This window comes from Qipengyuania sp. B-5, assembly GCF_056857815.1.
This window is the reverse complement of record NZ_JBSXNU010000031.1, coordinates 1-57671: the sequence shown is the minus strand read 5'-3', so window position 1 is coordinate 57671 and position 57671 is coordinate 1. Positions and strand designations below refer to the sequence as shown.

Here is a 57671-nt window from a genome sequence, read left to right as displayed (position 1 = left end):
GGCGACCTGGTGCACGACATACTTGTAGATCTGCATGTTGTCGGCGGTTTCGACCAGCGTGCCGAATGTCAGGCCGAGTTCGTGCTGCGCAGCGGCCACCTCGTGGTGGTGCTTGTCGCAGGGGAGCCCCATCTCGATCATGGTCGAGACCATCTCGCCGCGGATGTCGACGGCGCTGTCCACCGGGGCAACGGGGAAGTAGCCACCCTTGGCGCGAGGCCGGTGCGCGAGGTTGCCGCTTTCGTATTCCCTGCCGCTGTTGGTCGGCAATTCGATGTCGTCGAGGGCAAAGCCGGAACCGGAATAGCCATCTTCGAAACGGACATCGTCGAACATGAAGAATTCGGCTTCGGGGCCTACGTAAATCGTGTCACCGATACCCGTAGACTTGAGATAGGCTTCGGCACGCTTGGCGGTAGTGCGCGGGTCGCGGGCATACCATTCGCCGGTCGAGGGTTCGACGATGTCACAGAACATGATCAGCATCGGTTCGGCGCTGAACGGATCTATATAGACCCGCTCGAGATCCGGCTTCAGGATCATGTCGCTTTCGTTGATGACCTTCCAGCCAGCGATCGAGGATCCGTCGAACATCAGCCCGTCTTCGAGCTGGTCTTCGTCAAGCGTCTTGGCCACCATGGTCAGGTGCTGCCACTTGCCCTTGGGATCGGTGAACCGCAGGTCGACCCACTCGATCTCTTCGTCCTTGATACGTTTGAGGACGTCGCTTGCACTTGCCATGTCTATTGTCTCCGTAAGGGTGTTCGTATTGCGCCCGGCGATTGCCCGGGCAGGAAAATCAGATAGCGTCCTCGTCCTTTTCGCCCGTCCGGATGCGCAGCGCGCTCTCGATCGGACTCACAAAGATCTTGCCGTCGCCGATGCGGCCCGTCTGGGCGGCAGCGGCAATGGCTTCGACTGTTCGTTCGGCAATGCCGTCGGATACGACAACTTCGAGCTTAACCTTCGGCAGGAAGTCGACCACATATTCCGCGCCGCGATAGAGTTCGGTATGGCCTTTCTGCCGGCCAAATCCCTTGGCCTCTGTCACGGTGATACCGGACACGCCGATCTCATGCAGTGCCTCCTTCACCTCGTCGAGCTTGAAGGGTTTGATGATCGCTTCGATCTTTTTCACGTGTCCACCGGTCCCGTCTGTTGCGTGCGGAGAAATGGCCCGCACAGCAACCCAATACATCCTTGCGCGCGACGTTCCAAGAAACGTGCCAAGTGCAAAGATGGCGAAAATGCTGGGATGGCGAAACGGATGAGCGGGGCGAATGCCCAATGCGTGGACGGTATCTGCCTAATTATTGTGCAGATGCCAGGCGCAGCCCTGCGGTTTCAGGCAGGCCGCACAGAAGGTTGAGATTTTGCACTGCCGCGCCGCTGGCACCTTTACCGAGATTGTCGAGCCGGGCGACGAGTCGGGCGTTCCAGCCCCCCTCATTGCCGAATACGAATAATTCCATACCATCCCACGGTTCGGCCTCGGCGCTTATCACGAGTTCGGTCGGAGTATCGTCCCGGCACACCGAGACTATGGGCGAAGCTCCGTAGAATTGGGCCAAGGCTTCGCGTAGTTCGTCCGCATGAACGTCGCCATCCATGGCGCCCAGATGAAGCGGTACTTCCACGATCATCCCACGATAAGTAGGCACTACGGCAGGTGCGAATATCACCGGATGCTCAAGCCCGGCATGCGCCTTCATTTCCGGCAAGTGCTTGTGCGCAAGGTCGTATCCATAGGCGCGAAAGCCAGGAGCGCCGTCTGCCGAGTACCGTTCAATCAACGCCTTGCCGCCGCCGGAATAGCCGCTGACTGCATTCACGGTGTACGGCCAGTCGGCAGGCAGCAGGCCATCGCTTACGAGCGGTGCGATCAGGGCGAGAAAGCCGGTCGGGTAGCAGCCCGGATTGCTGACCCGGCGAGCATGTGAAACACGATCGCGCCCGACCAGTTCGGGAAAACCATAACACCAGCCTTCGGCTGTGCGGTGCGCGCTGGACGCGTCGATAACGCGGGTGCCGCTTGAGGGATCGATCATCTCGACCGCTTCGCGTGCAGCGTCGTCGGGAAGGCATAGAATGGCGACATCGGCCTCGTTCAGCGCTTCACGACGGGCACCTGCGTCCTTGCGCTGCGCGTCATCCAGCGTGATGAGCGAGAACTCGCTGCGACCTGCAAGCCGCTCGGCAATCTCCAGGCCGGTCGTCCCCGCAGCCCCGTCGATAAAGACCTTATGCGTCACTGTCGGGTGTCAGCGCAGAAGAATGTACGTATCCACTGGGTCCTTCCGGTCCGCAGGTGATCCACAACCAGTCACCTTCGCGATCCAGCAATTCCACCTCGGAACCTGCCGGGATTGCCACGCCATTTTCTGCATCATCGCGGGGATTCAATTTGAGGGTGACATCCTGATCGCCGATCTGGCGCAAACGCGGAATGACATAATGCGCGGCAAGGAAACGATCGGCCAGCGCAATATGCGCCAGATCGCCGCGCAGCGGGAGCGTGCCGGGCGCAGGTTTCTGGATCGGACCTTTCAGTCCGACAATTCCTTCGGGCAAAGAGTAGCTGGCCTTGGCGCTCACGGTCGTAGGGAACTTCAATAATTGTAGTTGCGGGCGCTTAACCGCAGCATAGCGCTGCGGCAAGGGCTGCGCACCGTCTATGCCGGTTTGAAACGCTTTTGCAGCATGTGCCACGCCGCCCGCAATCCATAGGCATCACCGCCCTTGGGGCGGCCGGGCTTGCCGGCAGGCCGCCATGCGAAGGTATCGAAATGGGCCCAGTCCATGCCTTCCCCGACGAACTTATCGAGAAACAGGCCCGCGACGCTGGCTCCGGCAAAGGCGTTGCCATGGGCGTTGTTCGTGTCTGCAATGTCCGAATTGAGCCATTCCGCATATGCATCGGGCAGGGGTAAGCGCCAGGGCTCGTCGTCGTTTGCCTTGCCAGCTTCGATCAGTGCGGCGGCCGTTTCGTCCCGTCGTGTCATGAGCGCGGGAAAGTCGGGGCCCAGCGCCACGCGTGCCGCGCCAGTGAGAGTGGCGAAATCGATGATCAGTTCAGGCTGTTCCTCACTTGCGCGGGTAAGTGCGTCGCCAAGGATCAGCCTGCCTTCGGCGTCGGTATTGCCTATTTCCACGGTCAGGCCCTTGCGCGATCTAAGTACATCGCCGGGCCGGAAGCTGTTGCCGGAAATGGCATTTTCCACGGCGGGCACGAGCAGATGCAGGCGGACGGGTAATTTCGCGCCCATCACCAACTCGGCCAGCGCGATGGCATGCGCCGCGCCGCCCATATCCTTCTTCATGAGGAGCATGCCGGAAGAACTCTTCACATCAAGTCCGCCGCTGTCGAAGCATACGCCTTTCCCGACGATGGCAAGAACGGGATCGGTTTCCTTGCCCCAGGTGAGATGCATCAAACGGGGGGAGTGGTGACGTGCCGCAGCGCGGCCAACCGCATGGATCATAGGATAACCTTGCTCGAGCTGGTCGCCGCGCGTGACCGACAACTGGCCGCCATGCGTTTTGGCCAGCTTCTCGCACTGTTCTTCCAAGGCTGCGGGGCCCATATCCTCGGCCGGTGTATTGACTAGGTCACGCACGAGGCAGGTCGCTTTTGCCTCGGCAATCGCGGCGTCGATCTTCTTTACTTCCTTGGTCAGCAACACTCGCGGACCCACCGGCTTGTCGGGCTTCTTGTAGCGGGTGAACTGATATTGCGCCGTTTGCCATCCGTGGAGGGCCGGCCCGGGCTCACCCTTTGCGCGGCGATATACACCTTCGGGTAGCGTCTCGGCCAGCTTGGCCATGCACCAACTCGAAAGCTTGTCGGGATCGGCCACTCCGCCGACTGCGAACCAGCTATCGCCATCGGGAACGATTCCCACCTGATACCCGCTGCCGTCGAATTTCTGGGCATTCAGGGCAGCGCGTTGACCACCGGATAATGTTTTGACCCAATCGGGGAACCCGTCCTTGTTCACCAGATGGATGAGGATAGCTTTTTGTCCACGGTCTGGCTGGATTAGATCGGCTTTGTCGGCCATGGTATTCCCCTCGGGTTAATCTGTTTCGTGCCAAGGTAATTCGATGCGAAAGTCCCTGTTCCTGATTTCCCTCGCTCTGTCGAGCGCTGCCTGCTCGCAATCCGAGGATGCGATTGCACCGTCTGGAGTTGTTGCTGAATCCAGGGCGAGCGTAACTGCGAAGGCTTCGGCAACCGCTGTAGACGGGCCCGGCGGAAGCAACTTCGAAGACGATTCAAGCCAGGGCGAGGCGAAGCGGGAATTTTCCTATAGCTGGCCTGCAGAGGTAAGCGCCGTGCCGCAATTGGTGCGCCGCTTCGAGGAAGAGCGCGACCGCGAACTGGCGGCGCAGAAGGCCGAGTGGCAGGAGTCGCTGGAATCTTCTCCGGAAGACTGCGTGAGCTGCAAGAGCCGCGGGTTCGAGAAAGAATGGAAGGTCGTGTCGGATCTGCCCGACTGGCTAAGCCTGTCAGCCGACTTGTATGTCTATACCGGTGGAGCGCATGGAAACCACGGCAGGACCTCGCTTGTCTGGGACAGGAGCGGCAAGCGGGCGCTGGAAGGCATCGAGCTTTTCAATTCTCCCGTCGAACTCGAAACCGCGCTCGGTGCAAGGCTTTGCGATACGCTTGATGAAGAGCGTGAGGAACGGCGTGGCACCGAAATCGATCGGAACGGCGAAGGCTATTTCAACGATTGTCCGGGCATAGACGAGGCCAGCGTGTTCGTCGGCTCTTCCAACGGCCAGACCTTTGATCGCATTGGGGTCTACTTCGGTCCTTATGTGGCGGGGCCTTATGCCGAAGGCGCCTATGAGCTGGATTTCCCGGTAACCGCCTCGGTGCTCGATGCCGTCAAACCCGAATATGCCAAAGCTTTCAGCGTTCAGCGCTGACTCCCTCGCAATTTGCGTGGGCAATCGCTACATGACCGCGCATGACCGAATATCAGGTAATCGACAGCGAGCAGACCGTCTATCGTGACGGCACCATCAAGCTCCATGGACCCGAAGGGTTCGAAGGCATGCGCAAGGCCGGACGCCTTGCGGCAGAAATCCTCGATGAACTGACCGATTTCGTGCAGCCGGGCGTGACCACCGGGCAGATAGACGACAAGGTTCGCGAGATGATACTCGATGGTGGCGCGGCCCCCGCGACCATGGGCTATCGCGGCTACGCACACAGTTGCTGCACCTCGGTCAATCACGTGATCTGCCACGGCATTCCGGGCGACAAGGCCCTGAAGGATGGTGACATTGTCAATATCGACGTGACCCCGCTTCTCGATGGTTGGCATGGCGACACGAGCCGTATGTACTTCGCCGGCGAGCCGGCGCTGAAGGCACGCAAGCTCGTCGATGTAACCTATGAATGCCTTATGCTGGGCATCGAGGCTGCCAGCCAGCCCGGCGCGCGGCTGGGCGATATCGGCGCAGTGATCGAGGCGCATGCACGCCAGCATCGTTACGGCGTGGTGCAGGAATTCTGCGGACACGGCCTTGGCCGACTGTTCCATGACGCGCCCGAGGTGATCCATACCGGTCGCAAGGGTACTGGACCGCTTTTGAAGCCGGGCATGTTCTTCACGATCGAGCCGATGATCAATCTCGGCCGTCCACATGCCAAGATGCTCAAGGACGGCTGGACTGCAGTGACGCGCGACAAGTCGCTATCCGCGCAGTTCGAGCATTCGATCGGCATTACCGAGGACGGTGTGGAAATCTTCACGACAAGTCCCAAAGGCCTCCACCAGCCACCCTATTGAGGGCCTGATTCAGACCTCTCGCGCCGCCTGTTCGAGGAGCAGCTTCTCCTTGGCCGCGCGGCTGTTCGAAATGACATGGTCGACGCCCTCGATCGTGATCGCCAGCTCACTCTGCTGCGTGATTTCGATGAAGCCTTTGGACTTCAGGTACCAGGTGTGAAACTCGAAGCTCTCGTCCGAACAGTCGAGTTCGCGCTGGACATAGTAGGGCATCACGCCCGGTTCGCGGGCATTCTCGCGGCGCTGCTTGTAAAGCGCGAGAAGGATTTGCTCATGCATCTCGGCGTCCTGCACCGCAGTTGCCCCATCGATGACGATATCTTCGCGGGGGGTGCCAGTGGGCTTTTCTCCCCGCTCCAGTATGTATCGCTTGTCGTACTCGGATCGCTTTGCCGGGTCCTTCAGGATCCTGTAGGCTCGGGTCAGCTCTTGAAAGCGCTCCACATCGGCGGTTTCGGTATGGTCGGGATGATAGAGCTGGGCGAAATGGCGGTAAGCCTTTTCGATAATTGAACGCTCGCAGGACGGATCGACCTGCAGCAGTGCGTAAATGTCTACGAACTCCTCGTCTTCTTCCAACGCCCGGTCCCCCTTTGTGTGATCCGATCCGCGCCAGCTTAAAAACTTTGCAACTTGATGTCATCCATTCGGCTGCGCGTCTTGAAAACGGGCGTCGGATCCTAATTCTCTCGCGCTGCGCGAAGGGCCGCTCCCGCGGCGAAGGGCGCGACGGCGCACAAGCCGAGGCTGATCGCCGCAGTCAGCAATAAGGCAGAAGGGCCGGGCCGTGCCAGCGCTCCTGCGCCGAAGATCAGTATCGGCACCGCGAGGGGTATTACCATCAAGCCGGCGAGCGCGGCCCCCCCGCGCATAGTCGCGGAAAGGGCGGCGACCGCGAGACCGACTGCTGCCAGCCCCGGTGTTCCTGCCAGCAAACCAAGCAACAAGGCGCGCGTGGTTTCGCCCTGAAGGCCAAGCAGCGCAGCCGCAGGAAATGTAGCGAGAAGCAGAAGCGGCGCGAAAGCCATCCAGTGAGCGACGAGACGCATCACCATTGCCAGTTCTTCCGATATGCCACGCAGGGCGAACTGGTCGAAAACGCCCGCTTCCAGATCATCCTTCACCAGTTTTTCGAGCGGGAGTATCGCCGCGAGCAGCGCCGCGATCCAGATAATCGCGCCCCCCGTCCGAGCCAGCAATTGCGCGTCGGGGCCAACTGCAAAGGGATAGAGCATGGCGACGGCAAGGAAGAACAGCAGTGGAAGCACGCCGCTGCCGCCGCTTCCGCCAGGCATCAGCAGCCCAAGATCACGCCGCAAGATGGCCAAGGCCGCGCTCATGCTGCGAATTCCTCCAATGCGATGAGTTTTTCGCCGGGTAGGGCGAAAGGCTGATGCGATGCGACAACGGCAATGCCTCCGCCATCGCAATGCTGCGTCACCAGGCTTTCAACGCTTGCTTGCGCCTGAGCGTCTAGTCCGTTGAGCGGTTCATCGAGCAACCAAATCGGACAGTTTCCGGCCAGAAGGCGGGCGATAGCGGCGCGTTTCTTTTGCCCTGTCGACAGGTATCGGACTGGCACATCGAGCAAGGATTCAAGCTGCAGCAATTCCAGCGTTCGTCCATTGTCACGACATCTGTCGAGCTGCGCCCAGAAATCGAGCGCTTTGCCGAGAGGTCGGTTCTGATCGAGGGCGAGGCGCTCGTCGACCAGCCCCATTTCGCCGCTTGACCTGATTTCCCCCGAAAACGGGCGCAATAACCCCGCAAGAATGCGGATGAGGCTGGATTTCCCCACCCCGTTGGCGCCGGTTATCTGTACTGCATCGCCAGGTCCGCAGGTAAGCGAAAGCCCCCTGAATAGCAGCCTGTCTCCGCGTCGGCAGGCAATGTCGGTCGCGGTGAGCTGCGCTTGCATGGTCCGATGCGATAGGCAAAAGGCGCGGCTGCGACAAGCAACAGAGGATTCGCCGATATGGCCGTCGAGGAACTTACCCCCGAAGAACGTGACAGCTGGCTGCGCGCATTGCCGAAATGGTCGCTTACCCGCGAAGGCAAGGCGATCGGGCGTAGCTTCGAATTCGCCGATTTTGCCGAGGCTTTCGCTTTCATGACCCGTATCGCGATTATCGCGGAAAAGCGCGATCACCATCCCGAATGGTCGAATGTCTACAACAAGGTCGAGATCACCCTGACTACGCATGACGCAGGCGGGCTTTCGCTGCGCGACGTCAATATGGCCAAGAAAATCGACAAGATTGCCTGATCGCTACTTGCCCATCGGCCTGACGCTGGCGCGGGTCTGCTGGCGGACCCGTCCGGGCATCCAGCGCGTACCAAAGGCGAGCTTCTTGGCCGTCTGGCCCACGGTAGTGTGCAGTTTCTCGCCATGAACCGCGTTCCAGGCAGCCTCGGCCACGTCTTCGACCGGGGTGATTTCGAGGCCTGCCTCTTTCACCCGCGTCCGGATGTCCTCGTTGCTCCTGGCATTGGGGCTGTGATCGAGCAGCGGAGTTTCGATGAAGCCCGGCATGATCGAACGGACCTTGATGCCGTCTTCGGCCCATTCCCCATCGAGGCTTTCGGTGATCGCCCGAACACCGAATTTAGTGGCCGAATAGACGCTTGCGCCGGGCGTGCCGTAGATCCCAGCCGCGCTGGCCGTGTTGAGCAGGCATGATCCGGGCGCGGTTTTCTGCAAGTGCGGGTAGGCCGCTTGCGCGCCGAACAATACGCCTTTCAGATTGATATCGAGACAACGGGTAATCTCTTCCTCGCTGTTTTCGATCAGAGCGCCGCCGAGGGGGATACCGGCATTGTTCGCCACCACGTCGATCCGTCCGCCTGCCGCAGTGGCGAAGCTGTCGAGAGCGTTGTCCCATGCGGCGCGGTCACGCACGTCGAAAGTGTGCTGATAAACGAATCCGTGGCCGATCAGATCGCGTGTAACCCACATATTGTGTTCGTCGACATCGCCGAGGCCAACGAACCAGTCTCGTTTGCCGAAATGAAGCGCAATGGCCCTGCCGATGCCGGATGCGCCGCCGGTGATGAAGATCGCCTTGCGCGTGCTCATGAAACCTCTCCCAAGTTAGAGCGCAGGATCGGCATAGGCATGCCAGGTGAAGATAGCCATCGCCCCGCGGTGCGGCTTCCACTTTTCCGCCAGCGCGCGCGTTTCCTTTTCGCCGGGGCGTTCGGGCAGGTCGAGCATCTTGGCGCAGGCGGCCTGTACGGCAAGATCGCCCGCCGGCCAGATGTCCGGTCGCCCTTCGGCGAAAAGCAGATAGATTTCTGCCGACCAGCGACCGATGCCCTTGATCCGGGTGAGCTCCGCGATGGCATCCTCGTCGTCCTGCGGCAGGTTCTCGAGGTCCAGTTCCGCGCTCGTCACCAGTTCGCAGAGACTGCGCGCGTATCCCTGTTTCTGTCGCGACAACCCGCAGGCGCGCAATGTATCGAAGTCGCGTGACAGAAGCTCATGCGCGTGCATGTCTTCGCCGAGTTCGGCTTCAAGCTTGCGCCAGACCGATGCCGCCGCCGCCACGCTGACCTGCTGGCCCACTATCGTGCGCAACAGGGTGCGATAGCCCTTCTCGCGAATGCGTTCCTCGGGATAACCGACGCGCGCAATGGCACTGGCCACAACTGGATCATCTGCCGCCACGACATCCAGATGGTGCCGTATCGTTGTTGTCGTCAGCCCCATGGCTATAGCTTGCCTTCCCGCGCTGGTTTGAATAGCAGCGCCCCGCATACGGCTCGCTCAATGGCCATGGCAATACAGGACACGCATTCGATGCCCAAGCTGATCGTTACCACCCGTGAGGGAGAGACTTCCGAGATCGAGGTCGAGGACGGCCTGACAGTCATGGAAGCTATCCGGGACAACGGTTTCGACGAGCTTCTGGCGCTGTGCGGTGGCTGTTGTTCCTGCGCGACCTGCCATGTTCATGTCGATCCGGAATTCACCGGTAAGCTTCCCGAAATGAGCGAGGACGAGGACGATCTGCTTGAAAGCAGCGACCACAGGGTCGATACTTCGCGCCTTTCCTGCCAGATTCCCTTCACCGGCGATCTGGACGGACTGAAGGTTACTATTGCGCCTGAAGATTGATGTTGATTGCGCGGATGGCAGTGCGACACTACGTCCGGAACCATGACACAAGTTCCCGTTCGTGAGCAGACACTCGACCTGATCGGCAATACCCCGCTCGTCCGCCTTGCCGGACCGAGCGAGGAAGCCGGGTGCGACATCTATGGCAAGTGCGAGTTCGCCAACCCTGGTGCCTCTGTAAAGGACCGGGCTGCGCTTTACATCATTCGCGACGCCGAAGCGCGCGGTGAACTGAAGCCCGGCGGCTGCGTGGTCGAAGGTACCGCCGGAAATACCGGCATCGGCATCGCACTGGTCGCCAATGCGCTCGGCTATCGCACGATTATCGTCATGCCGGACAACCAGTCGGGCGAGAAGATGGCCACCCTCCGGGCCTTGGGTGCCGAACTGGTCACCGTTCCGCCGACCAAATATGCCGACCCCAATCATTTCCAGCATGTCTCGCGCCGTCTGGCCGAAGAAACCGAGGGCGCGATCTGGGCGGGGCAGTTCGACAACACGGCCAACCGCAAGGCGCATATCGAGGGTACGGCGAAAGAAATCTGGGAACAGATGGATGGCCGGATCGACGGTTTCACCTGCTCGGCAGGCACAGGCGGCACGATTGCCGGCGTCGGGATGGGGCTCAAGGAATTCGACGAGAATGTCGTCATCGCGCTGACCGATCCCCACGGCGCAGCGCTTTACAACTATTATGCCAATGGCGAACTGAAGGCCGAGGGTTCTTCCGTCGCCGAAGGCATCGGGCAGGGACGCATCACCGGCAATCTCGAAGGCGCACCGATCGATACGCAGTTTCGCGTCCCGGACGAAGAAGGCATCGAATGGGTTGCTCGCCTCCTGCGCGAAGAAGGTCTGTGCCTCGGCCTGTCCAGCGGGATCAATGTCGCGGGTGCGGTGGAGCTGGGGAAGAAGCTGGTTGCGGAGGGGCGCGAGAATGTGCGGGTCGTCACAATCCTCTGCGACACCGGATTCCGTTATCTCTCGACGCTCTACAACGCCGAATGGTTACGCTCGAAGGGCCTGCCGGTTTTCAACTGGCTAGCCGAGGGCGATTGACGGGAGCCTAGCGAGTGCCCAGAATCCCCGGCATGCCGCGCAGTTTCGATCTTACCCGCAGAGCTGCCCCGTCGGGTGAACCTGCCGATGTGCCGCTGGGGGGAACGCGTTCGGAATCGGTCAAGCGGTTGCAGATCGGCATTGGCGGTGTCGTGCTCATGGTGCTCCTGGTGGGTCTCGCAAGCCTGATTCAGGACCGTACACGGGAAGTCGATGCGGCGGCTGTGCCTGCAGCGGCTCCAACGACCGAACCCAGCGAGGCAATCAAGCAGAACGATCCGCTGGTAGAAGCAGGCGTGGTTCCCGACTTACCGGAAAAGCCGCTCCCCGCTTCGCCGCAGTCACCCGCGGTGATTCCCGAGCAAGGGACCTCGAATGACTCGGCGAACCAGCCGTAAGGTTTGTCTTGCCCTGTCCTTCGTCCTCCTTGCTGCTTGCAATGGAGGGTCGGCTCAGGATCAGACGGCTACTTCCGACGGGGGCGAGGGTTCTGTCGAGCGTCTCGGCCTTTTTTCGACCCTGCCCATCTATTGGGGAGAGGGCGGAGACATTGCCTCTATGCTGGAGGGTGCTGGCGAGCACGGCTGGGTTCGCGGTGCATTGGAAGAAGAAGGCGAACTCGTTCCGCTCGATACGCTGGAAGCGGACGCGCTGGACGGACTGAAACGAGTGGTGCTGGCCCAACCTCGTCCGCTGGCACCGTCGGAGAATGTCGCTTTCGACGCCTGGCTGCGTGATGGAGGGCAAGCCTTGATCTTTGCCGATCCGATGTTGACCCAACACAGCGACTTTCCTTTGGGCGATCCGCGCCGGCCTCACGACATGGTGGTGATCTCTCCGATCCTGAGTCACTGGGGGCTCAGATTGCTGTTCGATGAAGAACGGTCCGCCGGTGTCCGCGCGGTGACCGAAAGCGGGATTGAATTTCCAGTAGACCTCGCCGGGCGGTTCGAAGCGCGCGAGGGATCGGCAGATACCGAGTGTTCGATTTCCACCCGAGGGCTGATTGCAGATTGCCGGGTGGGCGAGGGCCGCGTGCTTCTCGTAGCGGATGCGGCATTGCTCGACGACCACTTCGAAGAACCGGCCAGAGGCAAAGCTCTTGGGGCCTTCCTGGATCGCGCTTTCGCTGATTGAGCACTCCTGCGGGAAATCGCGGGACTCGACAGGGGATATTGCGGGAAAAGCCCGCCTCAGCCTGTGCCATCCGAGTGATTCCTTAGCCTTATCCGTGGTCTATGGTGACAATTCAGTAAGGATATCAGAGATTTTCGAATTCATTTATTTATATAAAACAATAAGTTATATTCTTATCCCGTAAAATCCCGCAATTTTCCCTTCCATCCCCGCGTTACCCGCGATAAATCATCCAGACATCGGACATGCCAGTGTCTTTGCGCGAGCCGTAAGCGGTTCGGGCCGCGAGAGCGCCTGCTTTTGCGAAAGGGGGAGGTGTGTCCGGTGAAGAGGATGTCGAACGCCAGCTGGGGACAGGGCAGTGCAATTCGGAGGGTACAGCGGACAAGCCTATTCGCCTGCGGGCGATAAGGGCCGCTTCGTGCTTCCACCGCTGTTCCGAAAGGCCGTGAAGGAAAGTTCCGACGGCCGCGTTCTCTGCCTCATGAAGCATCCCACCTGGAATTGCCTTGTCGGCTTCGGCCTCAGCCGCAAGGCAGAGCTCGACCAGCAGCTCGACCGCGAAGAAGAGATGGCGATCCGTCTCGGCAAGGATTTCGACCGCGACACCCGCGCCAGCCAGCTGTTCGGCTTCGTTGAAATGCCCTTCGACGACAGCGGTCGTTTCGTCATGCCCGATCACCTGCGCACTCTCGGCCGGATCGAGGACGGACTCTATTTTCAGGGCGGTGGCCGTTTCTTTACCCTGTGGAACCCCGCGCAGCTTGCCGAAATGGGCGACGACTGGGCCAGCGCCAAGGCCGCCTGCGAAAGCTTGCTTGCCGATGCGAAGGCGAAGGGTAAATGACCGGCACGCCCCACATTCCGGTTCTTCTCGACGAAGTGATTGAAGCGCTCGATCCGCAGCCGGGCGATGTGCTCATCGACGCGACGTTCGGCGCGGGCGGTTACACGCGCGCACTGCTCGAACGGGGCGCTACCGTTCATGCATTCGATAGGGACCCCGACGCGATTGCTTCGGGTCGCACCTGGCGGGAGACGGAGCAAACTCCGCCCCGCCTCATTCTTCACCCGCACCGATTTTCCGAGATGCTGGATGTCATGCATGCTGCCGGCGTGATGCGCGTTGATGGTGTCGTGATGGACATCGGCGTATCGTCCATGCAGCTCGACCAGGCAGAGAGAGGCTTCGCCTTTTCCGCCGACGGCCCACTCGACATGCGGATGAGCCAGGATGGCGAAAGCGCAGCTGATTTCCTCAATACCGCCGAGGAAAGTCAGATCGCCGATGTTATCTACCAGTATGGCGAGGAGCGGCAGTCGCGCCGCGTGGCGCGCGCTATCGTCGCTGCGCGTCCGCTGGAGACGACTGGTGAGCTGGCCAGTGTGGTGCGCAAGGCCTTGGGTCATAAGCCGCACGACAAGAAGGATCCGGCCACACGGACCTTCCAGGCCATCAGGATTCATGTGAACGGCGAGCTCGACGAACTGTCCCAAGGGCTGTCGGCTGCCGAACATCTTTTGCGTGAAGGGGGCCGCCTTGCCGTGGTCAGCTTCCACAGCCTCGAAGACCGGATCGTCAAGCGCTTCCTGCGCGAGGCATCCTCAACCCCGAGCGCCTCGCGTCACGTCCCCATGGCGGCGCAGGTCGATCCGGTTTTCTTCCCCGTTTCCAAGGCGATCAAGCCCACCGAGGCCGAGATCGCCCGCAACCCGCGCGCGCGTTCTTCGGTGCTGCGCCACGCGGTGCGTACCTCCACACCAGCACGGGAGGCTGCATGATGGCCCAGACTTCGCGCATAAGGCAGATTGGCTGGTTGCTGGTCCTCGGCGCCTGTGTTGCCGCTTTCCTCGCGCTCACCTTCAAGGTGAATGCGGTGAAGAGCGACGTGCGGCTGGTCGAACGCCAGATCATCGCGGCGGAGCGTTCGAAACTGATGCTGGAAACGGAATTCCAGACCCGGGCGAGCCAGCACCAGCTTGCGGCATGGAACCAGGTCGAATTCGGCTATGCGGCGCCGCGCGCCGACCAGTATGTGGAGCACGAACGCCAATTGGCCGCGCTGGGAACACCGCGCGGGATGGATGCGCCGCAGCCGATACGCTTTGCCAAGGCGGACACCGGGCCGGTCGAAGATGACAATCTCTTCGGCGACTGGCTGACCGAAGATGATCGTGAAGGCTCGGCAGCCATGGCGCGCGCAGAACCGCCTACGCGGAGATTGGCGACCAGTCTGGCCCAGCGCCTCGCGCAGCCGACCGTGATTTCGGTAGCTGCGGCCGAGGTCGCCCGGTGAACGCATTCTCCGCTCTCCACGGAGGACCGGGGGCGGTAAGCATGGCAATGGCGAGCGGGCGGGTGCAACTCGTCAGCATTCGCCAGAGATCGCTCGACCTTGCCCGCTGGAGGGTTCTGTGGATTGCTTTGGCTTTTGCGCTTCTCGCAGTGATGGCGCTGAGCCGTATCGTCTATCTCGGCGCGGGCGGTGAAGGCGCACGCGCAACTTCGCTCGAAGCGGCGCTGCTCCCCGATCGCGGTGAGATCGTCGATCGCAACGGCGTACCGATGGCGCGCGCTTTCCCGGCCTATGCGTTGTGGTTCAATCCGGAAGCTCTGGGTGAGGATGAGGCCCCGCTCGTGGCCAAACCGGCAGAAGTCGCCGCGCAGTTGAAAGCCATTTTCCCTGACCTCGACGAGAAAGCTGTCGCGGCACAACTTACCAGCGGCAAGGCGGGATACATCCGCCGCCGTCTCCTACCCGAAGAGGCAAATCGGGTGCAGGACATCGGCGAACTCGCCCTTGAAATGCCGATGGAAGAGGACCGCCACTATCCGCAAGGGCAGATGGCGGCCCATGTCCTCGGCTATGTCGCTGCGGACGGCAGGGGCCGGGTGGGTATGGAGCAAGTCTTCGATGAGCATCTGTCGAACCCGTTGACTCGCGGCACGCCGGTCGCGCTTTCGGTCGATGTACGAGTGCAGGGCGCGCTCGAAGACGAACTGCGGCGCGGCATGAAGTTAACGCAGGCGCAGGGCGGTGCGGGTATCGTCCTCGATGTGGATACGGGCGAAGTGCTTGCACTTGCCTCTCTGCCCGAATTCGATCCCAACAAGATCGATGCCGAGGGGCAGAAGCTGATGTTCAACCGGGTGACGAACCAGGTCTACGAACTGGGCTCTACTTTCAAGCCATTGACGGTGGCGGCGGCTATCGACGCGGGGGTCATTCGCGATCTTGGGCGGCGGTTCGACGCCTCGCCGGTCAAAGCTGGCCGATTCACCATCCGTGACAGCCACGCAATGGGACCGACGCTCAATACAGTCGAGACGCTGATACACTCCTCGAATACCACCAGCGCGCGGATTGCCGACGAGTTGGGACCTGAACGGCTGCGCCAGTACATGATAGATCTCGGCATGAACAGGAGGCCCGAAATCGAATTACCCGCCAAAGGCTTCCCGTTGTGGCCGGGCGACAAATGGGCGCGTCTGACCAATATGACGGTCGGTTTCGGTCACGGCATCGCGGTTACCCCACTGCATCTCGCCAGCGCCTATGCCACCATGGTCAACGGGGGCGTTTACCGCCCTGCCACGCTGAAGAAGCTCGGTCCGGGCCAGGCTCCCAAGGGTCGCCGCGTGTTCAAGGCTTCGACCTCCAGCCGGATGCGCCAGATGATGCGGGCAATTGCAGTGTACGGTACGGGCCGCAATGCAGATGCCCCGGGTTACCGCGTCGGCGGCAAGACCGGCTCGGCCGAAAAGCCGGGCGGAAAAGGCGGATATCGCCGCACCGCGCTGGTTTCGACTTTTGCCGCCGCCTTCCCGATGGACCGCCCACGCTATGTCATTATCGCCATGCTCGATGAGCCCAAGGGGACGCTTGCCAGCTCCTACCAGCGGACTGCCGCCTGGAATGCCGCACCCATTGTCGGCCGTCTCGTTCCGCGTATCGGCCCTTTGATCGGCGTGCGCCCTGACGACACGCGTGATATCGATATCTCCGCCATCACCCCGCTGATCCCGGAGGCGCGGAATGAAGCTGAGTAAGATTTGCGCCAATGCCGGGATCGATTGCCGCAATGCCGGAGATATAACCGTTACCGGCTTCGCTATCGACAATCGCAAGGTCGCGCCCGGTACCGTGTTCGGCGCTTTTCAGGGCATGCAGGCAAATGGCGAGGATTTCATTCCCGCGGCAATCGGCGCAGGAGCCGTCGCCGTTGTAGCGCGGCCGGAAGCGGCCGTCGAAGGCGCCATCCACATCGTCAGCGACAACCCGCGCAAGTGCTTCGCCGAAATGGCGGCGCAGTATTTTACGCCCGTGCCCGAGCACATTGTTGCGGTTACCGGAACCAACGGCAAAACATCCTGCGTCGAGATGACCCGTCAGATATGGCGTATGTCGGGCGAACGCGCGGCGAGCATCGGCACGCTTGGCGTCACCACGCCCGACGAAAGCGTTTCGACCGGGCTGACGACGCCCGATATCGTCACTTTCCTTTCGAATATGAGCGGTCTGGCGCGCGAAGGCGTTACCCATGTCGCCTATGAGGCGTCTAGCCACGGCCTTTCGCAATTTCGCAATGAAGGCATTCCGGTCGAAGCCGCCGGATTCACCAATTTCAGCCGCGATCACCTCGATTACCATGCCGACATGGAAGACTATTTCGCGGCCAAGATGCGGCTTTTCGACGAGGTGGTCTCGGAAAATGCGACGGCGGTTGTGTGGATGGGCGCAGGCGACAGCGGTTGGAACAGGCGCGTTGTCGAGCATGCTGAGAAGCGCGGGCTCAGGATCATGACGGTGGGCGAGCAGGGCGAGGATATCCGGCTCACACGCCGCGAACCGACCCAGCTTGGGCAATCGCTAACGGTGCAGCACGAGGGCGCCGAAAGGACCATCAACCTACCTCTGATTGGTGCCTACCAGGTCTCGAATGCGTTGATTTCCGCGGGTTTGGCGCTTGCTAGCGGTATCGATACGAGCAAGGTCTGGGATGCAGTAGCGCGGCTCCAGCCGGTGCGCGGACGCCTCGAACGTGCGGTCATCGCGCCCAGCGGCGCGCCCGTTTACGTCGACTATGCCCATACATCGGACGCCTTGGAAGCTGCGATTCAAGCGCTTCATCCGCATGTTCAGGGCCGACTTATCACCGTATTCGGCGCAGGCGGCGACCGCGACCACGGCAAGCGCGCGCCAATGGGCGAAGCTGCGGCCAAGGCCAGCGATGTCGTTATCGTGACGGACGACAATCCGCGCGGCGAAGAACCTGCGGAAATCCGCCGCCAGGTGCTTGAAGGCGCGCCTCAAGCGCGCGAAGTGGCCGGGCGTCGCGAAGCCATCCATGCAGCCATTGCCGAAGCGGGCAAGGACGACATCGTTCTGATCGCGGGCAAGGGCCATGAAACGGGTCAGATCATCGGATCGGGAGAAAACATGCGGGTCCATCCCTTCGACGACGTGGAAGTCGCACGCGAATGCGCGGCGCTGATTGCCAAAGCCGGCAATGGCGGTACCGCATGAGCGCCGCCATCCTGCGCCACCCGGCCTATATGGAATGGCCTGCCGATCCGCGCGATCGCCTGCCCCTGACGCTGTGGGACGCAAAGTCCATCGCCGAGGCGGTGAACGGCACCGCCAGTTGCGATTTCCAGGTCGCCGGGGTCGAGATGGACAGCCGTGACGTGGTGGGTGGCGATCTCTTCGTTGCGCTGAAAGGCGAGGCGATGGACGGACACCGCTTCCTCGACAAGGCTTTCGCAAATGGCGCCACCGCGGCGATAGTCGACCGCCCGGTCGACTATCCGCATATCCTTGTAGAGAACACGACCGATGCGCTGAAGGCGCTTGCCCGCGCCGCCCGCGACCGGACCGAAGCGAAGATCATCGGCGTCACCGGTTCGGTCGGCAAGACCGGCGTCAAGGAAGCCATTTTCGCATCGCTCGAACGCGCCAGTCGCGGCGCTGCGCACCGTTCGACGCGGAGCTACAACAACCATGTCGGCGTGCCGCTCAGCCTCGCGCGCATGCCAGCGCGCAGCCGTTTCGGCATCTTCGAAATGGGCATGAACCACGCCGGCGAGATCGAGGGGTTGACCACACAGGTCCGCCCGCATGTCGCGGTCATCACTACCATCGCGCCCGCACATATCGAGAACCTCGGATCGATGGAGGCCATTGCCGAGGCCAAGGCGGAAATCTTCGCCGGTCTCGAGCCGGGCGGGATCGCGGTGATCCCTGCGGACAGCGAACATACCGAGCGTCTCCGTCTCGCCGCATTGCGAGTGGGGGCCAAGGTTGTCAGCTTCGGGCGTTCGCCCAATGCGGATATGCGCCTGCTCGATGCAATTCCGAGCGCGAACGGCGGAAGTCTCGTCACCTGCGAATTCGATACGGGCCGGCTGTGCTACACTGTGGCCGAGCCGGGCGATCACTGGGTGATCAACTCGCTTGCAGTCATGGCGGCGGTGCGCGCGGCGGGCGGCGACATGGCCGCTGCCGGACTCGCACTTGCCGAGATGGGCGGGCTCAAGGGGCGCGGGGCACGCCACGGCATCGATGTGCCCGGCGGCAAGGCGCTGCTGATCGACGAAAGCTACAATGCCAATCCCGCCAGCATGCGCGCCACCTTGGCGCAGCTCGGCCAGACACCTTCGGCTCGCCGGATCGTCGTGCTCGGATCGATGAAGGAACTCGGCGACTTTACCGATGGGTTCCACGGGGCCCTCTCCGAACCGCTGATCGCGGCCGATGTCGACTATGCGGTGCTGGTAGGCGACGAGATGCGCGCACTGGCCCGCGAACTGGGGAAACCCGCCTTCAACTCGCTTGGCAAGCCGCTCGAGTGGGAGCATTGCGATTCAGCCGAGGAGGCTATCGCGCGGCTGGAGGAATTCGGGTTGATTGCCGGAGACGCCGTGCTGGTCAAAGGCTCCAATTCGGTCGGGCTGGGCAAGCTCGTGGACCACTTTACCTAGGAGCCGACGAGGCCGATGCTGTATCTCCTCGCCGAGTATTTCAATTTCGAAGGGCTGTTCAACCTCGTGCGCTACCAGACGGCGCGCGCGGGGGCGACGTTGCTGACGGCGCTATTGATCGGCCTGGTTATCGGGCCGCGCTTCATTGCCATGCTGCGCGTGCGACAGGGCAAGGGCCAGCCCATCCGCGAGGACGGCCCCCAGACCCATCTCGCCAAGGTCGGCACGCCCACCATGGGCGGGCTCATGATCCTGGTGAGCCTGTTCATTTCGCTGATGCTGTGGATGGACCTCAGCAATCCTTTCATCTGGGCCTGTCTCGCGGTGACCGGCGGCTTCGGCCTGATCGGGTTCCTCGACGATTACGACAAGGTTTCGAAGGCCAGTCACCGGGGCGTTTCGGGCAAGGTCCGCCTACTGTTCGAATTCGGCGTGGCGGGGATCGCCAGCTATATCATCGTCAGCCAGATCAATACCTTCGTCTATGTTCCCTTCGTCAATGACTTCGGGATCGAACTGGGGCCGCTCTATTATGTGTTCGCCGCCACGGTGATCGTGGGCGCGGGCAATGCGGTCAATTTGACCGACGGGCTGGACGGGCTGGCGACCATGCCGGTCATCATCGCGGCGGGCACCTTTGCGGTGATCGCCTATCTGGTCGGCCGTGTGGACTATTCGAGCTATCTCGGCATCCCTTACGTCGAGGGCGCGGGCGAGCTGGCGATCTTCTGCGCGGCGATCATGGGTGCGGGGCTGGCCTTCCTTTGGTTCAACGCGCCGCCTGCCGCAGTCTTCATGGGCGATACCGGCAGTTTGGCGCTCGGCGGCGCGCTGGGCGCTATCGCCGTGGCAACGCATCACGAGATCGTTCTGGCGATCGTCGGCGGCCTGTTCGTCTTCGAGGCGCTGTCGGTGATCATTCAGGTCTTCTGGTTCAAGCGAACGGGGCGGCGGGTCTTCCGCATGGCTCCTATCCATCACCATTTCGAGCAGCTCGGCTGGTCGGAGAGCAAGATCGTGATCCGCTTCTGGATCGTCGCTATCGTGCTCGCACTCCTGGGGCTGGCAACGCTCAAGCTCAGATGATCACCTCGCCCGCCTGGAAGGACAAGAAATACGCGGTGCTCGGCCTCGCGCGGTCCGGCCGGGCGACGGTCGAGGCGCTGCTGGCTGCCGGAGCCGACGTGCTGGTGTGGGACGACCGCGCCGAAGCGCGTGAGCCCTTTGCCGGACGCTGCGCCGTAGCTGACCCGCTGGAGGCCGATCTTGCCGGCTATGCAGGCGTGGTCGTCAGCCCCGGCGTCCCACTCAATACCCACCCGATAAAGCGCCATGCCGACAATTTCGGCGTACCGGTGATCGGCGATATCGAACTCTTCGCGCAGGCGAGGGGCGACCTGCCGCCGCATAAGGTCGTCGGGATTACCGGCACCAATGGCAAGTCGACCACCACCGCGCTGGTTCACCACATCCTGAAAGAGGCGGGCGTGCCGACCACCATGGGCGGCAATATCGGCCTGCCGATTCTCGAGCAGGAGCCGCTTCCGGAGGGCGGGGTCTATGTGCTGGAGCTGTCGAGCTACCAGATCGATCTGACTTATTCGCTCGATTGCGACGTTGCGGTACTGCTCAACATCACGCCCGATCATCTCGACAGATATGATGGCGACTTCGCGAAATATGCTGCGAGCAAGTCGCGCCTACTGGCGATGCAGACGCGCGGTCATAATTCGATCGCCCGTGTCACAGATGCGCGCGCACTGGGCCAGTTTGCCGAAGGCACTATTGCCAGTATCCTCGAGGATGTCCTGGGTAACAGGGGCATCGCACCTAGCGAACAGTCGAAATGGCCGTCGCTGCAAGGGCCGCACAATCTAGAGAACGCGGCAGCGGCCATAGAGGTTGGCGACATTCTGGGCCTCTCGGGTAACGCCATACGCGCCGGGCTCGAAAGTTACCGAGGTCTCCCGTACCGCATGGAACGCGTCGCCGAAATTTCCGGCGTCGCCTACGTCAATGACAGCAAGGGAACCAACACCGCCGCCTCCGCCCCCGCGCTGGCAGCGTTCGACAACATTCACTGGATCCTCGGCGGGCTGGCCAAGGAACCCGGACTGGGCGAATGCGAGGCCGAACTGCCCCACGTCAAAGCTGCCTATACCATCGGCAAGGCGGGGCCGGACTTCGCTGCCCTGCTCGACGGTCGCGTTCCGGTGGAGCAATGCGGCACGCTCGATCGCGCGGTGGCTCGCGCCGCAAGTCGCGCGGCCAGCGGCGACACCGTGCTCCTCTCTCCCGCCTGCGCCAGCTTCGACCAGTATAGCGATTTCGAAGCGCGTGGTGACCATTTCCGCGAACTGGTTGAGGCCCAAAGGGAAAAAGCGCAATGACCGCCACGCAGCCCTTCGTTCCCGGCGCGAAACGCAAGCCTGCGCATATCCCGGGCGGCAAGCTTTCCCGCTGGAGCCAGCTGAAGATCTGGTGGCGTGAGATCGACCGCGTGCTGCTGGGCCTCGTGCTGCTGCTGATGACGCTGGGCACCATCGCCGTTGCCGCCGCCAGCCCGGCGAGCGCGGACCGGCTTTCTACCTCCAGCGAGATACTCGATCCGCTGTACTTCTTCTACCGCCACCTGGCGTGGCAGGTAATCGCGCTATGCGTGATGTTCGGCGCTTCCCTGCTCAGCCGCCAGAATGCGCGGCGTTTCGGCGTGATGCTTGGCGCGGGCATGCTCGGCCTCTTGTTTCTCGTCCCGTTCATCGGGGTGGAGATCAACGGTGCGCGGCGCTGGATTTCCATCGGCATGCAGTTCCAGCCATCGGAATTTCTGAAGCCCGCCTTCGCCATCGCACTCGCCTGGGTCCTTTCGTGGCGAATGCGCGATCCGAACCTGCCTGTGCTGTGGATCGTGACGGGGCTTACCGGCCTGATTGGCGCGCTGCTGATGATGCAGCCGAATTTCGGCGAATTCATGCTGTTTGCGGGCGTGTGGCTGGTCATGATCCTGCTGGCGGGCATGCCGATGAAGCGGCTGGGCATCGTCATTGGCGGCGGACTGTTCCTGCTCACCGCGACCTATTTCCTCTATGACAATGCGCGCCACCGCATCGATGCCTTCTTCGGCGGCGGCACGGCTTACGATCAGGTCGACCTTGCCAGCCGCACCTTGCTGGCGGGCGGCTGGACCGGCGCGGGATATGGCCTCGGCCTGCGGAAGATGAGCCTGCCCGAAGCGCATACCGACTATATCTTTTCGGTCATCGGCGAGGAGTTCGGCCTTATCGTCTGCGCCTTCATCGTGCTGGTCTATCTGGCGATCGTCGTGCGCGTACTGATGCGCCTGTTCGACGAGGAAGACCTGTTCGCGCTGCTGGCGGGTACTGGCCTCGTCGCGCTGCTGGGCGGGCAGGCATTCATCAACATCCTCGTCAACCTGCAGCTTTTCCCCTCCAAGGGTATGACGCTGCCACTTGTCAGCTATGGCGGTTCGTCCACCATCGCGGTTTGCCTTGGCGTCGGCCTGCTGATCGCGGTAACGCGCCGCAATCCCTATCTCAAAACCACGACGAGGGGACTTGGCGACCTGCTGGGCATCGGGCAGGGGGACGCGATGAATACGCAAGAGGCGCGCATGACGCGCGAAATCCACCAGTGATCACCTCCAATCGCCATTATGTGCTGGCTGCCGGAGGGACCGGAGGCCACCTGCTGCCCGCCTTCGCGCTGGCTGTAGAGCTGGAGCGCCGCGGCCATCATGTGGCGCTGATCACCGACGAGCGGGGCGCGCAGATACCCGGCAAGCCCGATTTCATGCCTGCCCATGTCCTGCCCGCAGGCCGTTTCGGCAAGAACCCCCTGCAATGGGTGAAGGGGCTGATGGCGGTCCTCGAAGGGCGCAAGATGGCGCTGCGGCTGTTCGACAGTTTCCAGCCCAGCGCGGTGGTCGGCTTCGGCGGCTATCCCTCGCTGCCCGCAATCCTCGCTTCGACCTCTGCCGATATTCCCACCGTGGTCCACGAACAGAACGCGGTACTTGGCCGGGTCAACCGCCTGCTGTCGAGCCGGGTGCAGGCCATCGCCACCGCCTATCCCGACGTGCAGCGACTGAAGCCCGCACATCGCGGTAAGGTGCATCTCGTCGGCAATCCCGTGCGCGCGCAGGTGCTCAGCCTGCGGGACGAACCCTTCCCGCCCTATGGCGAAGACGGGCTTCTGCGCGTGCTGGTGACCGGCGGCAGCCAGGGTGCCCGCGTGCTCTCCGAAGTGGTGCCCGACGGGCTCGCCATGCTTCCTCCCGCCATCCGGCAGCGGCTGCAAGTCACGCAGCAGTGCCGCCCCGAAGATCTCGATGCGGTGCGCGAGCGCTATCGCAATCACGGCATTCCCGCAGAACTCGCCACCTATTTCGAGGATATGGCGACGCGGCTGGCCGATGCGCATCTGTTCATCGGCCGGGCGGGTGCTTCGACGATTGCCGAACTGACTGCGGTAGGGCGTCCTGCGATCCTCATCCCGCTGCCCATCGCAACCGACGACCACCAGGCTGCCAATACAAGAGAGATGGTCAAGGCCGGTGGTGCACGGATGATCCGGCAGGACAAGTTCGAGGCCAAGGAGCTCGCCAAACAGATCCGCGTGCTGGCGGACGATCCGCAGGGTCTGTCCAACGCCGCCCATGCGGCATGGAACTGTGGCCGTCCGAAGGCCGTAGAAGACCTTGCCGACCTCGTCGAAAGTTTCGGCGGGGCGGACATGATGGATGTGATCCGCGTGGGCGGAAACAATGCCCGCGGTGCTACCCAGGGGCAGGTCGCAGGCCAGGGAGCAAAGAAACTGAGCGCGAAGCGGGAGAGCGCGGAATGAAGGGCGTACCAACCGATATCGGCACGATTCACTTTGTGGGGATCGGCGGCATCGGCATGTCGGGCATCGCCGAGGTGATGAACAATCTCGGCTACACCGTGCAAGGCTCGGACATCAGCGAAAGCGCGACCGTCGAGCGTCTGCGAGGGCAGGGCATCGCGGTGAAAATCGGTCACGATAAGGAAAACGTCGAAGGCGCGGCGGTGGTCGTCACCTCCACGGCCGTCAAGCGCACCAATCCCGAGGTCGCGCATGCGCTGGAAAACCGTATTCCCGTGGTACGCCGCGCAGAAATGCTCGCCGAACTGATGCGCCTTAAATCCACCATCGCAGTGGCGGGAACGCACGGCAAGACTACCACTACCAGCATGATCGCCAGCCTGCTCGACTGCGGCGGCATCGATCCCACCGTCATCAATGGCGGCATCATCGAACAATATGGTTCGAACGCCCGACTCGGCGATAGCGACTGGATGGTGGTCGAGGCCGACGAGAGCGACGGCAGCTTTCTGCGGCTCGACGGCACGATAGCGGTCGTCACCAATATCGATCCCGAACATCTTGACCATTACGGCGATTTCGACGGGGTGAAGGATGCCTTCGTCGAGTTCATCCACAACGTGCCCTTTTACGGAGCGGCGGTGCTGTGCATCGACCATCCCGAAGTGCAAGCGGTGATCGGCAAGGTTCGCGACCGCAGGGTGATTACCTATGGATTCAACCTCCAGGCGGATATCTGCGGCGTGAATGTCCAGCCCCACGAGGGCGGCAACCGCTTCGATGTGATCGTGCGCCAGCGCGGGGAGGAAGACCGGCGGATCGAGAATGTCTGCCTGCCCATGCCGGGTCGCCACAATGTCCAGAATGCGCTTGCCGCGATTGCCGTCTCTATCGAGATGGGCTGCCCGGACGAGGTGATCTGCAACGGCTTTTCCAGCTTCGGCGGAGTGCGTAGGCGCTTCACCAATGTCGGCAGCGTGGCCGGGGCGACGATCATCGACGATTACGGCCATCATCCGGTCGAAATCCGCGCGGTTCTGTCCGCAGCGCGCGAGGCGGCGCGCAATCGCGTGATCGCTGTCATGCAGCCGCACCGCTATACGCGCCTTCACGATCTGATGGACGACTTCCAGAGCGCGTTCAACGAGGCGGATCAGGTCTATGTCACGCCGGTCTATGCCGCGGGAGAAGAGCCGATCGAGGGTGCGAATGCAGCTGCTCTTGTCGAGGGCCTCAAATCGCGTGGCCACCGCTCCGCCATGACGGTAGAGGATCGCGAAGATCTTGCGAGAAAGCTCGCCGCCGATATCGAGGAAGGCGACCTTATCGTCTGCCTCGGCGCGGGCGACATTACCAAATGGGCTGCCGGTCTTGCCGATGCGATCGCCGCGGAGCGCGGGGTGTAATGGATCAGGAGAACGACGTCTGGAACTGGGATGACGGCATGGCTCCGGATTGCGCCGTCGACGGCGGGATCGAAGCGCCCATCGATACCGACGGCTTGCGGGGCAAGCTGACACCGGATGCGCCGCTGGCCAAGCTGGTCTGGTTCAAGAGCGGGGGGAAGGCCGACTGGCTGTTCGAACCGGCCGACATGGACGATCTCAGGGAATTCCTCCGCCGTCTGGGCGGTGATTTGCCGATCATGGCACTGGGCCTCGGCTCGAACATGATCGTGCGCGATGGCGGCGTGCCGGGCGTGGTTATCAAGCTCGGCAAACAGTTCGCGGATGTCAGCATCGATGATGAAAGCTGCATTGTCGAATGCGGCGGCGGCGCACATGGCATCCTCGTTGCCAGCGCCGCGCGTGATTGCGGTGTGGCGGGCCTCGAATTCATGCGCGGCATTCCCGGCACGGTCGGCGGCTTCGTGAGAATGAACGGTGGCGCCTATGGCCGTGAGGTGAGCGATGTGCTGATCGATTGCACCGTGGTCATGCCCGGCGGGCAATGCCTCACGCTGCCCGCCGCCGACCTGCAATATTCCTATCGCCATTCTGCCCTGCCCAAGGGTGCAGTCGTCGTCTCCGCGCGTTTTCAGGGCGTGCCGGGCGACCCCGAAGCGATCGGGGCGAAGATGGACGAAATCGCCGAAGCACGCGAGAATTCGCAGCCTCTGCGGACGAAGACTGGCGGTTCGACCTTCAAAAATCCTCCCGGCAAGAAGGCCTGGGAGCTGGTTGACGCGGCCGGGTGCCGGGGTCTGAAGATGGGCGGTGCACAGGTAAGCGAAAAGCACGCCAACTTTCTGATCAATACAGGGGATGCGACCAGCGCCGACATCGAAGGCCTGGGCGAGGAAGTTAAGCGCCGCGTCTATGCGAATTCGGGCACCGAACTCGAATGGGAAATCCAGCGTGTGGGGCGACCGTAAGGAACAATAATGACCGATCTCCCCAAACTCCATGTCGCCGTCCTGATGGGTGGCTGGGCCAATGAGCGGCCCGTCAGCCTGATGTCCGGCGAAGGTGTCGCAAAGGCACTGGAAGAGCGCGGCCATAAGGTTACGCGGATCGACATGGACCGGCAGGTCGCGGCGCGGATTGCAGAGGCTTCGCCCGATGTCGTGTTCAACGCACTTCACGGTGTGCCGGGCGAGGATGGCAGCGTGCAGGGAATGATGGACCTGATGGGCGTGCCCTATACCCATTCGGGTCTCGCGACTTCGGTGATCGCTATCGACAAGCAGCTGACCAAGCAGGCGCTGGTGCCGCATGGCATTCCCATGCCCGGCGGACGGATCGTGAAGAGCGCGGACCTGTTCGAACGCGATCCGATCGCGCGGCCATATGTGCTGAAGCCGGTCAACGAGGGCAGCTCCGTCGGCGTAGCCATCGTCACTGACGAGGGGAATTACGGCAACCCGATCGCGCGCGATGCCAAGGGCCCCTGGCAGGATTTTGCCGAACTGCTGGCCGAACCCTATATCAAGGGCCGTGAGATGACCGCTGCGGTAGTCGATTTCCCCGAAGGTTCACGCGCGCTCGCAGTCACCGAACTCAAGCCCAAGAGCGGCTTCTACGATTTCGATGCCAAATATACCGACGGCATGACCGATCATATCTGCCCGGCGGACATTCCCGACCATATCCGCGATCTGTGTCTCGAAATCGCTCTCAAGGCGCATAAGGTGCTCGGCTGCCGCGGCACCAGCCGCACCGATTTCCGCTGGGACGAAGAGCAGGGCGAGGACGGGCTCTTCGTGCTGGAAACCAACACCCAGCCGGGTATGACCCCGCTCAGCCTCGTGCCCGAACAGGCGCGGCACATCGGCATCGAATACGGCGAACTGGTCGAAACGATCATTGCGGCGGCATTGCGCCATCATGAAGGCAGGGGAAGCGATGGCTAAGGTCAACCGCAAGCCCACCGGCGTCCGCCGGTCTGCCGCGGCGCGCAGCCGCAACCAGAAGGCGCGGGCCGCCAAGCGCCACACCTCGGGTCTGCTCGACCGGGCCATGACGGCGCTGCCCTTTACCGAGGAGCAGTGGCACAAGTTCTTTCTCGTCATCCTCCTGGCGATCGGTATGATCTTCGCCTGGAGCGTGGCGAGCTACGCCGGCGTGCCCGAAATGATGAAGATGGAGCTGGCCAAATCCGCCAGCCGCGCAGGTTTCGAAGTGAAGCGAGTGCGCGTGACCGGCGTCGAGCGGCTTAACAAGCAGATTATTTACGAACGCGTACTGGGCGAGCAGGACCGGCCTATGCCGCTGGTGGAGGTCGAGGAAATTCGCGAGCGGCTGCTCGACCTGTCGTGGGTGAAGGATGCGCGAGTGTCACGGCAGCTTCCCGACTTGCTTCGGATTGATATCGTTGAGCGAGAGCCGCACGCCGTCGTCGAGAAGCCCGACCGGCTGATCCTCGTCGATGAGACCGGGCATGAACTTGAACCGGTTTCCCGCGAAATGGCCAAGGACATGCTCCTGATTTCCGGTCCGGGCGCGCAGAAACAAGTCGCCGAACTGGGCCGCCTCCTAGATGCAGCGCCTGCGCTCAAGCCGCAGATCGCGGCAGCCGAATGGATCGGCAATCGCCGCTGGAACCTGACCTTCAAGACCGACCAGATGCTTGCCTTACCGGAAGGCGACAAGGGTCCGGCCGCGCTGGTCAAATTCGCCGAGATGGATGGGCGAAACAGGTTGATCGGCGGCAAGGCCATAGCCATCGACATGCGTGTGCCCGACCGTGCCTATCTGCGCTGCGCCGATGGCCCCTGTCCGCGCGGTATGTCTGCCGGGGTGAGCGCGGAATAATGGCAACCTCTCCCCATTTGCCGCTGCCGCGCATCACCCGCGTCCAGGCCGCGGTGAATATCGGTTCGTTCCGCATTTCCGCCATGGTCATGGGGCAGGGCGAGGATGGCGAGATGATCGTGCTGGGTTCCTCGCACCGCAAGAGCGAGGGCATCAAGCGTGGTTATGTCACCGACATGGAGGCAGCGACCCATGCTATCCGGGCCGCCGTCGAGACGGCCGAGGCCAATGCCAACACCAGCGTTTCCGGCGTATGGATCGGCTGCGCGGGGGCGGGGCTTTCCAGCAAGATCGTCAGCGTCGAAATCGCCATCGGCGGGCGGCGGATCGACGAGGATGACGTCGAGCACCTCCTTTTCGCGGCGCGCGACCACATTCAGCCCGACGGGCGAATGGTGCTGCATGCCCAGCCTGCCCATTACACGCTCGACGGGGCGCATGGCGTCGCCAATCCCATTGGCTTGCATGCAGAATCGCTGGGTGTCGATATCCATGTGACGCTGGCCGAGGGTGCGCCGGTACGAAACCTGATCGAGGCGGTGCAGAGCGCCCATCTGGACGTCGAAGGCGTCGTCGCCAGTCCACTTGCCGCCGCCTATGCCTGCCTGTCGAACGAAGAACGCGATCTTGGCGTGGCGCTGGTCGAGATCGGGGCGCAGGTCACCAACGTTTCTGTCCACGCAGGCGGCATGTTGCTCGGCCTTCGCTCCATCCCGGTCGGCTCGAACGACATCACGGATGCGATTGCCAGCTCGCTCGGCATCCGGCGCGGTCAGGCGGAGCGACTGAAGTGCGTTTCGGGTTCGGCCATAGCCACGCCCAGCGATCACCGCGAGATGATCCCTGTCAACGGCCCGGGAGAAGATACGGGCGGACGACCGGCGCGGGGAGCGGATGAACAGAACAGAGTTGCGCGCGCGGAACTCGTCTCGGTCGTCACCGACCGGTTGGGGACCATGACTACAGAAATAGGCAAGGGATTGAAGGGGCTCGGGTTTTCCGGTGCGAACGCCGGCCAGGTGGTACTTACCGGGGGCGGTGCCGAATTGCATGGCATTGCGGAATTCATGCAGGGAGCGCTGGGCCTTCCCGTGCGCCGCGGCAAGCCGCCAGCGCTGCGCGGACTACCTGAAGCACATGCCACGCCCGGTTTCGCCACGCTGGCGGGACTATGCCTCTATGCATCCGAAGATCCGGTCGACATTCGCTCGATCGGACCGAGCTATCAGCCGACCAGGCGATACTCCGGACTGGGGCTCGTGAACCGTGTCGTCCAGGCTGTCCGGGAATATTTCTGATATGTCTGCAAAACCAGCCGAAATTCGGCGCGTCTTGCAGTGGATAACGCCATTTAACCTTTGCATGCGTGATTCGCTTTGTGCCAAAAGCGAGGGCGATACGGCTTCGGCCCAATTTTTCTCCCGAGGGAACACCTGATGAGCATCAATATCGGACCCGCCTCCAGCGACGACATGCGCCCCAAGATCATGGTGGTCGGTGTCGGCGGGGCGGGCGGCAACGCCATTGCCAACATGATCGATTCCGAAATCGAAGGCGTCGATTTCATCGTCGCCAATACCGATGCGCAGGCCCTCACAACTTCTCCCGCTGAAAAGCGTATCCAGCTCGGTCCCGACATTACCGGCGGCCTCGGCGCTGGCGCCCGTCCCGAAGTGGGCAAGGCTGCCGCCGAAGAAACGGTCGAGGACATCGAGGATGCGCTCGAAGGCGTGAACATGTGTTTCATCGCGGCCGGCATGGGCGGCGGCACGGGCACGGGCGCTGCGCCGGTCATCGCGGAAGCCGCGCGCCGCAAGGGCGTATTGACGGTAGGTGTCGTCACCAAGCCCTTCCTGTTCGAGGGCACGCGCCGTATGCGTGCTGCCGAAGCGGGAATCGACGAGCTGCAGAAGCATGTCGATACGCTGATCGTCATTCCCAACCAGAACCTGTTCCTGGTCGCCAAGGCGGACACTACCTTCAAAGAAGCCTTCGCGCTGGCCGACGAGGTGCTGCAGCAGGGCGTTCGCTCGATCACCGATCTCATGGTCATGCCGGGCCTCATCAACCTCGACTTCGCCGACGTGCGCAGCGTGATGAGCGAAATGGGCAAGGCGATGATGGGTACCGGAACGGGCGAGGGCGATAATCGCGCTCTCGAAGCAGCCGAGCGTGCGATCGCCAATCCGCTCCTCGACGGTGTGTCCATGGCGGGTGCCAAGGGCGTGATTATCTCGATCATCGGCGGCGAGGACATGAAGCTCCTCGAAGTCGACGAGGCGGCCAATCACATCCGCGAACTGGTCGATGACGATGCCAACATCATCTGGGGCAGCGCTTTCAATCCGGATCTCGATGGGAAGATCCGCGTATCCGTAGTCGCCACGGGTATCGAGAATGATGGGTCGGTTGCGCCCACGCAGCAACGTAGCTTCAGCATGTCGCCGCAGCGCGCTCCTCAGCGTCCGGTGCTCGACCTGCAGGAAAGCACCCCCGAAGAAGAGCCTTTCGAACTGAACGAGGGGCTGTCGGCCGACCCCGAACCTACACCGGAACCGGCCTCCACCTATCAGCAGCCAGCCGCCGAGCCGGTCGAGGCGAAATACGATGATAGCCACGACGATGAAGGACCACTGGTGAAACCGGCAGGTCTTTCTCCTGCCGAGGGCGGCGATTATGGTTATGATGCGGATGAGGACGACTATGACGATGTCGATGGCATCGTCGATCCTCTGGCCGGTATGCGCAATGACGACACTGAGCGCTTCGATGACGAGGGCGATGCCGGTGTGCCCCCGCCTGCTGACGACAAGGGCTATGCCCACGGTGTCGGCGAAGACGAGGGCTGGAGCGACGAGGGCGAGCGCCATGCTTCGCCCCCACTCGACCTGTCGGATGAAGCCGACGACGATGCGCTTGAACTGGGAAGCGATCAATATGCCGACCGGGGAAGCCCGCTTTCGCAGAAGCCGGCGCGCAGGCCCCTGTTTTCCGGCCAGAACGAAACCGGCGGCGAAGGCACAGGTGGCGTAAGTGGCGCTTCCGGTGGCGGGGCTTCCGGGGATGGAACTGCCGGGGGCGGCACCGGCGGTGGCGGTCCGCCTGCAGGCGGAGGCTCGACCCAGGGCAGTACGCTGTTCGAACGCATGGCCAATCTCTCGCGCGGATCGAGCTCCAGCCAGGACGAGGATGAAGACGACGACGAGGATGAAGGCGGTAGCGGCCTTAACATTCCGCGTTTCCTCGGTCGCCAGAACAATCAGTAACCTAGAACCAATGCGTTATACTGCGCGTTGGTGAATAGAAATGGCTAGATACGAAGCCAAAAAATGGGCCGCCGGGGCCGCTATCGTAGCGCTTGCTGCGAGCGGTCAGGGGCTGCGCTCACAAGAAGTGGTGCAGCCGCTTCCGCCACCGGGTTCGCAGGAATTGAGCGCCGCCCTCCAGCGGCTTGCCGATAATGGTAACGACGTCTCGGCGCTGCTCGATGCCGGTGATGCGGCTATCAAGCTCGGCGATGTAACCGCAGCGATCGGGTTTTTCGGGCGGGCGCAGGCCCTGACGCCTTCCAACCCACGGATATCGCTCGGACTTGCGCGTGCCTACACGCTGTCGCGCCGCCCGGTAGAGGCGCTGCGCTTATTCGCAGAGGCGGAAAAGGGCGGAATCTCGCAGCAGGTCATGGCTGCAGAACGGGGACTTGCCTTCGATTTGGTAGGGGATTCGCGCAGTGCGCAGGAACTCTACCGCATCGCCCTCGCGGCGGGTGCGGGCGACGATGTCCGGCGCAACCTCGCCTTGAGCCTGGCGATTTCCGGCGACAAGGCAGGGTTCGAAGAGACGTTGCTGCCGCTCCTCGAACAGGGCGATTTCGCAGCGTTCAGGACCCGCTCCTTTGGCCTCGCCATTCTCGACGAAACCGATGCCGCCATCAAGATCGCGCGCGACATGATGTCCGCCCAGATGGCTTCACGTATCGAACCCTACCTGCGCTACATGACCCGGCTTACACCGGCCCAGCAGGCCGCTGCGGGGGCATTGGGCGTTTTTCCGGGTTCGGCCGCGATCGGCCAGGACGATGCCCAGATTGCAGCCTATTCGCCAACTCGAGGGCGACAGGCGGGCAATGCCGATAACCGCCTCCAACCGACAGGACGACCGCTCGGCCCGCAAGACTCCGCGTCTTCGGCAAACCGCTCGACCGGCCAGCAGCAAAGAGATCGGAGCCAACCCGAAGCTGCAACCGCTGCTTCACGGACTGTCGAAGCTTCGCCGGTCGAACGTGCTGCCGAACTCCCCTCAGTAAACAGGGAGCCCGCAACGCAGCCGATCGACCTGGGCCCGCAGCCTGCGCGACAGGCGCCTCCACCCCCGCCACCAGCGCCAGCGCGCCAGAATCTCGAGCAGGCCTTTGCCGCCTTCGATCTCGACAAAACCATTTCGACGGCCCCGCGCACAGGTGCAGTGGATATCCGGACAATCGATGCACCGCGCGAAACGGACGAGCCTGCTGCCCCTGTTCATCCACCGCGGCATTGGGTGCAGGTGGCAACGGGTCGGGACATTTCCGCGCTGGGTTTCGACTGGCGTCGGATCAGCCGCAATGCAGAGGGTCATCTGGCTGGAAAATCCGCCTTTACCGCTCCCTGGGGCGAGGCGAACCGTCTCCTTGCCGGACCATACGACACACTCCGCGAGGCGCGCGAAGTCGTCGACAGGCTCAAAGCGATCGGGCTCGACAGTTTCCCGTTTAGCAGCGCGAGAGGGGAAGAAATCTTTCCGCTTGGCGGAGCAAGGCCTGCCCCGGCCGCTGCAAAGCCCAGTCATCCCTCGCGTCACTGGGTGCAGGTGGCGACGGGCAGGGACCGGGACGCATTGGGCTTCGACTGGCGGCGAATTTCGCGCGGCGCCGAAGGCTCGCTGGAAGCGAAGGGTCCCTTCGTTGCGAAATGGGGTGAAGCCAACCGCCTGCTGGCTGGTCCCTATCCTTCCGCCAGCGAGGCGCGTGATGCGGTCAACCGTCTGAAGCAACTCGGCATCGACAGCTTTCCTTTTACCAGCGAAGAGGGCGAGGTCGTCGAGGCGCTCGACTGACCAGGCGGATCTATCCGTATCCACGGCTTGTTCACAGGCTTTGCACAAGCCGATTGGGTTCTCCCCAGCACCGACCAGTCGGCAGATTGCCAAGTACCCGCACCATTCTGCACATGAACCACATGAATTGGACCGGACCCTATTGATGCACGCCGTTGAACCGCGATTCGAGGTCGAGGACGACGCGGCGCCGCTCGACATGCTGATGGCGTTGTTCGAAGCGCGCGGTTGGCCTTGTGAAGCCAATGCTGAAGAGATTTGCGGCGAAATCCAGGGCAGTTGGGCGAAATACCAGTTGCGCGGCGTGTGGCGCGGGGAAGATCGCGTCCTCCAGATACTGTGCCTTCCGGATGTTCGCATAGCGTCGGAAAAACTCGGCGCCGCCCACGAACTCGTCGCTCTGGCCAACGAACAGATGTGGCTCGGCCATTTCGACATCTGGTCCAACGGCGGCGTGCTACTCTATCGCAACGGAACCTTGCTCGGTAACGACGGGATGTTGAGCCTCGCCCAGGCACAATCGCTGGTGGAGATTGCGGTCGAGGAGTGCGACCGGTTCTATCCCGCCTTCCAGTTCGTGCTGTGGGGAGACAAAAGTCCGCAGGAAGCCCTCAAGTCGGCGATGGTCGATGCGGCCGGTGAAGCCTGAGCCAGGTCATGCTTGTACGTTAAGCGTGTAGCTACCGGTTTCGCTTGAAATCCGGTGTCAATAACCCGATATTGCCAACAGAAGCGGGGCCTTGGGTTCGCCCCTGCACATGGGAGTTTATTGCAAATGGCCAACTGGAACGAAACCGACCGCAGACCGGACGTGACGTCCGTTCCGCGCGCTGGCGATGCGGTTGCCCGCGGAACCACGTTCGACGCGGGCCTGCGCCAGCACATGCTGTCGATCTACAATATGATGGCGTCGGGTGTGTTGCTGACCGGCATCGTCGCCCTGCTGTTCGTGAACACCGCGCTGTTCGAAGCTGCCTATCAGGTCACTCAGACGCCTTATGGCCGTTCCGTGCAGCCGACCATGCTGGGATGGATCATCTCGCTGTCGCCACTGGCCTTCATCCTGGTGCTGAGCTTTGGCGGAATCCAGCGTTTTTCCAAGACAACGCTGCAAGCCTTCTTCTGGAGCTTCGCGGTACTGTTCGGCATGTCGATGTCGACGATCTTCGCCACCTATACCGGTGAATCGATCGCTTCGGCCTTCTTCGCGGCGGCTGCTGCATTCGCTGGCCTCAGCCTTTTCGGTTATACGACCAAGAAGAACCTGTCCGGCTGGGGAAGCTTCCTGCTGATGGGTCTGATCGGCATCATCGTTGCGATGCTGCTCAATGCCTTCTTCTTCCAGTCGGGGGCGATGGGCCTCGTAATCAACATCCTCGGCGTGCTGATCTTCGCGGGCTTCACGGCTTACGACACGCAGCGCCTTAAGAATGAATACGCCTATGTTCGCGGCACCGAATATGCGGGCAAGGCAATCGTGATGGGCGCTCTCAGCCTCTATCTCGACTTCATCAACCTGTTCATGTTCCTGCTTCAGTTCCTCGGTAGCCGCGAGTAATCGCGCACTACCGACCGCAGCAGCGGAGCAAGTGATCGTGCCCGGGGCGAAACTCTCGCTCCGGGCATTTTCTTTGCCTCCTCAAGACGCTAGGATGTCACTGCTTCAGCTTCCGTCAATGATGGACGGGCGAAAATGACAGCCAGAATCTTGAGGAGGGACGGCGCATCGTGAGCCGCATTTCAGTACAATCCATTCGTCTCGCCGCGCTGGTTGCGGGTCTTAGCGCAATCGCCGCTTGCACCACCCCGCCGCCGCCACCCCCACCTCCGCCACCTCCGCCACCGCCGCCGCCGGTTGTTATTCCGCCCAAACCGACGCCGCCGATGAATGCGACGGCGGGCATGACCATACCTATGGTTGCGGCAACGGGTGTGCGTCAGACGGTCAATGCGAACATCAGTACAGCGCAGACCACCTGGAACCTGCGTTCGGCCCTGAACGTGGCTGCGCTCAATTGCCTCGACCCCGAATACACCGGGCTGGTCGACAATTACGGGGCATTCCTGAAACGCAACGCCAAGGTACTTTCGTCCACGAACCGCGCTTTGCGGGGCGAATTTCGCGAGCGGTACGGGCAATCCTATCTCGACGATCAGGATGCCTATATGACGAAAGTCTACAACTACTTCGCGCTGCCGCCGGCAAAGAACGAATTCTGCGAGGTCTCCTTCGCGATCAGCAAGGAAGCGCTGCAGGTAGTACCGGATGATCTCGATACATTCGCAGCGACGGCTCTTCCGCGGATAGAAGGCGTGTTTGAAGATTTCTTCCGTGCATACGAACAATATCGCGTCGACTTGCAGGCATGGAATTCGCAGTACGGCCCATCCCCGGTGACCACCACAGTGCTAGGCTACGCGACTGCGATGGAGCCTGCTGCGGGTGTCACGACGGACGCGATGGGCAATTCCGTGCCAATCGGGACGCTGGGCTCAACGTTGACCGATGTTCAGGGACCGGTCGACGAGGAACCTGCGACCGGTCAGGCGCCAATCGTTATAGCCACCGGCGATACTGCGCCCGATGGCGAACCGGTCTTAACCTTGCCCACAGAAGGACCGATCTTCCGGTCGGGCGAAGTGGTGCAGGGGGAGCAGGAAGAGCAGTCGGGGCAGACGGTTGACGATACGCCAGACCCGCAAAACTGATCGCGAAGGATAGTGACCGGATCGAAGGGCGGTCGGAGCGATCCGGCCGCCCTTCTTGCGTCGGATCAGCCCTGCGGCACGAATTCGATGGCGAAACCGCCTGCCGGTGCAATCCGCAGGTCGAGTGTCTGGTCCGCCGATACCGTTATTGTTTCCACATCCATCGCGTGGCGATCTTCTCCCAGCCCGTCGGCCTTCGCACCGTCGCGCCAGATGGTGGCTTCATAGGTCTTGCCCGGATCGAGGAAGGACAAGGGCACCTCTACTTCGCGCTCCGTTTCATCGGTAACCGCACCGACATACCAGTTAAGTGTATTCCGGTCGCGCCGCGCGATCACGGCATATTCGCCCACTTTACCATCGACGAGCATGCTCTCCGCCCAGTCGGCAGGGACACGTTTCACAAAGTCCAGCGCGCGCGGATATTTCACGAGATTTTCCGGAAGATCGGCGACCATCTGGATAGGCGAGTAGATCGTCACGTAGAAGGCCAGCTGGCGGGCAAGCGTGCTCGGCAAATCGGGCGCGGTAGCCCCGCGGCCCTCGAGCGAGAAGACGCCCGGGGTATAATCCATCGGGCCAGCCAGCAGGCGAGTGAAGATCAGTTCGGGTACATGGCCCGGATCGTTCTTTGGTTCCGCCCAGGCATCGTATTCCGCCCCGCGCGCGCCTTCGCGACTGACCCAGTTGGGATAGGTGCGCCTTAGCCCGGTATCCTTGATCGGTTCATGCGGATTGACGGCAATCTGGTGCTCGGCAGCTTCCTCGACCACCTTGAGATGGTGGCGGACCATTTCCTGCCCGTCGTGCCACACGAACGTCTCGTCTGAACCCCCTTCGCCAGCAGGCGCAATCACTCCGCCCGCATCGGCGACATAGCCGCTCTTCACGGCATCTATCCCGAGGTTCTCGTAGAATGCCATCGCGTCTTCGAGTTGCTCCTCATAGACCTTGATATTGCCGCCGGTTTCGTGATGGCCGATGATACGGACGCCTTTTTCCTCGGCATAGCGGGCAACTTCGGCGATATCGAAATCGGGATAGGCCTCGGTGAACTCGAACTCGCGGCCGTTACCGAACCAGTTACCGTCCCAGCCCTTGTTCCAGCCTTCGATCAGCACGCCGCGGAAGCCGTGTTCAGCTGCGAAATCGATGTATTTCTTCGCGTTCTCGGTTGTCGCACCATGCTTCTCGCCGCTGGCCCAGCTCTCGATGTCGAGATGCATGCCCCACCAGATGCCGATGTATTTGTGCGGAGTGAACCAGCTCACATCGCCAAGCTTGTTGGGCTCGTTGAGATTGAGCGTGATATCGCTTTCGAAGAGGCCCTTGGCGTCGGAAGAGATCAGGATCGTACGCCAGGGAGTGTTGAATGCACCTTCGCGAACCACCTTGGGGCCTCGCGGCGATGGAGCAAGCAGGGCGCGGAAACGCGTAGCATCCACGCGCTTGAGCCACATGCCGGAGTAATCGACCAGCGAAGCCTCGTGAAAAGAGAGATGCGTGCCGTTGTCCATGACCATGGTCACCGGCGTATGAACGGTCGACAGCGCGCTTACTGGGCTCTTGGCATAGAGATATTCATAACGATTCCAGTCGCCTGCGGGAATGGACCATGCGGTTCCATCGCCTGCTATATTGAACTCGGTAAGCTCTTCGGCAATGCGATAGACCGGCTGGGCCTCACTATCGGGAAACTCGATACGCAAGCCGATGCCGTCATCGAAGACACGCAGGCGGGCGATGAATTCGCGCGGGCTCTCGTCCCGCTCGCGGAATGTCACGGCCAGCTCGTTATGATGATCCTTCACCCACTGCCGTTCGCCCCAGGGTTGCTCCCAGCTCGAATTGTGCGTCTGCTCGCGAAATCCAGCGACTTCGAAATTGCGGCGCATCGGATCTGCATCGGTGAAGGTGAAACCGAGATTAGACTTAGCAATGATCGGCACACCGTCGCGACTGATCTCGTAATAGGGAATGCCTTCGCCATCGGCATCGAGTGTAACTTCGATGCGCCCATCGGGCGAGGTGACCGTCTCTGCATGGGCGGCAGACATGGGAAGCAATGCTGCGGAAAGGAGCAGGGCAAGGCGGGTCATATGGTAATCTCCGTGATGAGCGCGGCGTAAGGTGGCAATTGGTCCTTGCTCGCGCCGTTGATGGCGATCAGGGGCGAGCCTTCGCAATCGCGGATGTGGACCGGTGAACTGCCAAGGTTGAAGCGGAATTCGAGCCTTTGACCATCGGCCTCGCGCGATATCTCCAGCAAGTTGCCGCTGTGCCGACAAGTCAGGATCTCGCCATGACGCATGGCGGGATTGGTGGTGCGGAGTTTGATGGCCCTGCGGGTAAACGCGAGCAGGGAATTTTCGTCAGCTTCCTGTGCTTCCACCGAATTGGCCCGGTTTTCCTCGCCAATCGGAAGCCAGGGGTCGGTGCTGCCGAAACCCACGCTTTCGCTCTTGTCCCAAGGCATCGGTGTACGCGCCCCGTCCCGGCTCAGGGTCAGCGGCCAGTTGGCGATAGCCTCGGGGTCATGGAGCTGGTCGAAAGGAATATCGACCTGCATCAATCCCAGTTCCTCGCCATAGTAGATGATGGCATTGCCCCGCAGGCTCATCAGCAGAAGGGTCTTGAGCCGCACGAAGGCTTCCCGTTCATGTGGCTCGCACCAGCGACCGAGAGCACGAGGTGCATCGTGGTTTTCGAACGCCCAGCTCGGCCAGCCAAGACCCTCTTCTTCGGGCCAGTCGGCAAGCGATCGGCAGACCAGTTCAGGTGTCAGCTTGTCGGCATAGAGAAAATTGAAGCTGTAGGCGGAATTGAGATGGTCCTCGCCTGCCGTGAACAGGCGCATCTCGCGGAAAGCGTCGTCGCCGCCGACTTCTGCGACGGTGAAGATACCCTCGAACTCGTCGGTCAGCGAGCGGATGCGCTGGATGAAGCCTGGAATATCCGCATGGCTCTGGTTGTACTTCTTGACCTGGAAATCGAACGGGCGCGTGCGCGGTTTGCCATTGTCCGGTGCCGGGGGATTATCGCGCAGCTCCGGATCATGCATCGCGAAATTGAGCGCATCGATGCGGAATCCGTCGACTCCGCGTTCCAGCCAGAACCGCATGACCCCCAAAATCGCGTCCTGCACCTTGCGGTTGTGCAGGTTAAGCTGAGGCTGCGAGTTGAGGAAGTTGTGCAGGTAATATTGTCCGCGCCGCGCGTCCCAGGTCCATGCAGGGCCGCCGAAGACCGATTGCCAATTCGATGGCGGTGAGCCGTCGGGCTTCGCGTCGGCCCAGACATACCAATCGCTTTTGGGATTTTCCCTGCTCGACCTGCTTTCCACGAACCAGGCATGTTCGTCCGAAGTGTGCGAATAGACTTGGTCGATCAGCACCCGCAGCCCCAGATCGTGGGCCTTGGCGACGAGGGCGTCGAAGTCCGCCAGATCCCCGAAAATCGGATCGACATCGCGATAGTCGGAAACATCGTAGCCGAAATCCTTCATGGGGGACTTGAAGAAAGGCGAGACCCAGATCGCATCCACGCCCAGCTTGGCGACATATGGCAGGCGCTGGGTGATCCCCGGCAAGTCGCCGATTCCGTCGCCATTCGAATCCATGAAGCTGCGCGGATAGATCTGGTAGATCGTCGCGCCTTTCCACCAGGGCAATGCCACGTCCGGCGAAAGTTCGGCCGTCATGTCGGTGCTAACATTCACTCTGCAACCTCCGATACGCGGCAGACGGCCCAGCCAAAGGCCGGAAGTGTGAAAGCGGCGCTGCCTGGTGCCGTCACCGTTGTCGGACAATCGCCCGCGAGTGTTTCGAAACTGCGCGCATCATAGCCGAGCGTGACATTGGCCCCGCGCGGCGTTTCGGTCGTGTTGAAGACCGCGAGGTATTCGCTCCCGTCTTCCGGGTCGAAGCGGCTGACCGCGAAGATTCCCGGTTCCTGTTCGTAATGGCGTACAACCTGCCGACCTCGGGTAAAGGCGGGATGTGCACGGCGGATAGCGGAAAATTCGGCGATCAAGCGGTATAGCGGATGCGTTCGGTCGAAATTGCTCTGTGCAGTGGTCGCATCGGTGCCGATTAGATCGTTATCGTTGTAAACTGCGGTTCGCGAGGGGAACATGTCTTCACGGGCAAGCTGGTCGTTACCGTCGCCCACGAAACCCTGCTCGTCGCCGTAATAGATAACCGGAGACCCGCGCAGGCTCAGCATCATTGCATGGCCGAGCATCACACGGTCGAGGAGTTCCTCCTGCCCGATTTCGGGTTTGTCCCATTTGATGAGTGTCGAAAAGCGGCCCATGTCATGGTTGCCGAGGAAGGTCGGCAGGTTGCGCGCGGTTTCCTCGCCGCCCTCATAAAGCACGTCACCATCGAACATATGCGCGAGCACGACCGTACCCTTATCGCGACCCAGCACCTCTCGCATCGCCGCCTGGAACGCGAAATCCAGCACGGCGGGCAGTTTGTCGCGGCGCGTATATTCGGCAATATAGCCGTTCTCGGGCACGTCCTTGTAAACCTCCCCGAACATGTGAAAGTTCGGGATGCCGTTCTCATGTGCGACCGATTCCAGTGCAGGGACGAATTCCTGCCAGAAGCCCGGATCAACATGACGCGCGGTATCGATGCGGAACCCGTCGACACCCGTCTCGCGGACCCAATCGGAGAAGATTTCGATCATCCCAGCGCGCACGCGCGGATGCTCGGTGAAAAGGTCGTCGAGACCTGAGAAATCGCCGAAACGACTGTCCTCGCCAGTGAACGAGCTATTGCCTCGGTTGTGGTAATAGATCGGATCGTTCAGCCAGGACGGGACCTTCACGTCCTTCTCGGCTTCTGGAACGAACGGAACATATGCATAATTCGGATCGGTCAGCTTGGCGAAATTGGACGCGCTGCTGTCGCCATCGCCCATGAAGCCTTCGTTGATGCGCTCTCCATCCGGCCCACCGCGAGTCGAGTAGGGAAAATCGCCTTTGCTGCGATATTCGTAATTTGTGGCATCACCATCGGCATAGCGAATAACATCCGCCGTATGGTTGGTGATTATGTCCATATAGACCTTCATCCCGCGAGCATGGGCTGCATCCACGAAAGCCTTGAATTCTTCAGGCGTGCCGAAATGGCTGTCGGGACGGGTGAAGTCGGTGACCCAATATCCGTGGTAACCCGCGCTCTCATCACCTTCCGGCCCCTGTACCGGTTTGTTCTGGAAGATCGGCGCGAACCAGATCGCGGTGACGCCAAGCCCTTCGAGGTAGTCGAGCCGCTGCGTCAGGCCGGCAAGGTCGCCACCGTGGAAGAAACCCTTGTGGGTGGGGTCATATCCCGTGATCAGTCGATCGCCGGTGAAATCGCCGGTGTCGTTGGACGGATCGCCGTTCTCGAACCGGTCGGGGAGCACGAAATAGACGATTTCCTCGCTCGGCAGGCGGTCGCGGAAGGAGGTTGCCGACGTTTCGGTCGCCGGAATTGTATCTTGAGCCGTTGCGCAAGCGGCAAGTCCGAGCGCGATGAGGGGAAGAGTGGTGCGGATCATGCGGTTTTTTCCAGTTTAGGCGCCGCGCAGGTAGCGGCTATGAATTCGGCGTGAGGGGGCAAGCGCCCGGCATTGCTCGAAACGATTGTGTGAATGTCGGACAGGAACTGCTCCAGCTCTTCCCGGGTCAGCACGTCGGCGAGCGGGTGATAGGTTTCGGGCACCACATTCTGCCCGTTCAGGACCTGGAACCAGCCCACCTCGACGAACAGTTCTTCCTGTTCGCGGAAAATCCTTCCGGTTGCGCGGAAGAGATCGATTTTTTCGCGCAGGCTTTCAGGGACCTCCATCTCGCGGCAGCGCACCCAGAAGTCCTCGTCGCGCTGGTTCGCATGGTAATGAAGGATGATGAAATCGCGGATGCGTTCGTAATCATATTCAATCCTGCGATTGTAGGCATCGATATTGGCTTGCCGGAAAGTGCGATCGGGAAAATGCGAAATCAGCTTCGCGATCGCATTCTGGATCAGGTGGATACTGGTCGATTCCAGCGGCTCTATGAAGCCTGAGGACAGCCCCATTGCGACCACGTTGCCGTTCCAGGCCTTTTTCCGCATGCCGGTCTTGAAAGGGATGGAGCGGGGTTCGGCGATGGGTTTGCCCTCGACCGTCTTCAGCAGCAGCGCGGTTGCTTCATCTTCGCTCATGTATTCGGTAGAGAAGACATGACCGTTGCCGGTGCGATGCTGCAAGGGGATGCGCCATTGCCAGCCAGCGGGATGGGCGATCGACTGCGTATAGGGACGTGACGGGCCGACATTCTCGGTCGGGACGGCGACGGCGCGGTCGCACAGCAGCCAATGCGTCCAGTCATCGAAGCCGGTCTGCAATTCCTGTTCGATCAGCAGGCCGCGAAAGCCCGAGCAGTCGATGAACAATTCGCCCTCGATCACTTCGCCCGATTTGAGCGTGATCGAGCGTATATGCCCGCTCTCACCGTCGCGCTGAGCGCTCTCGACCAGGCCCTCTGTACGCGTCGCGCCGTTGTTCTCGGCAATTCCTCGCAGGAATTTCGCATAGAGGCCGGCGTCGAAGTGGAAGGCGTAGCTGATCCCGTCCAGCTGCGTGTTGGGGATTCGCGGCACGCGTGCGAACCGCATTCTGCGGGCTGCTTCCTCGTTGAAGGAATAATTGCCTAGTGGTCTTGCGACACCCTCTCGCCGACCGCGCAGCCAGTATTGCCAGAATTCGATCAAGTCGAGGCTTTGCCCGATTTGTCCGAACGCGTGCATATAGCTTTCGCCGACACGCCCCCAGTTGATGAATTCGATACCCAGCTTGAAGCTGCCCTGGGTGGCCTTGATAAAAGCGTTCTCGTCGATGCCGACAAGCCCGTTGAACAGGCGGATGGCAGGAATGGTCGCTTCGCCGACACCCACCGTGCCGATCTCGTCGCTCTCGACAAGACGGATGCCAAGCTGGTCGCCCATGGTGGCGGAAAGGGCCGCAGCGGCCATCCAGCCTGCGGTCCCCCCACCCACGATGACGACGTCGCGGATGCGACTATCATCGGTCACTAGCCTGCTCCCGGTTCGTTGCTGCGCACATTGACTGCGGCACGAAGAAGAAAGGCGGACCCGTTCATCGCGGGCCCGCCTCACTTTGATCAGAACCTGTAGGTCACGCCTACGCTGAAATTGCGGCCATAGTTCTGGTAGTCCCTCACCTGGCGGATATCATCGTTGTAGTAAGTAACGAAAGGTTCGTTGGTGAGGTTACTGCCCTGCAGCTGAATACCAAGTCCTTCAAGCATCCCTTGCTGGAAGGTATAGCCGATCTGCGCATCGATCACCGTTTCCGCTCGTGCCATCACCAGGTCGCGTTGAAGGCTGATTGTCGAAACTTCGGCCAGAAAACTCGACCGATATCGAGCCGAAGCGCGTGCCTCGAATCCGCTTTTTTCGAAAAAGACCGTGCCATTTACAACCCAGCGCGAGAGTCCAGGCATCGAAATCGGGTCGGCCTGTCCCTCCCTTACATTACTCTTCGTGTAGGATCCGCTGCCAAAGATACCGAAGCCGTCGAGCGCGGAGGCAAAGGTCGCAAAAGGAAGCGAGAAAGATCCCTCGGCACCGTAAACGCGACCGCCGCTGGCGTTCTGCCACTGCGACACAATGCCGAAATCGGAATTCGGGGGTGTCGGGCCAGTGTAGGGATAGCCACTGAAATCGAAAACCGTATCTTGGCGATAAATCCAGTTTTCGAGGTCCTTGTTGAACACGCCGAGCGAAACATAACCGCCGCGTCCGAAATACTTCTCAAGAGCCAGGTCAAGCGTCATTGCCAGCAGCGGACGTAATTTGGCATTGCCGATCGTGCCTGACCATGGCGGAAGGCCCTGAGTGTTGTTGGCCTCGCTGAAACTGAAACTCACCCCGGCATTGAGCTGGTCCATGCGGGCGCGAGCCAGCATACGTGCAGCACCAAAGCGGACGAAAGTTTCTGGCAATACTTCAAACGAAGCATTCAGGCTCGGCAGTGCATAGGTGTACTTATCGCCGTCGGTGATTGGAGTGGAAACCGTCCCGCCACCGGGGTTGAATGCAGCATAGCCGTCTGCTGATTGGTCTGTATGGACGATTTGTAGACCGACATTGCCACGCAGGAGGCCGGCATCGACATTAGCTTGAACGAAGCCGGTCAGGACCTTTTCGTTAACGATGTAGCTATTGGTTAGACGGCTGGGATCAAAAGCCGAAGCGTCAGTGAGTTCATAATTGCCATCGTTGTAATAACGCCAGCTGTCGAACGCTACCATTCCCGGAATCCCGATGAAACCAAGCGATACTGGATCGTAGAGGTAGTCCGAAGGCACAGGCGTGTCGGCCGGATAGTCCTTGTGGGTGAGCACGAAGCCTTCGTCGATCAACTGCTTGCGGCGATCCGAATAGTTTACGCCGACAGTAATGTTTTCGAGGTTGCCATCGAAGGCCTGAATAGCCTGGAGGCGGATCGACTGCAGGCGGTCCTTGATACGCGGGCGGTTAACGAAGCCGTCCTGGCAGTTCGGCACCGCGCCACCGCAGCTGTTCCATCCTTGCGGGTCGGTGATCACGAACAGGTTCGGATCGGAATAATCGATCGAAGGATCGAAAGTGATCACGCCGCCGCCTGCCGGCATGGTGAAACCGAGATTGTCGGTTGCGCCTACGCCACCGCCACGCCCGGTGCCGAGATAGATTTCGAGGTTTTCCTCGGTCTTCTTGAGTTCGGAATAGCTCAAATCGAGTTCGAAAGTCAGCCTGTCCGTCGCAGCGAATTCGGTGTTGAGACCACCGGCGAAGATTTCCGAATCACGGTTCACCACGTCGTTGCGCATGACCGCTTCGACATTGTTGAACTGGCCCTGCGTGACCAGCCCGTCGGCTTCGCTATAGCCCGGCTGCAGCGAAGCTGCCGACCAAAACAGCGGAAGCTCGATACCGCGTAGGCGCTGCGTGTCGTTGAATTGCGACCAGTAGCCATCGAGCGTTGCATGGATCTTGTCGTTCGGCTCGAATTCGAGCACTCCCATCACGCCATCGCGCTTGAGCCTGTTCGATTTGACGTAGGGCTTGGCCCCGCCGATCACCTGGGTGTCGTCATCGACATTGGGATAGCCCCAGGCGTTCCAGCGCTCTTCCTGCGTCGGGGATTGCATGCGGGCATAGCCCAGCGCCCAGCCGAGCGTGCCGGCGTCATTCTGACTGACGTAGGAGATGTTTGCACGATAGCCCTTGTCCGAAATGTCGGGGTTGAGCCTGCCAAGATCGTTCATCTCGCCGCGCACGCCGACAACGAACTGGGTACGTCCATATTGCAGCGGACGGACGGTCTGCATATCGATCGTTCCGCCCAGCGCCTGGCCGACGAGCATCGCATCGGGCGTCTTGTACACGACCGCGCCGTTGAGCAATTCGGAGGGGTATTGGTCGAGCTCGACACCACGGTTGTTGTTGGCGCTGACCTGCTCGCGGCCGTTCAGCAGCGTGGTGGTGAAATCGGGCGCAAGACCGCGGATCGAAACAACGTTGGCGCGGCCATCCAGTCGCTGGGTTGCGAGGCCGGGGAGGCGCGACAGCGATTCGGCAATCGACAGGTCGGGCAACTTGCCGAGATCCTCGGCACTGACCACTTCGACCATCGAGGTATTTTCCCGCTTCCTGGCGACCGAGTTGTCGATCGAGGCGCGGATACCGGTTACGACGATGACGTCGTCGGCATCCTCTTCCTCGGTCGTCACGGGGTTGGCGTCTTCGCCGGTCGGCTCTTCCTGACCATATGCAGGGGCGGCGACAGTACCCAGCGCTGCCGCGAAGGCAGACATGCTGATGGTTGCGGCAAGTTTGCTACGAATAGCCATATCCAGTTCTTCTCCCGATTGGTCCGCCCCCTGTGTCCGGGGCTGGGACCACGCAAATCCCCACAGGTGTGTAACCTGCTTGTCACTTTGATACGTCCGCTTCTGCGATGTGCGGAAGACGGCATACGTATACGCAGGCCCCGTCAGGCGGCGGGTAGTGGCAGAATAACATCAGGGAACGTTCACATCTCGAAACCGGCATAAGTCCGCGAAATATCGCATCGGCAATTTGCTTTGGCCGGGGACGCTGCCTAAGGTTGTTGGCAAGAGCCGCGCACGGCCTTTCGGGGGAGAGCCATGGGACGCAAACCGACAGGACGGCCCACCAGTTTTGACATTGCTTATGCGGCAGGCGTTTCGCAACCGACCGTCAGCCGCGCCCTGCGGGGCGACCGCTCGGTCAGCGAAAAGACGAGATTGAAGATCGAACAGATCGCGCGCGATCTCCACTACACCGTCGACAAGAATGCCTCTTCGCTTCGCTCCCAGCGTGCCAATACCATCGCCCTGCTGTTCTTCGAAGACCCCACGCCTGACGAGAGCATGATAAATCCCTTCTTCCTCGCCATGCTGGGATCGATCACGCGCGCGACTGCCGAGCGGGGGCTCGACCTGTTGATTTCCTTCCAGAGGATGGAAGACGACTGGCACGTACAGTACCAGGACAGCCATCGCGCCGACGGTCTTATCCTCTTGGGGTACGGCGATTACACCAAGTATCGCGAGCGCATGGAACAGCTGGCGCGCCAGGGGACGCATTTCGCGCGCTGGGGTTCTGTCTCGAGTGACAGCAGCGGGGTAACGGTCGGCACGGACAACGTCGGGGCAGGGCGATTGGCAGGTGAGCACTTGCTCGAACAGGGCTGTCGCAAGATCGCATTTCTCGGTCATGCGGACGAACACTATCCGGAATTCAGAGGGCGGTATTCCGGTCTGTGCTCGGCCTTGGTCGAAGCCGGGATCGAACCGGACGAACGGCTCCAGTTCGATGCCTTGACGACCGAGGAAGAGGGACGCGCGGCCGCCAGGGCACTCTTGGAAAGCGGACTGGAATTCGATGCGATATTTGCGGCCAGCGACCTTATCGCTATCGGTGCCATGCGCGCACTTGCCGATGCTAGTCGCCGCGTACCGAGCGATGTAGCAGTGGTCGGCTTCGACGATATACCTTCAGCCAGCCTTACCACGCCGCCGCTCACCACGATTATGCAGGATATCAGAGGGGCGGGCGAAGCGCTGGTGGAGGCATTGCTCGCTCAGGTGGAAGGACGCGACCTTCCACCTCGCAAGCTTCCGGGCAAACTCATCATACGTGGCAGCAGTATCGCCTAGCGTATTCGTATACGTAGTGGCCTCGCGCCGCTCTTCGTGCCAGCCACTGGCTGATGGGACCGGGCAGCAGACCCGGCCGGGACGAGGATATCTGTATGGACGCGACACTTAGCCAGAAGCCCCGCCAGGGCTTTGCCGGTCTCTGGAACATCAGCTTCGGTTTTTTCGGCATCCAGATCGGTTTCGCGCTGCAGAATGCGAATATGAGCCGCGTCTTCCAGACCCTGGGCTCGAGCATCGACGACCTGCCCGCCCTATGGGTCGCCGCACCGCTGACAGGCCTGATCGTGCAGCCCATCATCGGCCATATGTCGGACCGGACATGGAACAGGCTGGGCCGCCGTCGTCCCTACTTCCTCACCGGCGCTATCTTCGCTGCCTTGTCGCTGTTTCTGATGCCTCTGAGCCCTGCGTTTGGCGCTCCGCTATTGTTTGCTGCGGCGATGCTCTGGGTACTCGATGCGTCGCTGAATGTCTCGATGGAGCCTTTCCGTGCCTTCGTCGGCGACATGCTGGGAACCGACCAGCATAGTGCCGGCTATGCGGTGCAGACTGCTTTCATCGGAGCTGGCGCAGTTGTCGGCTCGATCTTCCCGTGGTTCCTCGAACAATTGGGGGTGAGCAATGTCGCGCCGGGCGGAGGACTCCCCGACACGGTCAAATGGAGCTTCTGGGGCGGGGCTATCGCGCTATTCAGTGCCGTGCTGTGGACGGTAGTCACGACCCGCGAATATTCGCCGGAGCAAATGGCGGCCTTCGGCGGCCACCTGCAAGATGATATCGGGCAGCCCGTCCGCGCGCTGGCGGCCAAGACCTATCTTTCCAGCTCGCTGTGGATTGTCGCGGGGCTAGTGGTAGTCCTGCTGGTCCAGTCGCTGGAGCTGCAGAAGGAGATGTTGCTGCTCGGTGCTTTGCTGGCGGTCTATGGAATGCTCAGCGCAATTGCGATTTCTTGGGCCAAGCAGGGCAAATCCACCAACATGCTCTCCAGCATCGTCGGCGATTTCGCGGGGATGCCGGAGGTGATGAAACGCCTTGCGCTGGTCCAGTTCTTCAGCTGGTCGGCGCTGTTCATCATGTGGATCAACACCACGCCGGTGGTGACGCAATATGTTTTCGGCAGCACCGATACGGCGAGCGCCGCTTATAACGAGGGCGCGAATTGGGTGAACGTGCTCTTTACCGTCTATAATGGTGTCGCCGCGATTGCCGCGCTGGCGCTGCTGCCAGTTCTCAGCCGCAAGGTGGGGCAGGTCATGACCCATTCGATCTGCCTGACTCTCGGGGCGATCGGCTTTCTGATGTTCTTCCTCGTGCGCGATGCCCAGACGCTACTGCTCGCGGAGATCGGTATCGGCATTGCCTGGGCCAGCATCCTCGCGATGCCCTATGCCATTCTCGCATCGAACCTGCCGCAGGCGAAGCTGGGCATCTACATGGGGCTGTTCAACATCTTCATCGTCGTGCCGCAATTGCTGGTGGCGACCGTCATGGGCCAGATCATGCTCTGGCTGTTTCCGGGCGAGCCGATCTGGACGATGCTTTTCGCAGCCGGATCGTGGATCGTTGCCGCTCTCGCGATGCAGCGGGTCAAGGCCGCCATTCCGCAGGAGAATGTACATGCGTAAGCTCATCGCCGCTACTGCCGCTCTCGCATTACTCGGTGGCTGCGCCCAGACCGGTGCAGGCCCGGTTGCGTCCGCTTCTTCATCGCCTTGGCAGCCGCAGAGCAAGGTGAGCATCGAGCATCCGGAGTGGTCGCGCGATGCGGTGCTTTACCAGATCAACACTCGCCAGTTTACCGAGGAAGGCACGTTCAGGGCTGCGCAGCGAGAATTGCCCCGGCTGAAGGAACTGGGAGTCGATATCCTCTGGCTCATGCCGATCCATCCGATCGGGGCGGAAAACCGCAAGGGTACACTTGGCAGTCCCTATGCGGTTCAGGATTATTACGCTGTGAACCCGGAATTCGGGACAGAGGAGGACTTTCGCGCTTTCGTCGACGATGCGCATGAACAGGGTTTCAGGGTCATACTCGACCTCGTCGCCAATCATACCGCCTGGGATAACGACCTCGCTAAGCAATATCCCGAATGGTACGAGAAAGACTGGAAGGGCGACTTCCGTCCTACGCCATGGTGGGACTGGTCCGACATCATCGATCTCGACTGGTCGAAACCCGGCGTGCGTGAGCATGTCGGCGGTGCAATGGAATACTGGGTGCGCGAATTCGGGGTGGACGGCTATCGCGCCGATGTCGCCGGCTATGTCCCGCTCGATTTCTGGGAGACGATGCGGATCCGCCTCGAAGCGATCCGTCCTGTGTTCATGCTTGGCGAAGTGCAGCAGACCGCCTTCCACTTCGGCGCTTTCGATGCGACCTATGCCTGGGATTGGCACAACACTTCCAAGAATGTCGCGCAGGGCAAGGGCAATGCCACCAGCTTCTATGGCTATTATGCCGAGAACGAGAGCCTGTGGCCGCGCGAGGCGATGCGCATGACCTATATCGAAAACCACGACAGCAATGCGTGGGAAGGCACGATGGAGGAGAATTACGGGCCGGCGCTGGAAGCGATGACCGCCCTGTCTTTCACCGGCCAAGGCTTGCCGCTGATCCACAATGGCATGGAGGCCTGCAACGCCAAGCGGCTCGAATTCTTCGAGAAGGATGCGATCGACTGGAGCCAGGGCGCAGACTGCGATTATGGCGCGTTGCTGGCGCAGCTCATCGAGTTTCGCAAATCCAATCCCGCGCTGGAAAACGGTCAGTGGGGTGCCGTGATGCATAAGATCGAGAATTCTCATCCCGAGCAGCTTTTTGCCTGGGTTAGGGAGCAGCAGGGCAACAAGGTGGTGGGCTTGTTCAACATGAGCGACAAGCCGCTTACCGCCACTTTTTCGGATACACTGCCGCATGGCACCTACCGCGACTTCGCCAGCGGAGCACGGGTTACCGTAGACGAAGGGTACAGGGTCGAATTGCCGGCATGGGGCTTCCGCCTGCTAAACCACGGATCGCAGTAGCTTTTCGATACGAATGCGCACCTTGGGTGGGCGGGCGCAATCGCTACCGCCCCCATTGTCCCGCAGGGCAAATTCTCCTATCGGCCCCGCGACCATTCTCTGCTTGTAGATGAGCGGCGTACCATTCACATGGTCGTTTCCGGCACGCCTGACTGAATATTACAGACGAGACCCAATGACACTCACCCACCTTCAGCGGCTCGAGGCCGAAAGCATCCATATAATGCGCGAAGTGGTGTCCGAGGCGGAAAAGCCCGTGATGCTCTATTCGATCGGCAAGGACAGCGCAGTCATGCTGCATCTCACCAAGAAGGCTTTCTATCCTTCGCCGCCACCATTCCCGCTGCTGCATGTAGATACGACCTGGAAGTTCAAGGACATGTACGCTCTGCGCGAAAAGAGCGCGGAAGATGCGAGCATGGAACTGCTCGTCTACCAGAATCCCGAAGCGGAAGAGATGGGGATCAACCCGTTCGACCATGGACCGCTGCACACCGATATGTGGAAGACGCAAGGGTTGAAGCAGGCACTCGACAAATATGGGTTCGATGCGGCCTTTGGTGGGGCCCGGCGCGATGAGGAAAAGAGCCGCGCGAAAGAGCGTATCTTTTCCTTCCGTACTGCCAGCCACGGCTGGGATCCCAAAAGCCAGCGCCCGGAACTCTGGAACCTCTATAATGCCCGCAAGAAGAAGAGCGAGAGCATCCGGATATTCCCGCTGTCGAACTGGACCGAGCTCGACATCTGGCAGTATATTCACCTCGAGAATATCGAGATCGTGCCGCTGTATTATTCTGCCAGGCGACCGACCTTCGAATACGAGGGCGGATTGTTCATGGCCGACGATATCGAGCGGCTCGAGAAGGTCATGGGCAAGCGTCCGGAGATTACCGAACGTTCGATCCGCTTCCGCACGCTGGGCTGCTTCCCGCTGACTGGCGCCGTGGAAAGCGAAGCCGCGACGCTGCCTGAAATCATCCAGGAAATGCTGCTGACCACCACATCGGAACGACAGGGCCGTGTTATCGACAAGGATTCGGGCGACGCGTCGATGGAGAAGAAGAAGCAGGAGGGCTATTTCTGATGTCGGAGCCCATCTACAAGACCGATGCGCTGATCGCAGAGGATATCGACGCCTATCTCGAAAAGCATCAGCACAAGACCATGCTGCGTTTCATCACCTGCGGAAGCGTGGATGACGGCAAGTCGACCCTGATCGGGCGGCTGCTCTACGATTCGAAGATGATCTTCGAGGACCAGCTGGCCGCGCTCGAGAACGACTCCAAGAGGGTCGGCACGCAGGGGCAGGAGATCGATTTTGCGCTGCTGGTCGATGGCCTTGCCGCCGAACGCGAACAGGGCATCACGATCGATGTAGCCTACCGCTTCTTCGCGACCGAGAGCCGCAAGTTCATCGTCGCCGATTGCCCCGGCCACGAACAGTACACGCGGAATATGGTCACCGGTGCATCGACCGCCGATCTCGCCGTGATCCTGATCGATGCGCGCAAGGGCGTGCTCGTTCAGACCAAGCGCCATAGCTTCCTCTGCCACCAGCTTGGCATCAAGAACCTCGTGCTAGCCGTCAACAAGATGGACCTGATCGGTTACGATCAGGCGAAGTACGACGCGATCATCGAAAACTACCGCGAGTTTGCGGAAAGCATCGGTATCGAGAACTTCACTGCGATCCCGATCTCGGGCCTCGCAGGCGACAACATCACGACCCAGTCGGAAAACACGGTCTGGTACGATGGCCCCACGCTGATGCAGCACCTCGAGGCGGTCGAAGTCCGTTCCGACGCGAACTTGGCGAAGCCGTTCCGCATGCCGGTGCAATGGGTCAATCGCCCCAACCTCGACTTTCGCGGTTTCTCGGGCCTCATCTCTACCGGCTCGGTCAAGCCGGGCGACAAGGTCCGTTCGCTGCCTTCGGGCAAGACCAGCACGGTAAAATCTATCGTCACGATGGATGGCGACCTTGAAGAAGCGATTTCCGGCCAGTCGGTGACCATCACTCTCGAGGACGAGATCGATTGTTCGCGCGGTGATGTGCTCGCGGCGGCCGACAGTCCTCCCGCAGTTGCCGACCAGTTCGAAAGCACCATCGTCTGGATGGATGAAGAGCCGCTCGTCGTCGGCCGTGCCTACTGGATGAAACTGGGTACGCAGATGGTCAGCGTGACCGTCGCCGAGCCGAAGTTCGAGATCAATGTCAACACGATGGATCATCTCGCTGCCAAGACGCTCGAACTCAATTCGATCGGCGTGAGCGAGATCACCACCGACCGGGCGATCGTCTTCGATCCCTATTCGGAAAACCGCGCCCTGGGCGGCTTCATCCTGATCGACAAGATCAGCAACCGGACCGTTGGTGCGGGTATGCTGCATTTCAGCCTGCGCCGCGCACAGAACGTACACTGGCAGGCGGTCGACATCACGCGTGACGATCATGCGGCGATGAAAAACCAGAAGCCCCGCGTCCTGTGGTTCACGGGCCTTTCCGGTTCGGGCAAATCGACCATCGCCAACGAAGTGGAAAAGAAGCTGGCGATCATGAATCGCCACACTTTCCTGCTCGACGGGGACAACGTCCGCCACGGCCTCAACAAGGACCTCGGTTTCACCGAAAGCGACCGGATCGAGAATATTCGCCGCATCGGCGAAGTCGCCAAGCTGATGACCGATGCCGGTCTGATCGTGCTGACCGCTTTCATCTCGCCCTTCCGCGCCGACCGCCGGTTGGTCCGCGACATGATGGGCGAGGGCGAGTTCATCGAGATTCACGTCGATACGCCTCTCGAGGTAGCGGAACAGCGCGACGTGAAAGGTCTCTACAAGAAGGCCAGGGCAGGGGAGTTGAAGAACTTCACCGGCATCGACAGCCCCTATGAAGACCCTGAAGACCCGGAAATTCGCGTCAACACGGTGGCGATGAGCCCCGAGGAAGCCGCGGATTACATCATCAAGCAGATCCTGCCGCTCAAGTAAGCTGGATCGGGGGAGGATAGATGATCCTTTTTCGCGGGCGCGAAGCGCATTCACGCAGTTTCGCCAAGGCCGTGAGCTGGCGTATCCTGGGCAGCATCGATACTTTCCTGCTGAGCTGGTTTTTCACCGGAAACTACAAGGCGGCGGGTGCCATCGCGATCACGGAAGTGCTGACCAAAATGGTACTATACTACTTCCACGAACGGGCCTGGGCGAACGTCTCCTGGGGCTTCTCGGACGACAAGGAAGAATCGCTTCCGGGCGACCGGCCAGCCTGAAAGAGAGGCGTCAGTCGGCGAAATCCTCCACCCGCTCAATTATGATGGCAGGCGCCATGCCGCCCGCCGCGCACATGGTGACCAGTCCATAGCGCTTGTTCTGCCGCTCCAGCTCGTCGACTATCGTGCCGATCAGGATGGAACCGGTCGCGCCGATGGGATGGCCAAGCGCAATCGAACCGCCGTTGACATTGACCTTGTCCCAGTCGAGCTCGAGATCGCGCACAAACTTGGCTGCGACGACGGCGAAGGCTTCGTTGATCTCGTAAAGGTCGATATCGTCCTTGGTCAGTCCGGCCTTCTCCAGCACTTTCTTCGCCGCCGGGACCGGCGCGTTAAGCATCAGAGTGGGATCGTCGCCCATGTTCGCCGTCGCCACGATCCGGGCGCGCGGTTTGAGACCGTGCTTCTTCGCATAGTCCTTGCTCGTCACCAGCACCGCCGCCGCTCCATCGACGACGCCGCTGGAATTGCCCGCATGGTGAAAATGCCTGATGTCAAGATCAGGGTATTTCGCATTCACAAGGCCCGCAAAGGTCATGCCGCTCTTGTCCAGCGGGACATTGGCAATCTTGGCGAAGGCCGGCTCCAGCTCGGCAAGGCCTTCACGGGTAGTTTGCGGGCGAGGGAATTCCTCCCTGTCGAGCACGACATTTCCTTCATCGTCAATGACGGGGACGAGCGACATGTCGAAGCGACCTTCCTTGATCGCCACCGCTGCGCGTTGCTGGCTGCGATAGCCGACCTCGTCCAGTTCCTCGCGGGTAAAGCCTTCCATCGTTGCGATAGCATCGCCACACACGCCCTGATGGCTCTGCGGATGGCTCGCCTGGAGGCGCGCATTATAGCTGCCCATCATCGGCGGTTTGAGACCCGCCGCCATCTTATCCTTCGCCATTTGAGCAGTCAGGCTCATCATCTCGGTCCCGCCCGCGACCACGCAATCTTCCATGCCGCTCATCACCTGCGCTGCCGCCAGAGCGACCGAGGTGATGCCACCCCCGCAAAAACGGTCGAGCGTGGTGCCGCTGGAGGTGACGTCATAGCCGGCGTCGAGCGCGGCCATGCGCCCGAGGTCGCCCGCCTGCAGCCCGTCCTGCGTACTGACGGACCAGATCACATCGTCCACAGTCGCGGTATCGAGGTCGTTGCGGTCCTTGATGGCCTTGAGCACCGTCGCCGCGAGATGCTGCGGATGCATCGCCGCCAGCGCACCCTTGCCCTGCTTTCCGATCCCGCGGGGAGTGCGGACGGCATCAATGATATAGGCTTCGGACATGGGCAGGTTCCTCTCTCGGCAGAATGACAGTTGCGGCGATTGCCGGTTGACGTTTGCGTAAACCTCAAGCAGCAAGGGCGCAAGAACAGTTTCAAATCGCAATGGAGAGAGAGAGCCCATGTCCGAGCAAGCGTCCGCCGACGTCCTGACCGAAGTCGATGATGGCGTCCTGATCGTCACCATCAACCGTCCCGAAGCCAAGAATGCCATGAACAAGGCTGCCGCGGAGGGGATTGCTGCGGCGATGGACCGGCTCGATGCCGATGACGATCTGCGCGTAGGCATCCTGACGGGTGCGGGCGGGACCTTCTGTTCGGGCATGGACCTCAAGGGCTTCCTGCGCGGCGAATCGCCCAGCATCGAAGGCCGCGGTTTCGGCGGCGTGGTGCAGGCGCCTCCGGCCAAGCCTCTGATCGCGGCGGTGGAGGGTTATGCGCTGGCCGGCGGGCTCGAACTGATGATCGCCTGCGACCTTGTGGTTGCGCACAAGGATGCAAAATTCGGCATCCCCGAAGCCAAGCGCGGTCTCGTCGCCGCGGCGGGCGGGGTCATGATGCTGCCCGACCAGATCCCCGAGCGCGTGGCGATGGAACTGGCACTGACCGGCGATTTCATCACTGCCCAGCGCGCATATGAACTCGGCCTCATCAACCGTGTTACCGATGGCTCGGCGCTGGACGGGGCGAAGGAACTGGCGGCCAGCATCGCGGCAAACGGCCCTCTTGCCGTGCGCGTTTCCAAGCAGATCATGAAGGAATCGCGCGGCTGGGCAATGGACGAACGCTATGACAAACAGGCGCAGCTGATCGGTCCGGTATTCATATCGGAGGACGCGCGCGAAGGCGCTGCTGCCTTTGCCGAAAAGCGCAAGCCGGTCTGGAAGGGAAAGTAGGCGGAAACGCCGCCTTGTCTCACTCCGTTCGTGCCGAGCTTGTCGAAGCACCGTCTTTCTCTTTTTGAAGCGCCGATCGGGAAGTAGATACGGCCCTTCGACAGGCTCGCGAACGGTTGTCGGGAAACATATTCGAGAGAGGACTATTCAATGCCCGTAATCGACGTACCCCAGCCCGCCTTCATGGATGACGAGGAAATTTCGATCTTCGCCGATGCCGTGGGCAAGTTCTACCAGAAGCATGCGCCGGAAAAGCGCGTGCTCAAATGGCGCGAAGATGGCCAGGTCGAACGCGAATTCTGGCGCGAGGCGGGCGAGGCCGGACTGCTCGGCTCCTCCGTACCCGAGGAATATGGCGGCCATGGCGGTGATTTCCGGCACGAAATGGTCGTCATCGACCAGCAGGGCAAGCATGGGGTCGAAGGCTTTTCCGCCAGCCTGCACAACACGATTATCCTGCCCTATCTCGTGCGTCACGGGACGGAAGAGCAGAAGAAAAAATACCTGCCCCGGCTGGTCAGCGGCGATCTGGTGAGCGCGATTGCGATGACCGAACCGGGCGTGGGCAGCGATCTCCAGTCGATCACCACCACCGCGCTGAAGGATGGCAATGGCTACCGCATCAACGGGGCCAAGACCTATATCTCCAACGGGCAGACGGCGGACTTCATCATCGTTGTTGCCAAGACCGATCCCAATGAACGCGCCAAGGGCATTTCGCTCATGCTGCTGGAAACCGACGGGGCGGAAGGCTTCCAGCGCGGCAAGAAGCTCGACAAGATCGGCCTCGATGCACAGGACACGTCGGAACTGTTCTTCGACGATGTCTTCGTGCCTGCCGAAAACGTGCTGGGCGGGGAAGAGGGCAAGGGCTTCTACCAGCTGATGGGCGAACTGCCGCAGGAACGGCTGATCATCGCAATGGGCGGCATGACCGTGATCGAAAACGCGCTGGAAGAGACGGTGAAATACGTCAAGGAGCGCAAGGCTTTCGGCAAGACCATCTGGGACTTCCAGAACACGCAGTTCACGCTCGCCGATCTCAAGGCGCGGGGCACGGCAGCGCGCATTTTCGTCAATGACTGCATCGCCAAGCACCTTGCAGGCAAGCTCGACGTACCGACTGCCTGCATGGCGAAATACTGGGTCACCGAATTGCAGGGCGAAACCGTCGACAAGTGCCTCCAGCTGCACGGCGGGGCAGGATATATCAACGATTACCCCATCGCCCGCATGTACCGCGACAGCCGCATCAGCAGGATTTTCGGCGGATCGAACGAGATCATGAAAATGGTGATCGCACGCAGCATGTAGGACCGAATCGCTATTTCCGGCCGGGCAAGGCGGGCTGGAGACACCGACTCATCGGTCCGTAGGAATAGCTTTGGGGAAATCCTATTTATTGGCTAACCAATTGACATTTCTTGACTATTTGGTTAGGTGTGGCGGCGGATCGGGAGGGCGCGAAGCTGGTGCACCCCCTTCCTCGCCCGGAGGGCCCGCGACGGCGGTGCCTGCATGGGCGGCGCGGCCGGTGCGAAAGGCGCGGGCGTCCAGGTCGGGAGCGAATGACCTCTTTCCAGGCCCAGGGACACCTTCTCTCCTTCGCCCGGATGCGACTGGCAGCACGATACAGGTCGCGGGACCTTCTTCGCCCGCGCGGGATAGCGGCAGGAGCTCATGCTTTTCAGGCGAACCCTCCCCGTCGCACCCGCTGCCCAGGTCGCATATGAGTCTAAGCCGGGTTCAGGTTCGGTGTTTGTGCGCGGGCATCCTTCGGGCTGCCTCTCGCGCAATTTTTGTGCACTACCGCCCTTCGGGCTGCTTGAGTGCATGAGGTCCGGCGGGGCCGCCACCCGAACCGCGCCGATCAGGCATCCGCCCGCGGGGTCTTTCGCAGAGCAATCTGCAAAAGGTCCCCGTCATTCTCGCTCTCGGGAGCTACGCCTCGCCTCGCGC

51 protein-coding genes (1 of these 51 running past the window's edge) are annotated in these 57671 nt (G+C 61.2%); 35 read left to right on the top strand and 16 right to left on the bottom strand.

The window, feature by feature from the left end:
* The 5 genes from glnA to AC13CE_RS03605 form a co-directional block, all read right to left on the bottom strand.
* On the bottom strand, nucleotides 1-741 hold the 5' portion of the coding sequence (gene glnA, locus AC13CE_RS03625; RefSeq protein WP_473822589.1) for a type I glutamate--ammonia ligase. It extends 669 nt beyond the left edge of the window; only the first 741 of its 1410 coding nucleotides appear in the window; the start codon lies at nucleotides 739-741; its stop codon lies off the left edge, out of view.
* Between the two features lie 58 nt (nucleotides 742-799).
* Nucleotides 800-1138, bottom strand: coding sequence for a P-II family nitrogen regulator (locus tag AC13CE_RS03620; RefSeq protein WP_221537662.1), 339 nt, complete (start codon nucleotides 1136-1138; stop codon nucleotides 800-802).
* 172 nt (nucleotides 1139-1310) lie between these two features.
* On the bottom strand, nucleotides 1311-2252 hold the full coding sequence (argC, locus tag AC13CE_RS03615; protein WP_482971515.1) for an N-acetyl-gamma-glutamyl-phosphate reductase: 942 nt from the start codon (nucleotides 2250-2252) through the stop codon (nucleotides 1311-1313).
* Nucleotides 2242-2595, bottom strand: coding sequence for a hypothetical protein (locus tag AC13CE_RS03610; protein ID WP_482971514.1), 354 nt, complete (start codon nucleotides 2593-2595; stop codon nucleotides 2242-2244). Before AC13CE_RS03610 ends, argC begins: the two co-directional genes overlap by 11 nt.
* 77 nt (nucleotides 2596-2672) lie before the next feature.
* Nucleotides 2673-4061 carry a leucyl aminopeptidase family protein gene (locus tag AC13CE_RS03605; RefSeq protein ID WP_482971513.1) on the bottom strand — a complete coding sequence of 463 codons (1389 nt, stop codon included), beginning with the start codon at nucleotides 4059-4061 and terminating at the stop codon, nucleotides 2673-2675.
* 43 nt (nucleotides 4062-4104) lie between these two features.
* Between AC13CE_RS03605 and AC13CE_RS03600 the strand changes: the two genes are divergently transcribed.
* Nucleotides 4105-4935: an RsiV family protein gene (locus tag AC13CE_RS03600; RefSeq protein WP_482971512.1), complete on the top strand. Its 831-nt coding sequence runs from the start codon at nucleotides 4105-4107 to the stop codon at nucleotides 4933-4935.
* Nucleotides 4936-4976: 41 nt separating this feature from the next.
* Nucleotides 4977-5804 carry a type I methionyl aminopeptidase gene (gene map, locus AC13CE_RS03595; RefSeq protein ID WP_482971511.1) on the top strand — a complete coding sequence of 276 codons (828 nt, stop codon included), beginning with the start codon at nucleotides 4977-4979 and terminating at the stop codon, nucleotides 5802-5804.
* A gap of 9 nt (nucleotides 5805-5813) precedes the next feature.
* Here the strand turns inward: map and AC13CE_RS03590 are convergent, their stop codons facing one another.
* The 3 genes from AC13CE_RS03590 to ccmA form a co-directional block, all read right to left on the bottom strand.
* Nucleotides 5814-6383, bottom strand: a complete 570-nt coding sequence (locus AC13CE_RS03590) for a J domain-containing protein (RefSeq protein WP_221537656.1) — start codon at nucleotides 6381-6383, stop codon at nucleotides 5814-5816.
* 101 nt (nucleotides 6384-6484) lie between these two features.
* Nucleotides 6485-7144 carry a heme exporter protein CcmB gene (locus tag AC13CE_RS03585; protein WP_482971510.1) on the bottom strand — a complete coding sequence of 220 codons (660 nt, stop codon included), beginning with the start codon at nucleotides 7142-7144 and terminating at the stop codon, nucleotides 6485-6487.
* Nucleotides 7141-7722, bottom strand: coding sequence for a heme ABC exporter ATP-binding protein CcmA (ccmA, locus tag AC13CE_RS03580; RefSeq protein WP_482971509.1), 582 nt, complete (start codon nucleotides 7720-7722; stop codon nucleotides 7141-7143). Before ccmA ends, AC13CE_RS03585 begins: the two co-directional genes overlap by 4 nt.
* Before the next feature lie 57 nt (nucleotides 7723-7779).
* Here ccmA and AC13CE_RS03575 point away from each other — a divergent pair, with 57 nt between their 5' ends.
* Nucleotides 7780-8070 (top strand): 4a-hydroxytetrahydrobiopterin dehydratase, encoded by a 291-nt coding sequence (locus AC13CE_RS03575; protein ID WP_482971508.1) that lies wholly within the window; start codon nucleotides 7780-7782, stop codon nucleotides 8068-8070.
* Nucleotides 8071-8073: 3 nt separating this feature from the next.
* Here AC13CE_RS03575 and AC13CE_RS03570 read toward each other — a convergent pair whose 3' ends face one another.
* Nucleotides 8074-8880: an SDR family oxidoreductase gene (locus AC13CE_RS03570; RefSeq protein ID WP_221537652.1), complete on the bottom strand. Its 807-nt coding sequence runs from the start codon at nucleotides 8878-8880 to the stop codon at nucleotides 8074-8076.
* A 15-nt stretch (nucleotides 8881-8895) separates the two neighbouring features.
* Complete coding sequence (locus AC13CE_RS03565; RefSeq protein ID WP_221537651.1) at nucleotides 8896-9513, bottom strand: DNA-3-methyladenine glycosylase family protein; 618 nt, start codon at nucleotides 9511-9513, stop codon at nucleotides 8896-8898.
* A gap of 90 nt (nucleotides 9514-9603) precedes the next feature.
* Between AC13CE_RS03565 and AC13CE_RS03560 the strand changes: the two genes are divergently transcribed.
* The 24 genes from AC13CE_RS03560 to AC13CE_RS03445 all read left to right on the top strand — a co-directional run bounded on the left by AC13CE_RS03560 (nucleotide 9604) and on the right by AC13CE_RS03445 (nucleotide 36018).
* Entirely contained in the window at nucleotides 9604-9921 is a 318-nt protein-coding gene (locus tag AC13CE_RS03560) for a 2Fe-2S iron-sulfur cluster-binding protein (protein WP_160726703.1), read from the top strand.
* Nucleotides 9922-9963: 42 nt separating this feature from the next.
* Nucleotides 9964-10980 carry a cysteine synthase A gene (locus AC13CE_RS03555; protein ID WP_482971507.1) on the top strand — a complete coding sequence of 339 codons (1017 nt, stop codon included), beginning with the start codon at nucleotides 9964-9966 and terminating at the stop codon, nucleotides 10978-10980.
* A gap of 14 nt (nucleotides 10981-10994) precedes the next feature.
* Nucleotides 10995-11378 carry a hypothetical protein gene (locus AC13CE_RS03550; RefSeq protein ID WP_482971506.1) on the top strand — a complete coding sequence of 128 codons (384 nt, stop codon included), beginning with the start codon at nucleotides 10995-10997 and terminating at the stop codon, nucleotides 11376-11378.
* Nucleotides 11356-12117, top strand: coding sequence for a motility-associated ABC transporter substrate-binding family protein (locus AC13CE_RS03545; RefSeq protein ID WP_482971505.1), 762 nt, complete (start codon nucleotides 11356-11358; stop codon nucleotides 12115-12117). Before AC13CE_RS03550 ends, AC13CE_RS03545 begins: the two co-directional genes overlap by 23 nt.
* A 484-nt stretch (nucleotides 12118-12601) precedes the next feature.
* The gene (locus AC13CE_RS03540; protein ID WP_482971504.1) at nucleotides 12602-12964 is read left to right on the top strand and encodes a division/cell wall cluster transcriptional repressor MraZ; all 363 of its coding nucleotides are present in this window, start codon (nucleotides 12602-12604) and stop codon (nucleotides 12962-12964) included.
* Nucleotides 12961-13899 (top strand): 16S rRNA (cytosine(1402)-N(4))-methyltransferase RsmH, encoded by a 939-nt coding sequence (gene rsmH, locus AC13CE_RS03535; RefSeq protein WP_482971503.1) that lies wholly within the window; start codon nucleotides 12961-12963, stop codon nucleotides 13897-13899. Before AC13CE_RS03540 ends, rsmH begins: the two co-directional genes overlap by 4 nt.
* A complete protein-coding gene (locus tag AC13CE_RS03530) occupies nucleotides 13896-14414 on the top strand; it encodes a hypothetical protein (protein ID WP_482971502.1) in 519 nt (172 codons plus the stop codon). Before rsmH ends, AC13CE_RS03530 begins: the two co-directional genes overlap by 4 nt.
* A gap of 41 nt (nucleotides 14415-14455) precedes the next feature.
* The gene (locus AC13CE_RS03525; protein WP_482971501.1) at nucleotides 14456-16168 is read left to right on the top strand and encodes a peptidoglycan D,D-transpeptidase FtsI family protein; all 1713 of its coding nucleotides are present in this window, start codon (nucleotides 14456-14458) and stop codon (nucleotides 16166-16168) included.
* Nucleotides 16155-17645, top strand: coding sequence for a UDP-N-acetylmuramoyl-L-alanyl-D-glutamate--2,6-diaminopimelate ligase (locus tag AC13CE_RS03520; protein WP_482971500.1), 1491 nt, complete (start codon nucleotides 16155-16157; stop codon nucleotides 17643-17645). Before AC13CE_RS03525 ends, AC13CE_RS03520 begins: the two co-directional genes overlap by 14 nt.
* Nucleotides 17642-19099, top strand: a complete 1458-nt coding sequence (locus AC13CE_RS03515) for a UDP-N-acetylmuramoyl-tripeptide--D-alanyl-D-alanine ligase (RefSeq protein ID WP_482971499.1) — start codon at nucleotides 17642-17644, stop codon at nucleotides 19097-19099. Before AC13CE_RS03520 ends, AC13CE_RS03515 begins: the two co-directional genes overlap by 4 nt.
* Nucleotides 19100-19114: 15 nt before the next feature.
* Nucleotides 19115-20185: a phospho-N-acetylmuramoyl-pentapeptide-transferase gene (mraY, locus tag AC13CE_RS03510; protein WP_482971498.1), complete on the top strand. Its 1071-nt coding sequence runs from the start codon at nucleotides 19115-19117 to the stop codon at nucleotides 20183-20185.
* A complete protein-coding gene (murD, locus tag AC13CE_RS03505) occupies nucleotides 20182-21489 on the top strand; it encodes a UDP-N-acetylmuramoyl-L-alanine--D-glutamate ligase (protein ID WP_482971497.1) in 1308 nt (435 codons plus the stop codon). Before mraY ends, murD begins: the two co-directional genes overlap by 4 nt.
* A complete protein-coding gene (locus tag AC13CE_RS03500) occupies nucleotides 21486-22754 on the top strand; it encodes an FtsW/RodA/SpoVE family cell cycle protein (RefSeq protein WP_482971496.1) in 1269 nt (422 codons plus the stop codon). The genes murD and AC13CE_RS03500 overlap by 4 nt, the downstream gene beginning before the upstream one ends.
* Complete coding sequence (gene murG / locus AC13CE_RS03495) at nucleotides 22751-23962, top strand: undecaprenyldiphospho-muramoylpentapeptide beta-N-acetylglucosaminyltransferase (RefSeq protein WP_482971495.1); 1212 nt, start codon at nucleotides 22751-22753, stop codon at nucleotides 23960-23962. The genes AC13CE_RS03500 and murG overlap by 4 nt, the downstream gene beginning before the upstream one ends.
* Nucleotides 23959-25368, top strand: a complete 1410-nt coding sequence (murC, locus tag AC13CE_RS03490; RefSeq protein WP_482971494.1) for a UDP-N-acetylmuramate--L-alanine ligase — start codon at nucleotides 23959-23961, stop codon at nucleotides 25366-25368. Before murG ends, murC begins: the two co-directional genes overlap by 4 nt.
* A 38-nt stretch (nucleotides 25369-25406) precedes the next feature.
* Complete coding sequence (gene murB / locus AC13CE_RS03485) at nucleotides 25407-26336, top strand: UDP-N-acetylmuramate dehydrogenase (RefSeq protein WP_482971542.1); 930 nt, start codon at nucleotides 25407-25409, stop codon at nucleotides 26334-26336.
* A 9-nt stretch (nucleotides 26337-26345) separates the two neighbouring features.
* Nucleotides 26346-27314, top strand: coding sequence for a D-alanine--D-alanine ligase (locus tag AC13CE_RS03480; RefSeq protein ID WP_221537635.1), 969 nt, complete (start codon nucleotides 26346-26348; stop codon nucleotides 27312-27314).
* Nucleotides 27289-28215, top strand: a complete 927-nt coding sequence (locus AC13CE_RS03475) for a cell division protein FtsQ/DivIB (RefSeq protein WP_482971493.1) — start codon at nucleotides 27289-27291, stop codon at nucleotides 28213-28215. Before AC13CE_RS03480 ends, AC13CE_RS03475 begins: the two co-directional genes overlap by 26 nt.
* Nucleotides 28215-29513 carry a cell division protein FtsA gene (ftsA, locus tag AC13CE_RS03470; protein ID WP_482971492.1) on the top strand — a complete coding sequence of 433 codons (1299 nt, stop codon included), beginning with the start codon at nucleotides 28215-28217 and terminating at the stop codon, nucleotides 29511-29513. The genes AC13CE_RS03475 and ftsA overlap by 1 nt, the downstream gene beginning before the upstream one ends.
* 138 nt (nucleotides 29514-29651) lie before the next feature.
* On the top strand, nucleotides 29652-31481 hold the full coding sequence (ftsZ, locus tag AC13CE_RS03465) for a cell division protein FtsZ (RefSeq protein ID WP_482971491.1): 1830 nt from the start codon (nucleotides 29652-29654) through the stop codon (nucleotides 31479-31481).
* Between the two features lie 40 nt (nucleotides 31482-31521).
* Nucleotides 31522-33309: an SPOR domain-containing protein gene (locus AC13CE_RS03460; RefSeq protein WP_482971490.1), complete on the top strand. Its 1788-nt coding sequence runs from the start codon at nucleotides 31522-31524 to the stop codon at nucleotides 33307-33309.
* Between the two features lie 145 nt (nucleotides 33310-33454).
* Entirely contained in the window at nucleotides 33455-33958 is a 504-nt protein-coding gene (locus AC13CE_RS03455) for a type III secretion system chaperone family protein (protein WP_221537631.1), read from the top strand.
* Nucleotides 33959-34084: 126 nt separating this feature from the next.
* On the top strand, nucleotides 34085-34867 hold the full coding sequence (locus AC13CE_RS03450) for a Bax inhibitor-1/YccA family protein (RefSeq protein ID WP_221537630.1): 783 nt from the start codon (nucleotides 34085-34087) through the stop codon (nucleotides 34865-34867).
* A gap of 170 nt (nucleotides 34868-35037) precedes the next feature.
* Complete coding sequence (locus tag AC13CE_RS03445) at nucleotides 35038-36018, top strand: hypothetical protein (RefSeq protein ID WP_482971489.1); 981 nt, start codon at nucleotides 35038-35040, stop codon at nucleotides 36016-36018.
* Between the two features lie 65 nt (nucleotides 36019-36083).
* Here the strand turns inward: AC13CE_RS03445 and AC13CE_RS03440 are convergent, their stop codons facing one another.
* The 5 genes from AC13CE_RS03440 to AC13CE_RS03420 all read right to left on the bottom strand — a co-directional run bounded on the left by AC13CE_RS03440 (nucleotide 36084) and on the right by AC13CE_RS03420 (nucleotide 45913).
* Entirely contained in the window at nucleotides 36084-38117 is a 2034-nt protein-coding gene (locus AC13CE_RS03440) for a glycoside hydrolase family 97 protein (protein WP_482971488.1), read from the bottom strand.
* Nucleotides 38114-39718 (bottom strand): alpha-glucosidase, encoded by a 1605-nt coding sequence (locus tag AC13CE_RS03435; protein ID WP_482971541.1) that lies wholly within the window; start codon nucleotides 39716-39718, stop codon nucleotides 38114-38116. Before AC13CE_RS03435 ends, AC13CE_RS03440 begins: the two co-directional genes overlap by 4 nt.
* A 14-nt stretch (nucleotides 39719-39732) precedes the next feature.
* Nucleotides 39733-41571 carry an alpha-amylase family glycosyl hydrolase gene (locus AC13CE_RS03430; protein WP_482971487.1) on the bottom strand — a complete coding sequence of 613 codons (1839 nt, stop codon included), beginning with the start codon at nucleotides 41569-41571 and terminating at the stop codon, nucleotides 39733-39735.
* Nucleotides 41568-43088: a tryptophan halogenase family protein gene (locus AC13CE_RS03425; protein WP_482971486.1), complete on the bottom strand. Its 1521-nt coding sequence runs from the start codon at nucleotides 43086-43088 to the stop codon at nucleotides 41568-41570. Before AC13CE_RS03425 ends, AC13CE_RS03430 begins: the two co-directional genes overlap by 4 nt.
* A gap of 89 nt (nucleotides 43089-43177) precedes the next feature.
* Nucleotides 43178-45913: a TonB-dependent receptor gene (locus tag AC13CE_RS03420; protein ID WP_482971485.1), complete on the bottom strand. Its 2736-nt coding sequence runs from the start codon at nucleotides 45911-45913 to the stop codon at nucleotides 43178-43180.
* A 297-nt stretch (nucleotides 45914-46210) separates the two neighbouring features.
* Between AC13CE_RS03420 and AC13CE_RS03415 the strand changes: the two genes are divergently transcribed.
* The 6 genes from AC13CE_RS03415 (at nucleotide 46211) to AC13CE_RS03390 (ending at nucleotide 53541) form a co-directional block, all read left to right on the top strand.
* A complete protein-coding gene (locus AC13CE_RS03415) occupies nucleotides 46211-47245 on the top strand; it encodes a LacI family DNA-binding transcriptional regulator (RefSeq protein WP_482971484.1) in 1035 nt (344 codons plus the stop codon).
* A 95-nt stretch (nucleotides 47246-47340) separates the two neighbouring features.
* Nucleotides 47341-48873, top strand: coding sequence for an MFS transporter (locus tag AC13CE_RS03410; protein ID WP_482971483.1), 1533 nt, complete (start codon nucleotides 47341-47343; stop codon nucleotides 48871-48873).
* On the top strand, nucleotides 48866-50272 hold the full coding sequence (locus AC13CE_RS03405; protein WP_482971482.1) for an alpha-amylase family glycosyl hydrolase: 1407 nt from the start codon (nucleotides 48866-48868) through the stop codon (nucleotides 50270-50272). Before AC13CE_RS03410 ends, AC13CE_RS03405 begins: the two co-directional genes overlap by 8 nt.
* A 175-nt stretch (nucleotides 50273-50447) precedes the next feature.
* Nucleotides 50448-51356 carry a sulfate adenylyltransferase subunit CysD gene (cysD, locus tag AC13CE_RS03400; RefSeq protein ID WP_482971481.1) on the top strand — a complete coding sequence of 303 codons (909 nt, stop codon included), beginning with the start codon at nucleotides 50448-50450 and terminating at the stop codon, nucleotides 51354-51356.
* Nucleotides 51356-53263 carry a sulfate adenylyltransferase subunit CysN gene (gene cysN, locus AC13CE_RS03395; RefSeq protein ID WP_482971480.1) on the top strand — a complete coding sequence of 636 codons (1908 nt, stop codon included), beginning with the start codon at nucleotides 51356-51358 and terminating at the stop codon, nucleotides 53261-53263. The genes cysD and cysN overlap by 1 nt, the downstream gene beginning before the upstream one ends.
* Nucleotides 53264-53283: 20 nt before the next feature.
* Complete coding sequence (locus AC13CE_RS03390; protein ID WP_473821873.1) at nucleotides 53284-53541, top strand: DUF2061 domain-containing protein; 258 nt, start codon at nucleotides 53284-53286, stop codon at nucleotides 53539-53541.
* A 10-nt stretch (nucleotides 53542-53551) separates the two neighbouring features.
* Here the strand turns inward: AC13CE_RS03390 and AC13CE_RS03385 are convergent, their stop codons facing one another.
* Nucleotides 53552-54820, bottom strand: coding sequence for an acetyl-CoA C-acetyltransferase (locus AC13CE_RS03385; RefSeq protein ID WP_482971479.1), 1269 nt, complete (start codon nucleotides 54818-54820; stop codon nucleotides 53552-53554).
* 118 nt (nucleotides 54821-54938) lie between these two features.
* Here AC13CE_RS03385 and AC13CE_RS03380 point away from each other — a divergent pair, with 118 nt between their 5' ends.
* Both AC13CE_RS03380 and AC13CE_RS03375 read left to right on the top strand, forming a co-directional pair.
* Nucleotides 54939-55712 carry a crotonase/enoyl-CoA hydratase family protein gene (locus AC13CE_RS03380; RefSeq protein WP_482971478.1) on the top strand — a complete coding sequence of 258 codons (774 nt, stop codon included), beginning with the start codon at nucleotides 54939-54941 and terminating at the stop codon, nucleotides 55710-55712.
* Nucleotides 55713-55862: 150 nt separating this feature from the next.
* Complete coding sequence (locus AC13CE_RS03375) at nucleotides 55863-57026, top strand: acyl-CoA dehydrogenase family protein (RefSeq protein ID WP_482971477.1); 1164 nt, start codon at nucleotides 55863-55865, stop codon at nucleotides 57024-57026.
* The last annotated feature ends 645 nt before the right edge of the window (nucleotides 57027-57671 follow it).

Bases quoted from the DNA above. Each gene is read 5' to 3' on its own strand.
- AC13CE_RS03565 (WP_221537651.1), bottom strand. From the start codon at position 9,513: ATGGGGCTGACGACAACAACGATACGGCACCATCTGGATGTCGTGGCG.
- mraY (WP_482971498.1), top strand. From the start codon at position 19,115: ATGCTGTATCTCCTCGCCGAGTATTTCAATTTCGAAGGGCTGTTCAAC.
- AC13CE_RS03520 (WP_482971500.1), top strand. From the start codon at position 16,155: ATGAAGCTGAGTAAGATTTGCGCCAATGCCGGGATCGATTGCCGCAAT.
- murD (WP_482971497.1), top strand. From the start codon at position 20,182: ATGATCACCTCGCCCGCCTGGAAGGACAAGAAATACGCGGTGCTCGGC.
- AC13CE_RS03475 (WP_482971493.1), top strand. From the start codon at position 27,289: ATGAAGGCAGGGGAAGCGATGGCTAAGGTCAACCGCAAGCCCACCGGC.
- AC13CE_RS03585 (WP_482971510.1), bottom strand. From the start codon at position 7,144: ATGAGCGCGGCCTTGGCCATCTTGCGGCGTGATCTTGGGCTGCTGATG.
- AC13CE_RS03555 (WP_482971507.1), top strand. From the start codon at position 9,964: ATGACACAAGTTCCCGTTCGTGAGCAGACACTCGACCTGATCGGCAAT.
- AC13CE_RS03430 (WP_482971487.1), bottom strand. From the start codon at position 41,571: ATGATCCGCACCACTCTTCCCCTCATCGCGCTCGGACTTGCCGCTTGC.
- AC13CE_RS03435 (WP_482971541.1), bottom strand. From the start codon at position 39,718: ATGACGGCCGAACTTTCGCCGGACGTGGCATTGCCCTGGTGGAAAGGC.
- ccmA (WP_482971509.1), bottom strand. From the start codon at position 7,722: ATGCAAGCGCAGCTCACCGCGACCGACATTGCCTGCCGACGCGGAGAC.
- AC13CE_RS03525 (WP_482971501.1), top strand. From the start codon at position 14,456: ATGGCAATGGCGAGCGGGCGGGTGCAACTCGTCAGCATTCGCCAGAGA.
- AC13CE_RS03515 (WP_482971499.1), top strand. From the start codon at position 17,642: ATGAGCGCCGCCATCCTGCGCCACCCGGCCTATATGGAATGGCCTGCC.
- AC13CE_RS03570 (WP_221537652.1), bottom strand. From the start codon at position 8,880: ATGAGCACGCGCAAGGCGATCTTCATCACCGGCGGCGCATCCGGCATC.
- AC13CE_RS03450 (WP_221537630.1), top strand. From the start codon at position 34,085: ATGGCCAACTGGAACGAAACCGACCGCAGACCGGACGTGACGTCCGTT.
- ftsZ (WP_482971491.1), top strand. From the start codon at position 29,652: ATGAGCATCAATATCGGACCCGCCTCCAGCGACGACATGCGCCCCAAG.
- cysN (WP_482971480.1), top strand. From the start codon at position 51,356: ATGTCGGAGCCCATCTACAAGACCGATGCGCTGATCGCAGAGGATATC.
- AC13CE_RS03500 (WP_482971496.1), top strand. From the start codon at position 21,486: ATGACCGCCACGCAGCCCTTCGTTCCCGGCGCGAAACGCAAGCCTGCG.
- murB (WP_482971542.1), top strand. From the start codon at position 25,407: ATGGCTCCGGATTGCGCCGTCGACGGCGGGATCGAAGCGCCCATCGAT.
- AC13CE_RS03440 (WP_482971488.1), bottom strand. From the start codon at position 38,117: ATGACCCGCCTTGCCCTGCTCCTTTCCGCAGCATTGCTTCCCATGTCT.
- AC13CE_RS03405 (WP_482971482.1), top strand. From the start codon at position 48,866: ATGCGTAAGCTCATCGCCGCTACTGCCGCTCTCGCATTACTCGGTGGC.
- AC13CE_RS03380 (WP_482971478.1), top strand. From the start codon at position 54,939: ATGTCCGAGCAAGCGTCCGCCGACGTCCTGACCGAAGTCGATGATGGC.
- AC13CE_RS03545 (WP_482971505.1), top strand. From the start codon at position 11,356: ATGACTCGGCGAACCAGCCGTAAGGTTTGTCTTGCCCTGTCCTTCGTC.
- AC13CE_RS03480 (WP_221537635.1), top strand. From the start codon at position 26,346: ATGACCGATCTCCCCAAACTCCATGTCGCCGTCCTGATGGGTGGCTGG.
- AC13CE_RS03530 (WP_482971502.1), top strand. From the start codon at position 13,896: ATGATGGCCCAGACTTCGCGCATAAGGCAGATTGGCTGGTTGCTGGTC.
- AC13CE_RS03575 (WP_482971508.1), top strand. From the start codon at position 7,780: ATGGCCGTCGAGGAACTTACCCCCGAAGAACGTGACAGCTGGCTGCGC.
- AC13CE_RS03410 (WP_482971483.1), top strand. From the start codon at position 47,341: ATGGACGCGACACTTAGCCAGAAGCCCCGCCAGGGCTTTGCCGGTCTC.
- AC13CE_RS03460 (WP_482971490.1), top strand. From the start codon at position 31,522: ATGGCTAGATACGAAGCCAAAAAATGGGCCGCCGGGGCCGCTATCGTA.
- map (WP_482971511.1), top strand. From the start codon at position 4,977: ATGACCGAATATCAGGTAATCGACAGCGAGCAGACCGTCTATCGTGAC.
- ftsA (WP_482971492.1), top strand. From the start codon at position 28,215: ATGGCAACCTCTCCCCATTTGCCGCTGCCGCGCATCACCCGCGTCCAG.
- AC13CE_RS03390 (WP_473821873.1), top strand. From the start codon at position 53,284: ATGATCCTTTTTCGCGGGCGCGAAGCGCATTCACGCAGTTTCGCCAAG.
- cysD (WP_482971481.1), top strand. From the start codon at position 50,448: ATGACACTCACCCACCTTCAGCGGCTCGAGGCCGAAAGCATCCATATA.
- AC13CE_RS03560 (WP_160726703.1), top strand. From the start codon at position 9,604: ATGCCCAAGCTGATCGTTACCACCCGTGAGGGAGAGACTTCCGAGATC.
- AC13CE_RS03540 (WP_482971504.1), top strand. From the start codon at position 12,602: ATGAAGCATCCCACCTGGAATTGCCTTGTCGGCTTCGGCCTCAGCCGC.
- AC13CE_RS03600 (WP_482971512.1), top strand. From the start codon at position 4,105: ATGCGAAAGTCCCTGTTCCTGATTTCCCTCGCTCTGTCGAGCGCTGCC.
- AC13CE_RS03605 (WP_482971513.1), bottom strand. From the start codon at position 4,061: ATGGCCGACAAAGCCGATCTAATCCAGCCAGACCGTGGACAAAAAGCT.
- AC13CE_RS03455 (WP_221537631.1), top strand. From the start codon at position 33,455: ATGCACGCCGTTGAACCGCGATTCGAGGTCGAGGACGACGCGGCGCCG.
- AC13CE_RS03375 (WP_482971477.1), top strand. From the start codon at position 55,863: ATGCCCGTAATCGACGTACCCCAGCCCGCCTTCATGGATGACGAGGAA.
- rsmH (WP_482971503.1), top strand. From the start codon at position 12,961: ATGACCGGCACGCCCCACATTCCGGTTCTTCTCGACGAAGTGATTGAA.
- AC13CE_RS03415 (WP_482971484.1), top strand. From the start codon at position 46,211: ATGGGACGCAAACCGACAGGACGGCCCACCAGTTTTGACATTGCTTAT.
- murC (WP_482971494.1), top strand. From the start codon at position 23,959: ATGAAGGGCGTACCAACCGATATCGGCACGATTCACTTTGTGGGGATC.
- AC13CE_RS03420 (WP_482971485.1), bottom strand. From the start codon at position 45,913: ATGGCTATTCGTAGCAAACTTGCCGCAACCATCAGCATGTCTGCCTTC.
- AC13CE_RS03385 (WP_482971479.1), bottom strand. From the start codon at position 54,820: ATGTCCGAAGCCTATATCATTGATGCCGTCCGCACTCCCCGCGGGATC.